Annotated in this window: 45 protein-coding genes and 1 tRNA gene (2 of these 46 cut by a window edge); 35 read left to right on the forward strand and 11 right to left on the reverse strand. The window is 63.6% G+C overall.

What is annotated here, in order from left to right; genetic code table 11:
* The 5 genes in view from CK620_RS01475 to rpsT are tightly spaced (at most 47 nt apart) and all read left to right on the forward strand, a layout consistent with a single transcriptional unit that may run on beyond the window.
* Nucleotides 1-19: the end of a siderophore ABC transporter substrate-binding protein gene (locus CK620_RS01475; protein ID WP_179290538.1), read on the forward strand. Its footprint begins 902 nt before the window's first position; only the last 19 of its 921 coding nucleotides appear in the window; the start codon falls outside the window, past its left edge; its stop codon occupies nt 17-19.
* Between the two features lie 47 nt (nt 20-66).
* A complete protein-coding gene (locus tag CK620_RS01480) occupies nt 67-1,038 on the forward strand; it encodes an ABC transporter permease (protein ID WP_095541395.1) in 972 nt (323 codons plus the stop codon).
* A gap of 29 nt (nt 1,039-1,067) precedes the next feature.
* Nucleotides 1,068-2,060: an iron chelate uptake ABC transporter family permease subunit gene (locus tag CK620_RS01485; RefSeq protein ID WP_095549089.1), complete on the forward strand. Its 993-nt coding sequence runs from the start codon at nt 1,068-1,070 to the stop codon at nt 2,058-2,060.
* 46 nt (nt 2,061-2,106) lie between these two features.
* The gene (locus tag CK620_RS01490; protein WP_095538932.1) at nt 2,107-2,916 is read left to right on the forward strand and encodes an iron ABC transporter ATP-binding protein; all 810 of its coding nucleotides are present in this window, start codon (nt 2,107-2,109) and stop codon (nt 2,914-2,916) included.
* A gap of 46 nt (nt 2,917-2,962) precedes the next feature.
* Nucleotides 2,963-3,262 (forward strand): 30S ribosomal protein S20, encoded by a 300-nt coding sequence (rpsT, locus tag CK620_RS01495; protein WP_095548801.1) that lies wholly within the window; start codon nt 2,963-2,965, stop codon nt 3,260-3,262.
* Nucleotides 3,263-3,270: 8 nt separating this feature from the next.
* On the opposite strand, the gene CK620_RS13965 is transcribed toward rpsT, so the two are convergent.
* Entirely contained in the window at nt 3,271-3,414 is a 144-nt protein-coding gene (locus tag CK620_RS13965; RefSeq protein WP_172424434.1) for a hypothetical protein, read from the reverse strand.
* Complete coding sequence (mnmC2, locus tag CK620_RS01500; protein WP_238945965.1) at nt 3,408-5,558, reverse strand: tRNA (5-methylaminomethyl-2-thiouridine)(34)-methyltransferase MnmC2; 2,151 nt, start codon at nt 5,556-5,558, stop codon at nt 3,408-3,410. The genes CK620_RS13965 and mnmC2 overlap by 7 nt, the downstream gene beginning before the upstream one ends.
* 703 nt (nt 5,559-6,261) lie before the next feature.
* Between mnmC2 and CK620_RS01505 the strand changes: the two genes are divergently transcribed.
* The 3 genes from CK620_RS01505 (at nt 6,262) to nrdR (ending at nt 9,417) form a co-directional block, all read left to right on the forward strand.
* Entirely contained in the window at nt 6,262-7,344 is a 1,083-nt protein-coding gene (locus tag CK620_RS01505) for a lytic transglycosylase domain-containing protein (protein WP_238945966.1), read from the forward strand.
* A 223-nt stretch (nt 7,345-7,567) separates the two neighbouring features.
* Nucleotides 7,568-8,812 (forward strand): serine hydroxymethyltransferase, encoded by a 1,245-nt coding sequence (gene glyA, locus CK620_RS01510; RefSeq protein ID WP_095541197.1) that lies wholly within the window; start codon nt 7,568-7,570, stop codon nt 8,810-8,812.
* A gap of 155 nt (nt 8,813-8,967) precedes the next feature.
* Nucleotides 8,968-9,417 (forward strand): transcriptional regulator NrdR, encoded by a 450-nt coding sequence (gene nrdR, locus CK620_RS01515; protein ID WP_095541198.1) that lies wholly within the window; start codon nt 8,968-8,970, stop codon nt 9,415-9,417.
* Nucleotides 9,418-9,738: 321 nt separating this feature from the next.
* Here nrdR and CK620_RS01525 read toward each other — a convergent pair whose 3' ends face one another.
* The 4 genes from CK620_RS01525 to CK620_RS01540 all read right to left on the reverse strand — a co-directional run bounded on the left by CK620_RS01525 (nt 9,739) and on the right by CK620_RS01540 (nt 18,194).
* On the reverse strand, nt 9,739-11,835 hold the full coding sequence (locus tag CK620_RS01525; protein ID WP_095549092.1) for a M3 family metallopeptidase: 2,097 nt from the start codon (nt 11,833-11,835) through the stop codon (nt 9,739-9,741).
* A gap of 496 nt (nt 11,836-12,331) precedes the next feature.
* Nucleotides 12,332-14,131 carry a PhoH family protein gene (locus CK620_RS01530; RefSeq protein WP_095548803.1) on the reverse strand — a complete coding sequence of 600 codons (1,800 nt, stop codon included), beginning with the start codon at nt 14,129-14,131 and terminating at the stop codon, nt 12,332-12,334.
* Nucleotides 14,132-14,456: 325 nt separating this feature from the next.
* Nucleotides 14,457-15,437, reverse strand: a complete 981-nt coding sequence (locus tag CK620_RS01535) for a tripartite tricarboxylate transporter substrate binding protein (protein WP_095548804.1) — start codon at nt 15,435-15,437, stop codon at nt 14,457-14,459.
* A 318-nt stretch (nt 15,438-15,755) separates the two neighbouring features.
* Nucleotides 15,756-18,194: a penicillin-binding protein 1A gene (locus tag CK620_RS01540; protein ID WP_095548805.1), complete on the reverse strand. Its 2,439-nt coding sequence runs from the start codon at nt 18,192-18,194 to the stop codon at nt 15,756-15,758.
* A 314-nt stretch (nt 18,195-18,508) separates the two neighbouring features.
* Here CK620_RS01540 and CK620_RS01545 point away from each other — a divergent pair, with 314 nt between their 5' ends.
* From CK620_RS01545 to dprA, 14 genes are all read left to right on the forward strand, one after another.
* A complete protein-coding gene (locus CK620_RS01545) occupies nt 18,509-19,588 on the forward strand; it encodes a pilus assembly protein PilM (protein WP_095541203.1) in 1,080 nt (359 codons plus the stop codon).
* Nucleotides 19,585-20,175, forward strand: coding sequence for a PilN domain-containing protein (locus CK620_RS01550; protein WP_095548806.1), 591 nt, complete (start codon nt 19,585-19,587; stop codon nt 20,173-20,175). The genes CK620_RS01545 and CK620_RS01550 overlap by 4 nt, the downstream gene beginning before the upstream one ends.
* A gap of 11 nt (nt 20,176-20,186) precedes the next feature.
* Complete coding sequence (locus CK620_RS01555; protein ID WP_095548807.1) at nt 20,187-20,804, forward strand: type IV pilus inner membrane component PilO; 618 nt, start codon at nt 20,187-20,189, stop codon at nt 20,802-20,804.
* 20 nt (nt 20,805-20,824) lie between these two features.
* A complete protein-coding gene (locus CK620_RS01560; protein ID WP_095548808.1) occupies nt 20,825-21,367 on the forward strand; it encodes a pilus assembly protein PilP in 543 nt (180 codons plus the stop codon).
* A 10-nt stretch (nt 21,368-21,377) separates the two neighbouring features.
* On the forward strand, nt 21,378-23,540 hold the full coding sequence (locus CK620_RS01565; RefSeq protein ID WP_095548809.1) for a type IV pilus secretin PilQ: 2,163 nt from the start codon (nt 21,378-21,380) through the stop codon (nt 23,538-23,540).
* A 132-nt stretch (nt 23,541-23,672) separates the two neighbouring features.
* The gene (locus CK620_RS13680) at nt 23,673-25,418 is read left to right on the forward strand and encodes an Ig domain-containing protein (protein WP_143325860.1); all 1,746 of its coding nucleotides are present in this window, start codon (nt 23,673-23,675) and stop codon (nt 25,416-25,418) included.
* 232 nt (nt 25,419-25,650) lie between these two features.
* Nucleotides 25,651-26,994, forward strand: coding sequence for a 3-deoxy-D-manno-octulosonic acid transferase (locus tag CK620_RS01575; RefSeq protein WP_338062595.1), 1,344 nt, complete (start codon nt 25,651-25,653; stop codon nt 26,992-26,994).
* Between the two features lie 381 nt (nt 26,995-27,375).
* Nucleotides 27,376-27,975 carry a class I SAM-dependent methyltransferase gene (locus CK620_RS01580; protein ID WP_095548812.1) on the forward strand — a complete coding sequence of 200 codons (600 nt, stop codon included), beginning with the start codon at nt 27,376-27,378 and terminating at the stop codon, nt 27,973-27,975.
* Between the two features lie 133 nt (nt 27,976-28,108).
* On the forward strand, nt 28,109-29,275 hold the full coding sequence (locus CK620_RS01585) for a PilT/PilU family type 4a pilus ATPase (RefSeq protein WP_095548813.1): 1,167 nt from the start codon (nt 28,109-28,111) through the stop codon (nt 29,273-29,275).
* A 66-nt stretch (nt 29,276-29,341) separates the two neighbouring features.
* On the forward strand, nt 29,342-30,325 hold the full coding sequence (locus CK620_RS01590; protein ID WP_095548814.1) for an Acg family FMN-binding oxidoreductase: 984 nt from the start codon (nt 29,342-29,344) through the stop codon (nt 30,323-30,325).
* A gap of 185 nt (nt 30,326-30,510) precedes the next feature.
* Nucleotides 30,511-31,725, forward strand: coding sequence for a succinyl-diaminopimelate desuccinylase (gene dapE / locus CK620_RS01595; RefSeq protein ID WP_095548815.1), 1,215 nt, complete (start codon nt 30,511-30,513; stop codon nt 31,723-31,725).
* Nucleotides 31,726-31,757: 32 nt separating this feature from the next.
* Nucleotides 31,758-32,666 carry a 50S ribosomal protein L3 N(5)-glutamine methyltransferase gene (gene prmB, locus CK620_RS01600; RefSeq protein WP_095549093.1) on the forward strand — a complete coding sequence of 303 codons (909 nt, stop codon included), beginning with the start codon at nt 31,758-31,760 and terminating at the stop codon, nt 32,664-32,666.
* Between the two features lie 28 nt (nt 32,667-32,694).
* Nucleotides 32,695-33,591 carry a LysR family transcriptional regulator gene (locus CK620_RS01605; RefSeq protein WP_095548816.1) on the forward strand — a complete coding sequence of 299 codons (897 nt, stop codon included), beginning with the start codon at nt 32,695-32,697 and terminating at the stop codon, nt 33,589-33,591.
* A gap of 39 nt (nt 33,592-33,630) precedes the next feature.
* Nucleotides 33,631-34,929, forward strand: a complete 1,299-nt coding sequence (gene dprA / locus CK620_RS01610; RefSeq protein WP_095548817.1) for a DNA-processing protein DprA — start codon at nt 33,631-33,633, stop codon at nt 34,927-34,929.
* A 7-nt stretch (nt 34,930-34,936) separates the two neighbouring features.
* On the opposite strand, the gene nrdF is transcribed toward dprA, so the two are convergent.
* Nucleotides 34,937-35,896 (reverse strand): class 1b ribonucleoside-diphosphate reductase subunit beta, encoded by a 960-nt coding sequence (gene nrdF, locus CK620_RS01615; RefSeq protein ID WP_095548818.1) that lies wholly within the window; start codon nt 35,894-35,896, stop codon nt 34,937-34,939.
* Between the two features lie 238 nt (nt 35,897-36,134).
* Here nrdF and parC point away from each other — a divergent pair, with 238 nt between their 5' ends.
* The gene (gene parC / locus CK620_RS01620) at nt 36,135-38,537 is read left to right on the forward strand and encodes a DNA topoisomerase IV subunit A (RefSeq protein ID WP_095548819.1); all 2,403 of its coding nucleotides are present in this window, start codon (nt 36,135-36,137) and stop codon (nt 38,535-38,537) included.
* A gap of 26 nt (nt 38,538-38,563) precedes the next feature.
* On the opposite strand, the gene CK620_RS01625 is transcribed toward parC, so the two are convergent.
* Together CK620_RS01625 and CK620_RS01630 are read right to left on the reverse strand one after the other, a co-directional pair.
* A complete protein-coding gene (locus CK620_RS01625; protein ID WP_095548820.1) occupies nt 38,564-38,905 on the reverse strand; it encodes a rhodanese-like domain-containing protein in 342 nt (113 codons plus the stop codon).
* A gap of 158 nt (nt 38,906-39,063) precedes the next feature.
* The gene (locus CK620_RS01630; protein WP_179290540.1) at nt 39,064-40,455 is read right to left on the reverse strand and encodes a reverse transcriptase family protein; all 1,392 of its coding nucleotides are present in this window, start codon (nt 40,453-40,455) and stop codon (nt 39,064-39,066) included.
* A 419-nt stretch (nt 40,456-40,874) separates the two neighbouring features.
* Between CK620_RS01630 and CK620_RS01635 the strand changes: the two genes are divergently transcribed.
* The 12 genes from CK620_RS01635 to CK620_RS01690 all read left to right on the forward strand — a co-directional run bounded on the left by CK620_RS01635 (nt 40,875) and on the right by CK620_RS01690 (nt 56,346).
* A complete protein-coding gene (locus CK620_RS01635) occupies nt 40,875-41,339 on the forward strand; it encodes a MaoC family dehydratase (RefSeq protein WP_095549094.1) in 465 nt (154 codons plus the stop codon).
* Between the two features lie 105 nt (nt 41,340-41,444).
* Nucleotides 41,445-41,529: transfer RNA gene (locus tag CK620_RS01640), tRNA-Leu, on the forward strand.
* A gap of 198 nt (nt 41,530-41,727) precedes the next feature.
* A complete protein-coding gene (locus CK620_RS01645) occupies nt 41,728-42,504 on the forward strand; it encodes a DUF6683 family protein (protein ID WP_095548822.1) in 777 nt (258 codons plus the stop codon).
* Between the two features lie 468 nt (nt 42,505-42,972).
* Nucleotides 42,973-43,584: a ribosome maturation factor RimP gene (rimP, locus tag CK620_RS01650; protein ID WP_095548823.1), complete on the forward strand. Its 612-nt coding sequence runs from the start codon at nt 42,973-42,975 to the stop codon at nt 43,582-43,584.
* Between the two features lie 128 nt (nt 43,585-43,712).
* Nucleotides 43,713-45,221 (forward strand): transcription termination factor NusA, encoded by a 1,509-nt coding sequence (nusA, locus tag CK620_RS01655; protein ID WP_095548824.1) that lies wholly within the window; start codon nt 43,713-43,715, stop codon nt 45,219-45,221.
* A gap of 26 nt (nt 45,222-45,247) precedes the next feature.
* Complete coding sequence (gene infB, locus CK620_RS01660; RefSeq protein WP_095549095.1) at nt 45,248-48,130, forward strand: translation initiation factor IF-2; 2,883 nt, start codon at nt 45,248-45,250, stop codon at nt 48,128-48,130.
* Nucleotides 48,130-48,525, forward strand: a complete 396-nt coding sequence (gene rbfA, locus CK620_RS01665) for a 30S ribosome-binding factor RbfA (protein WP_391484878.1) — start codon at nt 48,130-48,132, stop codon at nt 48,523-48,525. The genes infB and rbfA overlap by 1 nt, the downstream gene beginning before the upstream one ends.
* Nucleotides 48,522-49,499 carry a tRNA pseudouridine(55) synthase TruB gene (gene truB, locus CK620_RS01670; RefSeq protein ID WP_095548825.1) on the forward strand — a complete coding sequence of 326 codons (978 nt, stop codon included), beginning with the start codon at nt 48,522-48,524 and terminating at the stop codon, nt 49,497-49,499. The genes rbfA and truB overlap by 4 nt, the downstream gene beginning before the upstream one ends.
* Nucleotides 49,496-50,002, forward strand: a complete 507-nt coding sequence (locus tag CK620_RS01675; RefSeq protein ID WP_095548826.1) for an O-acetyl-ADP-ribose deacetylase — start codon at nt 49,496-49,498, stop codon at nt 50,000-50,002. Before truB ends, CK620_RS01675 begins: the two co-directional genes overlap by 4 nt.
* A gap of 60 nt (nt 50,003-50,062) precedes the next feature.
* Nucleotides 50,063-51,895, forward strand: coding sequence for a translational GTPase TypA (gene typA, locus CK620_RS01680; RefSeq protein ID WP_095548827.1), 1,833 nt, complete (start codon nt 50,063-50,065; stop codon nt 51,893-51,895).
* 272 nt (nt 51,896-52,167) lie between these two features.
* The gene (locus tag CK620_RS01685) at nt 52,168-52,515 is read left to right on the forward strand and encodes a winged helix-turn-helix domain-containing protein (protein WP_095548828.1); all 348 of its coding nucleotides are present in this window, start codon (nt 52,168-52,170) and stop codon (nt 52,513-52,515) included.
* 339 nt (nt 52,516-52,854) lie between these two features.
* The gene (locus CK620_RS01690) at nt 52,855-56,346 is read left to right on the forward strand and encodes a mechanosensitive ion channel domain-containing protein (RefSeq protein ID WP_143325862.1); all 3,492 of its coding nucleotides are present in this window, start codon (nt 52,855-52,857) and stop codon (nt 56,344-56,346) included.
* Nucleotides 56,347-56,467: 121 nt separating this feature from the next.
* On the opposite strand, the gene mog is transcribed toward CK620_RS01690, so the two are convergent.
* The gene (mog, locus tag CK620_RS01695) at nt 56,468-57,079 is read right to left on the reverse strand and encodes a molybdopterin adenylyltransferase (protein ID WP_095549097.1); all 612 of its coding nucleotides are present in this window, start codon (nt 57,077-57,079) and stop codon (nt 56,468-56,470) included.
* Nucleotides 57,080-57,087: 8 nt separating this feature from the next.
* On the reverse strand, nt 57,088-57,671 hold the final stretch of the coding sequence (locus CK620_RS01700) for a molybdopterin molybdotransferase MoeA (RefSeq protein ID WP_095548830.1). It continues 688 nt past the right edge of the window; the window shows 584 of its 1,272 coding nt (coding positions 689-1,272); its start codon lies beyond the right edge, outside the window; it ends in the stop codon at nt 57,088-57,090.

Raw genomic sequence — 57,671 nt, forward strand, 5'->3', positions numbered from 1 at the left:
GAATCAGGCTGCGCAGTGAGGCCGCAGCTGCAAGAGCAGGCCGCCGCAGGCCATCGCCATGCGGACATGCGCGCCGCTGCCGCCTATGCGCTGGGCTTGCTGTTGCTGGCGGCATTGGCCTTGTGCAGCACGCTGGTGGGCGCCATCACCATCGGCTGGCGGGATTTGCTGGCCCCTACGCCGGGCGATACGGTCTCGCAGGTGTTGTTCATCAGCCGCATTCCGCGCACCTTGGCGCTGATGCTGGCGGGCTCCAGCATGGCCGTGGCCGGCATGATCATGCAGATGGTGGCGCGCAACCGCTTCGTGGAGCCGGCCACCGTGGGCACCGTGGGTGCGGCCAGCTTGGGCATGCTGGTGGTGGCGCTGTGCTGGCCGGGCATGGCCCTGCTGGGCAAGATGCTGGTGGCAGCGCTGTTCGCGCTGGCAGCCACGGGGCTGTTCTTGCTGCTGCTGCAGCGCCTGCCGCTGCGCAGTACCTTGCTGGTGCCGCTGGTGGGGCTGGTGTTTGCCGGTGTGATCGAGGCCGTGACCTCGTTTCTGGCCTACCGCTTTGACATGCTGCAGGCCATCCGCGCCTGGACGGTGGGCGATTTTTCGGCCGTGCTGCAGGGGCGCTATGAGCTGCTGTGGCTGGCCCTGTTTCTGACGCTGGGGGCCTTTGCCGCTGCAGACCGCTTCACTGTCATCGGCATGGGCGAGCCCGTGGCTGTCAGCCTGGGCGTGCCCTATGGGCGCTGGATGTTCATCGGCCTGACGATCGTAGCCATGGTCACGGCCGCGGTGGTCGTGACGGTGGGGGTCATCCCCTTCCTGGGTCTGCTGGTGCCCAATCTGGTCAGCCTGTGGCTGGGCGATCGCATGCGGCGCTCGGTCTTCTGGGTGGCGCTGTGCGGCGCGGGCCTGATGTTGGTCTGCGACATTCTTGGGCGCTTGCTGATCCGGCCCTACGAAATCCCCATCGGCACCATCATGGGGGTGCTGGGCAGCGCCGTGTTTCTGCTGCTGCTGTGGCGCAAGCGGGCCGAACTGGGGTGAGTGGCGAGATGGCGCAGCAAACATCGACCATGGCTGGGGCCAAGCCGCCGCCCAGGGCAGACCGCAGGCTGGCGCTGCCCCCGCGCCAGCGGCTGTTGGCCTTGCTGTGGCTGGCCCTGGCCTGCGCCGGCCTGTTTCTGACCTATGGCGTGCAGACCGACTGGGCCTTTGCGCTGCAGCACCGTGGCGCAAAACTGGCGGCCATGGTGATGGTGGCCTATGCCGTGGGGGTGTCCACCGTGCTGTTTCACAGCATCACGCACAACCGCATCCTCACGCCGGCCATCATGGGCTTTGACGCCCTGTACCTGCTGCTGCAAACAACGCTGGCCTACGCCTTCGGCATGCAGGCGGTCTCGGCCTTCAACCCCACGCTGAAGTTTGCGGCGGAGACGTTGCTCATGGTGCTGATGGCCTGGCTGCTGTTTCGCAGCCTGTTCACTGGCGCGGTGCGCAGCCTGCACCTGATGCTGCTGGTGGGGGTGGTCATGGGGGTGTTGTTTCGCGCACTGACGGGGCTGATGCTGCGGTTGATCGACCCCAACCAGTTCGGCAGCCTGCAGGATCGTTTTTTTGCCAGCTTCAATCTGATGGCCACGCACCTGTTGTGGAGCGCGGCCCTGGTGCTGCTGGGCGTGACGCTGTGGCTGTGGCGCATGCGGCGCAATTTCGATGTGATTGCGCTGGGGCGCGACATGGCCATCAGCCTCGGGGTGGATTACCCCCGGCAGGTGATGCAGATCCTGCTGTGCATTGCCATTTTGGTGTCCATCTCCACGGCGCTGGTGGGGCCGGTGACGTTCCTGGGCTTGCTGGCGGCCAACCTGGCCTACCAGCTCATGGGCGACATGCGCCACCGCTACAGCCTGCCGGCGGCGGTGCTGGTGGGCTGCATTGCGCTGCTGGGCGGGCAGCTGCTGCTGGAGCATGGCCTGGGCTTCAATGCCGCGCTGAGCACGGTGATTGAGCTGCTGGGCGGCGTGGTGTTTCTGGCGCTGCTGCTGCGCAGCAAAGGGCAATGAGGCAGGCGGGTTCGCCCGGGCCGACCGGCCTGGGCATGGAGTGCGCATGATCGAACTGGAGCAAGTGAGTAAACACTATGGCGCGGCGGCCGTGGTCGATGGCGTCAGCTTGAACATCGCGCGCGGCGGCGTGACGGCCATCATCGGCCCCAATGGCGCGGGCAAGTCGACGCTGCTGTCGCTGATCAGTCGGCTGGCGCCGCTGAGTGCCGGGCGGGTACGCATCGACGGCCTGGATGTGGCCCGCACGCCCAGCGACGTACTGGCGCGCAAGCTGGCCATCCTGCGTCAGGACAACCCCATGACGCTGCGCCTGACGGTGCGGGACTTGGTGGCGTTTGGCCGATTTCCACATTCCAAGGGGCGGCTGAGCCCGGAGGACGCCCGGCACATCGACCAGGCGCTGGCGCATTTGCAACTCACCGAGTTGGCCGGGCGCTATCTGGATGAGCTCTCCGGCGGTCAGCGCCAGCGCGCCTTCGTGGCCATGGTGATGTGCCAGGACACGGACTACGTGCTGCTCGATGAGCCGCTGAACAACCTGGACATGCACCACGGCGTGGCCATGATGGGGCTGTTGCGCGCCCTGGCCGACGAACATGGCAAGACCGTTCTGATCGTGCTGCACGACATCAACTTTGCCTCCACCTACGCCGATCACATCATCGCCATGAAGCAGGGGCGCCTGGCCTGCCAGGGCAGCCCGGCCGAGCTCATCCGCCCAGAGGTGCTGCAGCCGCTCTACCAAATGCCCATCGAGGTGCACGAGTTGGCTGGGCAGCGCATCTGCGTGTACTACCGCGCCCGCCCGGCACAGGCCGCTGCTGATCAGCAGTTGGCTGCGCAGAGGCTATAATCGTCGGTTTTGCAAACAACATCCCCAAACACCAAGGACATATACCATGGCAACCAAACCCGCCAAGAAAAACCCCCGCCTGGCATCGGGCCGCAAGCGCGCTCGCCAGAATGTCAAGCTCAACGCAGCCAACACCTCGCTGCGCTCCAAATACCGCACTTTCGTCAAGAACGTTGAAAAGGCTGTGCTGGCTGGCGACAAGGAAAAGGCCACCGAAGCCTTTGCCAAGGCCCAGAGCGTGATCGACAGCGTGGCCGACAAGGGCATCTTCCACAAGAACAAGGCCGCTCGCGACAAGAGCCGCCTCAGCGCCAAAGTCAAGGCTCTGGCCAAGGCCGAAGCCTAATAGCCTGCTCAAAAACCTCTCTCATCCACCCGCCCAGGCTGGGCACTGAACCAGCCTGCCGTTTGAAACGGGTGCGCTGTTTGCAAAAGCAAAAACCGTTTGAAGCCCTGGTGCTTCAAACGGTTTTTTGTTGCCTGGGCCATGGTCAGCATGTCTTCGCGGCGTTGGCGGCCATGGGCAAGCGACTGCTCAGTACCAAGGCGGCGAGCTGTCGCGCCACAGGCAGTGGCTCATCGTGCAGCAGGGCGCAGAGGATGTCCGCGCACAGCGCGGCCAGCGTCAGGCCGCGTGCGCCCAGCCCTGTTGCCAATAACACATTGGGGGCTTGCGGGCTGACGGGGCCGTAGCAGGGCGTGCGATCGGGCGTGGTGCAGCGCACGGCGCCCCAACGCTGCGGCCCCAGGGCACTGTGCTCAAACAAATGCTGTGCCAGGGCAGGGCCTGCAGCGGGCATGAGTTGCGCCAGGCGTTGCCGGTTCTGTTGCCAGGCTGCGGCCACAGCCTTGGCGCTGGGTGGCTCCAATGGCGCTTCGCGCTCGAACGTAGCGCCGCTGACCCACAGCCGCAGTGCTTGCGCAGCGCTGGCCGCGTGAGCATCTTGGGCGATCTGCCCTGGGGCGCTGCAATCGGGGGGCGCTGGGACATGCACAAAGCTGCCCTTGCCGTTGACCGGCCAGGCAGGCCAGGCGGGCTCAGGCGCATCGGCTGCCGCGACGCCCCAGACGACCTGACCGCGCACAGGGTTCAGTGGCAGGGGGGCGCTGGCCCAGGGCTGGGCCAGCGCCAGGCTGTCGAAAGCGGCGGCGATGACCAAGCAATCGGTTTCCAAGATCTTGTCGCTGCCCGCTGCATCGGTTTGGAGCATCACTTGCCAGCGTTGCAGCGCCGGGATGCTGGAAAGTTTGTTGGGGGGCTGTTCGGTGCTTGATGCTGCGATGGGCGCAATGGCCTGTACCTGGCAGCCTGTGTGCAGCGTGATGTGGGGATGTTGCAGCAGGCGTTGCACCAGTGCGGCGGGGCGAATCCAGCCTGCCTCGGAATGCCAGACGGCGGGGTGCTCGCTTTGTTGCGGTGCCTGCGCTGCATCGGGGCAGGGCCAGTCCAGGCCAGCGGCCAGGCGCTGGCTGGCCAGCGCAAGGTGCGAGGCTTGGCTGGCTATGTGGGGCACTGCAGGCTGCTTTGCCGGGGGCTGGCCCGGCGTGGTGCAGGCGCCATGTGCAGGCAGGCCCAGGCGTTTGCCGATGCGGTGCTCCAGCACGCCGCTGTCTTGCCAGTCCTGCCCGTGGCGAAGCAGGCGCGCGGCCAGGCGTCGTGTGTTGCGCAGGCCGGCGCGGCTGAGCCGCGACAGTGGCGCATCGTCGGGCGAAATGTGCGGGGCAAACAGGCCCACAGGCAAGCCCGAGGCGCCTTGCGCAGCAGCATCGGCTTGCTCCAGTACATTGACCCGCCAGCCCCGCTCGGCCAATGCATGGGCCATGCTGGCGCCGGCCAGCCCGGCGCCGATGACGATGGCCTGTGGCTTGGTGGCTGAATGCCAGGCCACCGGCAGCGGCGCAGGCCAGGGCAGGTGCTGGGCCGCTGCCGGTGCGTTGCGCGCCCGGGTGTGCCAGGGCGGCGCATAGCGGGCGCGCAGATTGTGCTTCTTGGGCGGGATGCCAGGCACGCGCTGGACACTGAAGCCACTCTGCGCCAGCGCCTGGCGCACCGGGCTGGCCACGCACCAAGTGGCCAGTTGCGTGTGGCCGGGGATGCAGCAGCGCGCCACGGCGCGCAGGGCCGCAGGGCTCCAGATGTCCGGATTCTTCGCTGGGCTGAAGCCATCCAGGTACACGCTGTCGGCCTGCCAGCCTTCGCTGCGCAGATATTCGTGCGCTGAGCCGATGGCCAGCGTCAAATGCACGCGCTGCTGCTCAAAGCTCAGGCGATGGATGCCACTGTGCAGATCGCGGTATTGCAAGGCCAGCTCTTCGGCCAGGGGCAGCAGCTGCGGGTAGCGACTGCGTGCAGCGGCGAGTAAGTCTTGGGCCGAGACAGGCCAGGCCTCGGTGGAGATGAAGTGCAGCCGATCGCAACGCTGGGGGTCGTCGCGCCAGGCCTGCCAAGTGGCGAGAAAGTTCAGGCCCAGGCCAAAGCCCGTCTCGAGAATGCGCCATTGGCGCTGGCCCCGCCAGGCCTCGGGCAGGCCACAGCCTTGCAAAAAGCAGCCCTGTGCCTGAGCCAGACCGCCACCTGCATGGCTGTGGTAGCGATCGCCAAATTGTGGCGAATAGGGGCTGCCATCGGCCAGCCATTGCACAGTCGGCCCCGCTGGGGGTTGGCTTGGAGCTGGCCCTTGTGCAGTTGGTTCTGGGGGAGGGCAAGAAGGGGTGGCGGCGTCGCACATGTTGTTTTTTGGCTGCGAAAACTGGGGCAAGCAGTGCCATTCAGGCGGACAGTCCAGGCTTACAAACGGCGTGGCAGGCTCGCCGCATAAGGCCTATGCAAATCAGCCAGTTAAGGCCAAGTGCTGATTGAGCGTCTGCGCTGGCAGCAATTTATATACACAAAATTACATGAAAGACGGGATGCTATCCATTGACAGCTATTTGTAGATTCAGAAAATCCACATTTTTGCAATATTTGTGCAGCGCACAAATCATTAAAAGCCTGAGCGCAGGCTTTAAGACCCTACGAGGAGTTTGCTTGCAAGCGCAGGGGTGGCAGGCATGAGCGCCAGCCGCTGCAGCCGCCCCAACATTGGCGGCCCTGAACGCTTCATCACCCCTGGGAATCTGCACTATGCCACCGGCCCGATGCGTTTTCAGCTTCGGCGCCAGGGCGCAGTGCAGCAGGGGCGCAGGTAGAAAGCCTGGAGCAAACTCGCATTGTTCAATGCCAAGACCGGCAAACCCCATGACACAGGCTATGGCAAGTGGCTTGTGAGCGCTGCACAGCATGTGAGGTGGCTGGTCGAAAAACTGAAGCGGCTGAATTGGCGCAGCCGCACGTTGGAGAAGCGAATGTCTCTGCTGACGCATTGGCTGCGGTTATTGGCCGCAGGCCTGGGCTGGATGGGCAAAAGCATCCACACGGTGATGCTGAACATCCTGGCCATGCTGGGCGCCGTGGCCGTATTTGCTGGTTTGGTGCTCTACACCCACCCCGATTTGCTGAACCGGGGCGAGCAATGGCTCTACAGCCATCTTTATCAGCGCAAGGTGGCGCAAGTCGATCTGGATGTGGAGCACGAAGCTCTGGAGCGCGTCACGGCCGTGGATTTGCTGGATCTGTCCGAAGAGCAGGCCGCAGCCGCCTTCTGGCTGAGCAAGAAATACCGCGTCGCCCCCGAGCCCATGGGTGCGCTGGTGGCTCAGGCCTACTCTTTGGGTGAAAAGCGCGGCCTGGACCCGCGCCTGATTCTCTCCGTGGTGGCCATTGAGTCGCGCTTTAACCCCTTTGCGCAAAGCGCAGTGGGCGCGCAAGGGCTGATGCAGGTCATGACGAGCGTGCATGAGGACAAGTACCAGCATTTCGGCGGCACGCTGGCCGCCTTCGATCCGGTGAGCAACATGCAGGTCGGCTCTTTGATCCTCAAAGACTGCATCGACCGTTTTGGCGGCGTGCAGCGCGGCCTGGTGTGCTACGTCGGCGCGGCCAAGCTGCCCAACGATGGTGGCTATTCCAGCAAGGTGCTGGCCGAGCATGAGCGACTCAAGGAAGCGACGCGCAATGCGGCGAAGGTGTTGCCCGCTTCGTTCAAGACTGCTCAACTGCAGCGCAAGGCCGATTTGGCCCTGGCTGAGCAAAAGCCGGCCGTGCGCGGCCTGGCGCCCACCGCCCAGCCGCTGGGCCTGCAGTCCACAGTGGCTACTGTGACGCAAGCTGCTGCGCCGCAGTTGCGCAAGGGCGTCGAAAGCGCTGTTGCACCTGCACAGCCAGAGAAGGTTGCGCAGTTGGCGGCGCAGGCGCAAACCGTGCAATCGGCCGCACATATGGAGCAGTTGGCGCGTTTGGTGGAAGAGCAGGGGGTGCAACAGTTGCTGGCAGCCCGCTCCGGCCCGGATGATGTAGCGCCCCAGGCAAGCCAAGCCCTGGCCCAGTGATTGCGCGGCCGCCCGCAAATTCTGCGCCGATGCCTTCGTGGATCGGGCCGCACCGCGCAGGCGGCTCGGTAGCGCACAACAGGGCGGCGACGCGCTTGCCGTAACACAGCGTTTACCCTCCATTACACTAGCGCCTTTGCCGCGCTGTCCTCGGTCAAGGCCTTTTGACGTGGGTCTGGCCGTGGCTTCCAGTCTTTTTGCCTAGTCAAGGATCACCACCATCATGTACCAACGCGATCTGCTGGTTGAACAGGTTGACCCCGAGTTGTTCGCCGCCATCCAGTCCGAAAACAAGCGCCAGGAAGAGCACATCGAACTGATTGCCAGCGAGAACTATGCTTCGCCGGCAGTGATGTGGGCGCAAGGCTCGCAACTGACGAACAAATACGCCGAGGGTTACCCGGGCCGACGCTATTACGGCGGCTGCGAGTACGTGGACATTGCCGAGGAGCTGGCGCTGGCGCGTGTGAAGAAGCTCTTTGGCGCCGAGGCAGCCAATGTGCAGCCGCACTGCGGGGCCTCGGCCAACCAAGCCGTGTTCCTGGCCTTCCTGCAGCCGGGCGATACTGTCATGGGCTTGAGCCTGGCCGAAGGCGGCCACCTTACGCATGGCATGCCGCTGAACATGAGCGGTAAATGGTTCAACGTCGTCTCCTACGGCCTGAATGAGCAGGAGGAAATCGACTACGACGCCATGGAGCGCCTGGCGCACGAGCACAAGCCCAAGCTCATCATTGCCGGCGCCTCGGCCTACAGCCTGCACATTGATTTCGAGCGCTTTGCCAAAGTCGCACGGGCCGTGGGCGCCATTTTCATGGTGGACATGGCGCACTATGCGGGCCTGATCGCCGCTGGCCTGTACCCGAACCCGGTGCCCCATGCCGATGTGGTGACCTCCACCACGCACAAGAGTCTGCGCGGCCCGCGCGGCGGCATCATCCTGTGCAAGAAAGAGCATGAAAAAGCCATCAACAGCGCAGTCTTCCCAGGCCTGCAGGGCGGCCCGCTGATGCATGTCATCGCCGCCAAGGCCGTGGCATTCCAAGAGGCGCTGCAGCCGGCTTTCAAAACCTACCAGCAGCAGGTGCTGACCAATGCCAAGATCCTCAGCGACGTGCTGGCCGAGCGCGGCCTGCGCATCGTCAGTGGTCGCACGCAAAGCCATCTGGCTTTGGTGGATCTGCGCGCCAAGCAAATCACTGGTAAGGAAGCCGAGCGCGTGTTGGGCGAGGCCCACATCACAGTCAACAAGAACGCCATCCCCAACGATCCGGAAAAGCCCATGGTCACCAGTGGCATCCGCGTGGGCACACCGGCCATGACCACGCGTGGCTTCAAGGATGAGGAGGCCTTCATCACCGCCAATCTGATTGCGGATGTGCTGGACAAACCCAGCGATGCGCAGCACATTGCCAAGGTGCGTGAGAAGGTGCATGAGTTGACCTATCGCTTCCCTGTCTATCGCTGATGCGGTCGCTGGCTGCCCAGGCCCTGCCGTGCAGCCAGCGCTGACTAAGATATTTTTGGCCGCGCCATGGAGCCATTTGCACTCCACGGCGCGGTTCTTGTATCTGCCGCAGGCCTGTTTGACCCCTACCGATTGCGCCCACGCAGCCAAGCAGCATGAAATGCCCTTTTTGCGGACATGAAGAATCCCAAGTGGTGGAAACGCGCCTGTCCGATGACAACACCAGCATCCGTCGCCGGCGCCAATGTGGCGCTTGCGAGAAGCGCTTCACCACTTATGAGCGGGCCGAAGTGAGCATGCCGACGGTGGTCAAGAGCGATGGCCGGCGCGTGGATTACCAGCGCCAGAAGCTGCGCGATTCCATCAACCTGGCGCTGCGCAAGCGCCCAGTCAAGACGCAGGATGTGGACGATGCCGTGGCCCGCATTGAGCTGTATTTGATTGGTCTGGGCGGGCGTGAAGTGGAATCACGCCGCATTGGAGAGGCCGTGATGCATGAGCTTCAGCGGCTGGACAAGGTGGCGTTCATTCGCTACGGCAGCGTCTACCGCAGCGTGGGCGATCTGGATGCCTTCAAGCACCTGATCGAGCAGGCCGGCAAGTAGTGCCAATTGCCGCGCAGGTTCGCCAGGTGCGCCTGATGCGGCCCAGCGGGATTTGCCATTTGGCGGACGTACCGCTCGCGTGTTGGGCTTGGGCCCAGGCCGGCCCGCAGTGCCCAGAGCACCCCAGAGCCCCCCAGAGCCTGTTCAAAATCTTGGCGCGTGTGGGCCAGAGGCGGTTGGGGATGGGTTGCGAGGCTTTGCTGGCGTGGCAGGGCGCCCAAATGCCACGCGTTTGCCTGCTGTGCTGAGATTTTGAACAACCCCTAAAAACCCACGCCCATGCCACAGCGGCCCAAGCCCAGAAGGCCCGGGCTGCATCTTTTATTCGGCCGTGCAGGCCTGCGCCGTTTCGGCGGCCATGCCCTGGTGGCGCAGCAGGGCGTCGAGTTGAGGCTCGCGACCGCGGAAGGCCTTGAACGACTCCATGGCCGGGCGGCTGCCACCCACTTCCAGGATGCTGTGCAGGTAGCGCTGGCCGGTGGCCGGGTCGGGCTGGCCTGGGGCCAGGGCCTCCTCCTCGAATGCGGCATAGGCGTCGGCGCTGAGCACCTCGGCCCATTTGTAGCTGTAGTAGCCGGCCGCATAGCCGCCAGCAAAGATGTGCGAGAAGGCATGCGGCGTGCGGCTGTAGGGGGCCGGCGGCAGCACGGCCACTTCGTCGCGCACGCGGCGCAGCAGTTCCAACACCTGCGGCTGGGCACTTTGGTGCAGCAGCATGTCGAACAGCGCGAATTCCACCTGGCGCAGCGTGAGCAGGCCACTTTGGAAGTTTTTGGCCGCCAGCATCTTGTCGTACAGCGCGCGCGGCAGCGGCTCGCCCGTTTTGGCGTGGGCGGTCATGCCCTGTAGTACGGGCCATTCCCAGCAGAAGTTTTCCATGAACTGGCTGGGCAGCTCCACGGCATCCCACTCGACGCCGCTGATGCCCGAGACATCGCGCTCATCGACCTGGGTCAGCAGATGGTGCAGACCATGGCCGAATTCGTGGAACAGCGTGATGACATCGTCGTGTGTGAGCAAGGCATCTTGACCACCGCTGCCAGCGGCGAAGTTGCACACCAGGTAGGCCACGGGCGTTTGCAGCGTGCCGCTGTCCGGGCGCAGCCAGCGCCCGCGCATATCGTCCATCCAGGCGCCGCCGCGCTTGCCGGCGCGCGCGGGCTGGTCGAGGTAGAACTGGCCCACCAGCTGGCCGTCGCGCTCGATGCGGAAGAACTGCACGGCCGGATGCCAGGTGGGGGCTTGGTCGGCCTTGATCTGCACGCCAAACAGGCGCTCGATGATGGCGAACAGCCCGCTGACCACCTTGCTGGCGCTGAAGTATTGCCGCACTTCCTGGTCGCTGAAGCTGTAACGGGCCTGCTTGAGCTTTTCGGAGATGTAGGTCCAGTCCCAGGGCTGGGGGTCGTCCAGGCCCAGCTGCTCGCGCGCGAAGGCGCGCAGGTCTGTCACGTCGCGCTCGGCGAAGGGACGGGCGCGTTGGGCCAGGTCGCGCAAAAAGGCCACGACCTGTTCGGGCGACTGGGCCATCTTGGGCGCCAGAGAGAGCTCGGCATAGTTGGCAAAGCCCAGCAGGCGCGCCTCTTCATCGCGCAGCTGCAGGATTTCGTCCATCACGGCGCTGTTGTCCAGATGACTTTGCTCGGCAGGGGCCAGGTCGGAAGCGCGGATGGCGTTGGCGTGAAACAGCCGCTCGCGCAGCGCGCGATCCTCGGCGTACTGCAGCACGGGCAGGTAGATGGGCATCTTCAGCGTGAGCTTGTAGCGACCCTGCTGGCCATCGGCGCGTGCTGCTTCGGCGGTGGCTTGCAGCACGTCCTCGGGCAGGCCGCGCACCTCGTCCTCGCTGGCGTAGTAGTGGTAGGCGTCGGTGGCGTCGAGCACGTTCTCGCTGAACTTCTGCTGCAACGCGGCCAGGCGCTCTTGAATTTGTGCGAAGCGCACGCGCGCCTGGCCCTGCAGCTCGGCGCCGGAGAGCACGAAGCCGCGCAGCGCCAACTCCAGCGCGCGGCGCTGCGCTGCGTTCAGGCCGGCGAGGTCGATCTGCTTGTACTTGGCGTACAGGCCTTCGTGCGCGCCCAGGCGAGTCCAGAAGTCGGTGACGATGGGCAAGGCCTGGTTGTAGGCTGCGCGCAGCTGGGCATCATCGGCCACGCCGCTGAGGTGGCCGATCACGCCCCAGGCCTTGGACAGGCGCTCGGTGGCCACGTCCAGCACGCGCGCCAGCGCCTGCCAGTCGGCAGGGAAGTCTGGCTGGGTGACGTGAGCCAAAGCCTCGTCGGCCTGGGCGACCAGGGCCTCGATGGCCGGCAGCACCTGGGCTGGTTGGATCTGATCGAAAGCCGGCAAATCGGTGATGGCCAGCAGCGGATTGGCCGGCGTGGCGGTGTTGGCAGAGACGGGGCTGGATGGGGTCATGACAATGAGAATGGGCCAAGACACTGCGATGCCTGGCTCCATCGCCCCCGGCTCGGATGCATGCCGGGCAGGGGCTGGGCAAGGCGGCAGTGGTTAGCGAATAAAGAGAGGAGGGCAAAAAAACGCAGCTACTGGGCAGGCACGAGGCATGCCCAGTGGCGTTGCAGATGGGGGAGGCAGGATGGATTTCAAGGCAGTGCGCACCTGGGCAGGCCATGGCGGCCAGGTATGGCGCGCAGGCATTGCGTAGCCCAGATCCTGCTGCGTCAGGCGACGACGCGGAGCATGCGTTACTGGTCAGGGTTTTTGCGCGTAGATCCTTTGAACAGGCTCTAAGAAAAGCCTGCACGAACCGCAGTGTCGTGTGCATCTGCGGGATGGGGCCTCATTGCTCGTTTTCACAATGGCTGGAGCCATTGCTGTGGCTCCGCGCCTCGCATTCCATCCCGGGTGTCCCAAGCGCGCAACTTGCCACTGGATTCGTACAGGCCTTGCCTTACAGCACCTCGCTGGCAAAGTCGGCCAGGCGCGAGCGTTCGCCGCGCGCCAGCGTGATGTGGCCGCTGTAGGGCCAGCCTTTGAAGCGATCGACTGCGTAGGTCAGGCCCGAGGATCCCTCGGTCAGGTACGGGGTGTCGATCTGCGCCAGGTTGCCCATGCAGATGATTTTGCTGCCTGGGCCGGCGCGGGTGATCAAGGTCTTCATCTGCTTGGGCGTGAGGTTTTGCGCCTCGTCGATGATGACCCATTTGTTCAGGAAGGTGCGCCCGCGCATGAAGTTCATGCTCTTGATTTTGATGCGGCTGCGGATCAGGTCGGTGCTGACGGCGCGGCCCCAGTCGCCGCCGCTTTGGTTGCCTGTGCCCTTGCTGAGGAACTCCAGGTTGTCGTCCAGCGCGCCCATCCACGGCCCCATTTTTTCTTCCTCGGTGCCGGGCAGAAAGCCGATGTCCTCGCCCACGTTGACAGTGGCACGGGTCATGATGATTTCGCTGTAGCGGCGCTCGTCGAGCACTTGCGTCAGTCCGGCAGCCAGAGCCAGCAGCGTCTTGCCCGTGCCGGCCGTGCCGGTGATGGTGACGAAGTCGATCTCCGGGTTCATCAGCAGGTTGAGCGCGAAGTTCTGCTCGCGGTTGCGCGCCATCACGCCCCAGACGTTGTGCTTGATGCTGGTGTAGTCGCGCAGCGTGCGCAGCACGGCGCTGTCGCCCTGCAGCGATTCGACGATGGCGTACAGCCCCGCTTCGCCCGGCTTTTCGTAGTAGACGAACTGGTTGACCAGCATGCTTTGCACGGCTGGGCCATGCACGCGGTAGAAGGTATCGCCCTGTGATTGCCAGCTTTCGAGTTTTTTGCCCTGGCGCGCCCAGAAGTTCTCGGGCAGGGCCAGCGCGCCGCTGTAGAGCAACTCGTCGTCATCGAGCGTGCGATCGCTCTGGTAGTCCTCGGCCGCCATGCCCAGCGCACGGGCCTTGACGCGCATGTTGATGTCCTTGGAGACGAGGATCACCTCGCGCTCGGGATGCAGCTTTTGCAGGGCGTGCACAACCCCCAGGATCTGGTTGTCGGCCTTGCCTTGGGGCAGGGCTTGGGGCAGCTCCTGCTCCAGCAGCGTGGTCTGGAACAGCAGCTTGCCGCGCGCCTGCTTTTGCCCTGTGGAGTCGAGCGGCAGGCCGGCGCTGAGATCGTTCTGCCCGGCGATGGACACCAGCGCGTCTAGGCTGCGGCTGACCTGGCGGCCATTGCGAGCCACTTCGGTGGCGCCGCGCTTGTGGGTGTCGAGCTCTTCGAGCACGACCAGCGGCAGGTAGATGTCATGCTCTTCAAAGCGGAACAACGCAGTGGGGTCGTGCAAGAGCACATTGGTGTCGAGCACGAACAGGCGTGTGTGCTGGCCATTGGCCTCGCCCTTGCCGGCGCGCCGCGCCTTGGAGGCGCTGCGTTTGCTGCGTTGTGGCAGCGCCGCTGCATTGCTGGCAGTGGCCGGGCTGTTGATGCTGGCCGGCGCCGCTGTCGGCGCGGCGCTGGCCTGTGCCGGCAAGGTGGCCTTGCTCTTCTGGCTGGCGGCGCGCTGGCGGGGCGTGGCTGCGGCGATCTGAGGGGCGGCAGCTGTGGAGGCTGAAGACTGGCGGGTCTTGCTTGCGGCAGCAGGGCTGGCTGCCGTTGCAGTGGGGGGCAGTAAATCGCCGCTGGCGCTGGTGGCGATCAGTTTTTTCCGGTTGGGGCCGGCAGCCGGCGTGGAGCTGGTGGCCTGGACGCTGTCGCCGCGGCGTTTGGGGGCTGGTGGCAGTGGCATGGGAGTGCGATGGTCAAGCAAAAGATGGCAGTCGGGGCCTTGTGCCCTGTGCAGTGCAGCCATCATGGGCCTGCACTGGGGCGGTGGACGGTCTCGGGTAGGCTCTCAGAACCTGTTCAAAAAAACTCTGTACGGTGTGCAATCCAGCGGATTGGGGCGGTTGCGGCGTTGCAAAACCTTGCTGGGCCATCGGGCCCGTCTGCGTTGCACGCCTTGCAGCCCATCCCCAACCGCTGCTTGCCTACTCGTCCCGATGTTTTGAACAGGCTTTCTGGCAAGTGCGCGCCCATCATAGCCCAGGGCTTTGCCCGCCTCGGCCTGGGCGTTATTGCGATTGTTTCAGGTGCGGCAGCAAGGCGCGGTAGGCCTGTTCCTCAGCTTGTAGCCGGGCGCTGAAGGCTTTGCGGTCCAGATAGGCGGGCGTGATCGAGAGGCCCTTGAGTGTGCTGGCGAACTGCGGGGATGTGGCGATGCGGTGTGCCACGTCTTGCCAGGCCTGGACGAGTTCTGGCGCGCTGCCCTTGGGCAAGGCCAGGCCGCGCCAGACGCTCCATTGCAGGTCGTGGCCGCGCTCGCGCAGCGTGGGCACTTGGGCAATGGCGGGTAGACGCTCCTTGGCCAGGACGGCCAGGGTACGCAGCTTGCCGGCCTCTACGAAGTGGGCCAGCTCTGCATAGGCAGCGATGGTGGCGTGCACTTCACCGCTGAGCACGCCCATGACGGCAGGGGCCGTGCCCTGGTACGGCACGTTAATCAGTTGCGCGCCCGTGGCCTGGGCCAGCGAGGTGACGGCCATGTGGTGCGTGGTGCCCACGCCGGCGGTGGAGATGGTCAGGCCAGGCGTCGATTGCGCGGAGGCCAGCCATTCCTCGATCGACTGCCATGGCGCATCGGCGCGCACGGTGATGGCCAGCGGGTCATTGGTCAGCTGGGCGATGGGTTCGAACTGGCCGAGCTGCACCTGACCAATGCCCTGCAGCGGCAGCAGCAGGATTTCTGCCGACACCATGGCCAGCTTGTTGTTGGGGGAGGGCGTCAATGCGTATTGAAAGCCGATGGCGCCGCTGGCACCTGGCCGGTTAACCACGGCTGGCGGCTGTTGTGCGAAAGGGGTCGCCAACTGGGCGAAGGCCCGTGCCACGGAATCGGTGCCCCCGCCAGGCGGCCAGGGCACGACCAGCTCGGCGGCTGGGCCGGTAATCTGGGCAGAGGGCGGATGCTGCCCATGCCCTGCAGGCGCCTGAGCCCAGCAGCTGAGGGCAGCGAAGCAAAGTGGGAGTGACAACAGTTTGTGAAAGAGCGGCATGCAGTTTGACTTGGCAAGAAATGAAAAGGCCACCTCCTTGAAGTGGCCGTGAAGGTCAGAGACAGCGTGGTTATTGAGGGCAGGAGCCGTTGATTGACGAGCTTAGGGGGCGTTGGGATTTGGTTTGCAAATCGGTTTTTTTGAGGCAAAAGCCGCAGAAGCAAGGCGAAAACGCGCGCAGGGCCTGGCCACTTTGCAAGCGCTTTCAACGCGCCAGCTGCGGGTTTTGACTGAAAAACACCGCTGCAGCACTCAATCCCAACAAACCCTAATGCACGCCCGTTGTCAGCAGGGCGTCACGAGGCCCTGAACAATTCTTCAATTGCGGAACAGGTCCATGATTTGTTCGCGCTCCTGACTGGTCGGAGCGGTGTAGCCGCCAGTGACGCTTTCGCTGTAGACAGTCTCCATGCCCAGGCTGGCAACGCCGCGGCCGGCCGAGAATTCGCTGTAGGCCCAATCGCCGCCAGAGCGGGTCACACCCTTGGGGGGCTTGAGCTCGGCCACAGGCACGTCCTTGAGGGCATGCTGCATGAACTGCGCCCAGATGGGCAGCGCCAGCCCGCCGCCTGTCTCGCGGCTGCCCAGATCTCGGGGGTTGTCGTAACCAATCCAGGCGACAGCGCTGATGGAGGGCTGAAAGCCTGCGAACCAGGCATCGTGCGCATCGTTGGTGGTGCCAGTCTTGCCGTAAATGTCGGGGCGCTTGAGTATGCCGCGCGCCTTGGCGCCCGTACCCGAGCGGGTGACTTCCTGCAACAGGCTGCTGGTGATGAAGGCGTTGCGCGGATCGATGGCCTGAGGCATGTCGGCCAGCGCTGGCGGCGTGGTTTGCGAGAGGATGCGGCCGCGATAGTCGGTCACGCGCTCGATCAACCAAGGATCGACGCGATGGCCGCCGTTGGCAAACACGGTGTAGGCGGCGGCCATTTGCAGCGGCGTGACTTCGGCCGCGCCCAGGGCCATGGGCAGCACGGGCACGATGCGGCTGGCATCGAAGCCGAAGCGGGTAGCCCATTGTTGGGCGTTTTTGGCGCCCACTGCCTGGATCAGGCGCACGGTGGGGATATTGCGAGATTTGGCCAGCGACACGCGCATGCTGATCGGGCCGCTGAAACTGCGGTCGTAATTGCGCGGCTCCCAGGCCTTGCCCCCGGCCCTGGAGGGGGGGAAGTACATGGGGGTGTCGGCGATGAGGGTGGCGGGCATGAAGCCTTCTTCCAGCGCGGCCGAGTAGATAAAGGGCTTGAAGGCCGAACCAGGCTGGCGCCAGGCCTGAGTTACATGGTTGAATTTGTTCTTGTTGAAGTCAAAGCCGCCGACCAGGGCTTTGATGGCGCCAGTCTGGGTATCCATGGCGACGAAAGCGCCTTCGACCTCCGGCAGTTGCGTCATCTCCCAGCCGCCCTTGGCGGTTTGCATGATGCGCACGATGGCACCGGGACGGATCTGGATATTGGCTGCAGCCTTGCTGGACAGGCCCGACTGCACCGGGCGCAGGCCATCGCCGGTGATGTCGATCTGGCTGCCGTCGGCACGCGCCACGGTGACTTTCTGGCGAGAGGCTTTCAATACCACGGCAGAGAGCAGCTCGCCATTGTCGGGGTGCGCCACGAGGGCCTTGTCGATGACGTCCTCGCGTTCGGCCGCATCGGCGGGCAAGGTGATGAAGTTCTCCGGCCCGCGATAGTACTGGCGCTTTTCATAGTTCATGATGCCGGTGCGCAGCGCCTGATAGGCCGCCTCCTGGTCGGAGAGCGCGATGGTGGTGTAGACGTTCAGGCCGCGGGTGTAGGCTTCGTCGCCATAGCGCTCGACCATGGACTGGCGCACCATCTCCGCAACGAACTCCGCGCGGATGGGGAAGCTGTCCATCGTGCGGCGGATGTGGAGCTTTTCATCGCGCGCCTGCTGGGCCTGCTCGGCGGTGATGAAGTTGTTTTCCAGCATGCGGTTGATGATGTGCAACTGGCGAATGCGGGCGCGCTCGGGGCGGCGGATGGGGTTGTACAGCGAAGGGGCAACTGGCAGGCCGGCGAGCATGGCCGCCTCGGCAATGCTGACTTCTTCCAGGGACTTGCCGAAGTAGGTCTCTGAAGCGGCGGAGAAGCCATAGGCGCGGTTGCCCAGGAAGATCTGGTTCATGTAAATCTCCAGGATTTCATTCTTGGAGAGCATGTGTTCGATCTTCATCGTCAGCAGCACTTCGTAGAGCTTGCGGGTGAAGGTGCGCTCCGAGGACAAGTACATATTGCGCGCGACCTGCATGGAGATGGTCGAAGCGCCCTGGCTGCGCAGATCGCGGATGTTGGCCAACGCGGCTCGGGCAATGCCGCGGTAGTCCACGCCGCTGTGCTGGAAGAAGCGCGCATCTTCGGCGGCCAAAATGGCATGCTTCATGACCTGCGGAATTTCCTCAATGGGCATGAGGCGCCGGCGCTCTTCGCCGAACTCGCCAATCAGTGCGCCTTCGGCGGAATACACCCGCAATGGCAGCTTGGGCCGGTAGTCGGCCAGATCAGAAATGTCTGGCAGCTTGGGGTAGATGGTGGCCACGACGACGACGACGACGGCAATGCCCGCCACGATGCCAGTGACGGCCAGGCCAGCCAACCAAGCCAGCACGCGCAAGAGCAGCGAAGAGCGCCGAGGCCCCGCCTGTTCTTGGGATACATCGGGCGCGGCAGGCTGGGAAGAGGGCTGGTTGGAAAAGGCGCGCTGACGGCCGCTGCCGCTGCGGGAGGAATTCAAGGGCATGTTTGAGGGGCTTGGGCCAGGCAGGCGTGCTCAAAGAAAGATTTGCACAGGATCCAGCGAGACCTTGATCAGGACCTGAGATCCGTTCGACCTTCCGCAAATGTCATTGTCTAGGCGTACCGGTGACGAGATTGCGGCAGCGAGGATAACGCACAATCCCCGTCCGACAGAATAATGACAATCACGTGTGCTTTTGACAACAGAGGCGCAAAAACAAGCGTAACTTGTTCTTTGCATTGCCCAGCCATGCTGATAGTATGTGTGTCAAGTCGTACATTTTGTTGCTCTATTTAACAGGGCAAGAAGGGGGTAATGTGGTCTCAACGAGATCTCTGTTCGGTGCCAAATCGACGCCGCTGGTTGGCATCGATGTGAGCACATCCAGTGTGAAGCTGGTCGAGCTCAGTGGCTCGCGCGATGGCAAGATCACCTTGGAGCGCGCGGCTCTTGAGCGTCTGGAAAAAGGCTGGGTCAGCGAGGGCAATATCGAGAACTTCGATGAGGTGGCAGAGGCTTTGCGCCGTTTGGTGAAGAAGAGTGGCACCAAAACGCGCCAGGCTGCGCTTGCCTTGCCTTCGTCGGCAGTGATCACGCGCAAGATTGTGCTGCCATCAGGGCTTTCTGAGGAGGAACTGGAAATTCAGGTGGAGTCCGAAGCCAGTCATTACATCCCCTTTTCCTTGGATGAGGTGAGTCTGGACTTTTGCGTCATTGGCCCCTCCAAGCATTCCAGCGACGATGTGGAAGTGCTCATTGCCGCATCGCGCAAGGATCGCGTGCAGGATCGTCAGGGACTGGCAGAGGCTGCTGGCCTGAAAGCTGTTGTGCTGGACATCGAGTCCTACGCATCGCGCCTGGCTGTCACTCGTCTGGCCAAGGCTTGGCCCAAGTCTTCCGAGGCCCCTCTGGTGGCCTTGCTGGAAATTGGCGCCTCGACCAGCAATCTGCTGGTGATGCAGGGTGAGGAAATTCTGTTTGAGCGAGAGCAGTCCTTTGGCGGTGGGCAACTGACCCAAGCCATAGCGCGTCATTATGGGATTTCTGCCGAAGAGGCGGAAAACAAAAAGCGCAGCGGTGACATGCCCGAAGATTACAACTTGGCCGTGTTGCGCCCATTCGTTAATAGCATCACTCAGGAAATCAGCCGTTCGCTGCAGTTTTTCTATACCAGTTCACCCTACAACTCGGTGCACAAAATCCTACTGGCTGGCGGCACTGCCATCGTCGATGGATTGGCTGCTGCCGTTACGCAGGCCACCGAGACAGTGTGTCAGGTCGCCAGCCCGTTCGAGGGCATGGAAATGGGCGGCGGCGTGCGTATGAAGACGGTCATGCGTGAGGCGCCTAGTTATTTGACGGCTTGTGGTTTGGCCTTGAGGAGATTTGATCAATGATTCAGATTAACCTGTTGCCTCACCGAGAGGCCGCGAAAAAGGTTCGCAAAGAAACCTTCATGGCCAGTTGTGTGCTCTCTGCTATTGCCGGGGCGGCCATTGCTGGAGGGATTTATTTGTTTTTTCAAACCTTGATTGCTGATCAAGAAAATGCCAATCGCATGATTGAGCAGGAGAATGCCAGGCTCAAGGATCAGATCAAGGAGGTCGCTAATATCGAGGCAGAAATTGCGGCACTCAAAGCCCGGCAGGAAGCAGTCGAAAACCTCCAGTCCGAGCGTAATTTGCCTGTGGAGTTGCTCAATGAAATCGTGCGTGAGACTCCCAATGGTTCTTATGTGACATCCCTGAATAAAACGGCAGAGACGGTGACTTTGATGGGAATCGCTCAGTCCAACCAAACCGTTGCCGATTTTTTGAAAAACATCACTGATGGCATGCCTTGGGATTCCAAGCCTCAGCTGGTTGAAACCAAGGCGGCCAAGATCCACCTTGGGGCAAGCAGAGAACGCCAGGCATTTGGGTACTCACTGAATTTTGGTTTGAACAAAAAAGGCACTGATGAAGAGTCAGATGTCAAGAAGTGATAGGAGGGAGCATGGCTAGTTTAATGTCCCAGTTTCAGCAAACCAGTGGCCGAGACCCCTGGTTGTGGCCCATTGTTCCACGCTTGGTTGTTTTTGTTTTCATTGCTGCAATTGTTGCTGTCTTGTTGTGGTTTTTGTGGCTTGTGAACTTCAAGGATGAACTGGAAGCGGCGCGGGCTCAAGAAGAAACACTTCGCGCAGAGTTCAGTAAGGATTACAAGAAGGCCATCAACTTGGATGCCTTGAAGAAGCAGCGCGAGCAGGCTATCCAATATGTCAACCTTTTGGAGAAGCAACTTCCCAACAAGGCAGAGATGGCGGCCTTGCTCTCCGATATCAATCAGGCTGGCGTTGGTCGAGGTCTGCAGTTTGAATCATTCAAGCCTGGGGCCCCACAGCTCAAGGACTACTATGCTGAACAGCCCATAGAAATCATGGTTACGGGTACGTACGATGCCATTGGCGAATTTCTTTCAGATATTGCCCATCTGTCTCGTATTGTGACTGTAGGAAATATGGAGATTAGTAAAGAAAATCCGACGGATGAGCGATTGGGCATGAAAGCCATCGTGGTGACTTATCGCTACCTTGATCCGGAGGAAGTGGCCAGTATGCAGCGTGAGAATTAAAAGCAATCAAGAGGTAAGTCATGGCATCTTCATTTCATTGGTCAAGGTATCTTTTGATTTTGGGCATGAGTGGCTCCTTGCTGGGTTGCATCATGGATTCCAGGCAAAGTGAAGTTTCTGCCTGGATGGCTCGTGAGAAAAGTCAGGCTGTTCCCAATATCCAACCTTTGCGGGAGCCATTGGTCTTTCAGCCTGTGGCATATGATCGTGGCTCTGCCGAGGATCCGTTTGCCTTTGAGAAGTTAGCCAGGGTATTCCAGTCAGGGCAGGTACGGGGAGATACTCGCTTGATTGATCAGCACCGCAATCGACGCAAAGAACCTCTGGAAGCTTATCCTCTGGACGCCATCAAGATGGTAGGCTTCATGCAAAAGGCAGGCAAGCCAACAGCATTGGTTTTGGTTGAAAATCATCTTTACCAGGTTGTTGCAGGTAACTACATCGGGCAGAACTATGGCCTGATTCGGAATATTTCCGAGACACAGATGAAACTGCAGGAAGTTGTACAAGATGCAACAGGTGAATGGATTGAACAGTCGACAGTGCTTGAGCTGCAGGAGTGAAGGAGAAAAAATGCAAAAGATGAATTTAAAGCGAGGTGCCCTGGGCGCCAAATTGCTGCTGAGCGGCTTGTTTCTGAGCTCTGCTTTCTCTGCCTATGCCGCGGATATTGTTTCTGTGACTGGTATGCAGCAGAATGGGCGTGAGGTGATTCAGATTGAGTTGAACGACGAAATTGATTTCGATCCGGTGGCTTTTCTGGTGCAATCGCCTGCGCGAATTTCCTTGGACTTTCCTGGAGTTGGCGTCATTTCTGGGCGTCAGAGTGCTGCCATCAATCAGGGCAACTTGCGTACCATTAATGCGATTGATGGAGCAGACCGGGCGCGCGTTGTCTTGAGTCTGCGTGAGCCTGCCAATTACGAAATACAGCGGGCGGGCAAGACGGTAAAGGTTTTCTTGCATTCACCAACCAGCACCAGCAACCATGCTGTGAAGTCTTCTGGCAGCAGCTTAGGGGGGCAGCAGCGTGCAGCTTCTGTTGCTGCTGGATCAGTTGCTTTGCAGGGCTTGGATTTCCGCAGGGGCGTTGATGGCGCTGCGCGTGTGCTGATTGACCTGCCTGCGCAAGGTGTAGAGGTTGATCTGCGGCAGGAAGGCAAGCGAATCGTGCTGGACATCCCCAATGTGTCGCTGCCGAGTCAGCTGCGTAATCGCTTGGATGTGACGGACTTTGGCACGCCTGTGACGTTCGTGCAGGCGCGGCAAACAGCGAATTCAACGCGCGTCGAGGTCGAGGCCGAAGGTGACTGGGCGCATAGTGCCTATCAGGCTGATGGGCAGTATGTGCTGGAGCTGCGCCGTGTCGAGCCCGAGCCCAATAAGCTGACACCGGGCGTGGGATTCAAAGGAGAAAAGCTTTCTCTGAACTTTCAAAATATTGAAATTCGTTCTTTGTTGCAGGTCATTGCAGACTTCACCAATTTCAATATTGTGACTTCTGACTCTGTGCAAGGCACCTTGACACTCCGCTTGCAGGATGTACCTTGGGATCAGGCCTTGCAAATCATTCTGGACTCCAAGGAGTTGGGTTATGAGCGCAACGGCAACGTGCTGTGGGTGGCGCCCAAGGATGAGTTGGATGCGCGCCGCCAAAAGGATTATGAGGCGCAAGCCGCACTGCAAAAGCTGGAGCCGTTGCGTACCCAAGCGTTTCAGCTGAATTATGCGCGTGCTGAATACATTGCAGAACAGCTGACCAACAGCAGTGCAGGCTCTGGAGCCGGCGATACACACAACAACCGCTTTCTCACGGAGCGCGGTTCTGCCATTGCCGAGCGTCGCACCAATCAATTGTTTGTGACCGACACGCCTTCGCGTTTGGAAGAAGTGGCCAGATTGATTTCCACTTGGGATATCCCAGTGCGCCAGGTCTTGATCGAGGCGCGCATTGTGGAAGCGACAGACAGTTTTGGCCGTAATCTGGGGGCGCGTCTTGGTGGCAATGACTTGCGCGCCGAACGAGGCGGGGATGGCGGCTACCACATTGGTCGGGGCAATCGGGTGGTGTTTGGCGGCAGCTATGCCAATGTGCTCACCAGCTCAGGGGCTGCAGCAGGCACCAGCAGCAATGGGGCATTCATCAATCTGCCTGCGTCCGGCTTTGGGGAAGGAAGCGAAGCGGCAAGCTTTGCCCTCTCCATCTTCAATGCTGCGGCCAATCGTTTCTTGAACTTGGAGCTCTCTGCATTGGAGTCTACGGGCGAAGGCCGGGTGATTTCCAGTCCACGCGTCGTGACGGCAGATCAGGTGGAGGCATTCATTGAGCAAGGTCGTGAGATCCCTTTCACGACTACAGCGCCCAATGGGGCCAGCACCATTGAGTTCAAGAAAGCCGTGATGCGTTTGGGGGTGACGCCACAGATCACCCCGGAAGGCAACGTCATTCTTGACCTGCAAGTCAATAAAGACAGCCCGAACTATGAAGGCGGCACAGTGGCCATCGACACCAAGAGAGTGACGACACAGGTCCTGGTTGAAAATGGCGGTACGGTGGTGATTGGTGGTATTTTTGAGCTGCAGGAAACCTCTGGTGAGACGAAAGTCCCGTTCTTGGGCGACCTCCCCATTGCCGGACACTTGTTCAAGAAAACAACGCGCAATACCAGCAAGAGCGAGCTGCTGGTGTTCATCACCCCCAAGATCGTGACCGAGCAAAATACAATGCGCCGCTGACGAAGACGTCCGATTGCTGGATTCTGCTTGCGACGGCTTGTCAGCCTGATTGTCTGAGTGAACTTGATGAGCTGTTTGCCTTGGATGAATTCGACGTCACGAAATCATGCATTCTGATGAAGGAGTAAAGAGGTGAATATAGAAAAGATTTGCCGTAAAGGCATGTATTGGACAGTGCTTGCGGGCGCAGCCACCGTGTTGCTCGCTTGCGGCGGTGGAGGCGGTGGTGGGAGTGGTGGCACTCCGAACGCACCTTACAAAATTGAGCTGACGGCCCAGCGTTACTCCTTGCCCTTGAATCTGGAAAACAAGCGGCCTGGTTTGGATGGCTATTCTGGAGTGGGTCGTTTATCGCCATATACAGTGGCCCTGGATGTCAAAGCCACCATTGCTGGGCGCCCGATTCCTAGCAGTGGAGACGAAAAGGTTTTTGGTTGTTCGTTGGATCGTTCCATCGGCAATGATGTGTCTCTGTACTATTTGGATGGCGATCCAGATCATCAGGTGGAAGTGACTTTGGCGGATGGGAGAATTATTAAGATCCCCGGAGCGTATCGTTCCATTGCCTTGCCATCGAATGCGGGCATGGCAACATTCCACTTCCATGCCGACGATACCGCAGGCGTAGCTAAAATTACTTGCACCATCCAGGATCCGCGCGATAAGCAAGTGCGTGAAGCTAGCGTGGAAATCAAAGTTGGCGAAGATACCCCCAATCCAAGCCCTACAGACCTATACATCGAAACTCGCACTACAGGCAGTGTAGGCTATACCTTTACACAGGGCTCACAACTCAATAATCAAATCCAGGTCCAGGCAGCCATTTTTGATGTGCAGAACCAACGGGTTCCAGACCCGGCTGGGAATAATTTGCATGCACGCATTGTGTCTGGTTACAGCGATGCTGCAATCGGTGCCCGTCTTGGCTCTGCTGGATCGGGCAGCGCGGGACGTAATACCTGGGTGTCTTCAAAGACCATCAATGGACGGGCTACCTTTACCGTGATTGGTGGTCAGTATGAAGGCCCGATCCTGGTTGAGTTCCTCACCGATGCGCTGGACAATAATGTTGACAATGGCATTGCTGTGCCTGTGAGCAATTTGACTGTGGTGTATGCGCTGAATCAGCCGCCGCCGAATTTTGTGACTCCAGTGGAGATTGCCGACCAGAAACTGGAGGGCTATTTCGAGCAACCGTTTCTGGCTGTTTTGGATTTCGCTATAGACGACAAAGGCAATAAGTTGCGTGGCATTCCGCCCCATACTTGGCGCCTTGTCAATGGCCGCCTGCCGGATGGTCTGACTCTGCAATCCAATGGGGTAATTACTGGAACACCCAAGGAAATCATTAAAAACCACAAGTTTGAAGTAGCAGTGGTTGATTCGACGGGCAGTCGTTTGCCATGGGCTGGTAATCAGAGTGATACGCATGTTTTTACCATCACCATCAATGAGTCGCAATACAACGTGCATATTGCAGAATGTGGCGCTATTAAGCCGGGCGATGTATGTGAGTTGAGTTCGCCAGCAGTTGTGGGTAGTCCTTTTGTGTTCATGTTCAGTGGTGCTGGTGGTAACGGTACTTATACATGGGCCTCCAATCCCGCTTCACCGCCACTGATTCATGGCTTCTTGAGCTTTGACCCGAAAACTGCGATCTTGAGTGCCAAGGCCGAAGATGTTAAGCCTTCGCTTTTGACTTGTATCAAGCAGCCGAAAGACCCAATGGCAACTGAATCACCGCCAGTGATCTTTGAAGATAAAGCTTATGACTTTATTATTAGCGTCACATCCGCAGGAATTACCAACCATCAATTGGTGCGGGTCCGGGTGACAGGAGGTGAGAAGGGTGATGGTGCTCCGAGAAATTGCCCTTAGAAAATATAAAAGTGGAGTGAGGTGAAATTCATTTTTTCATGAAGAAAATTAATTGATTTTTATTTATGAAGTGCCAGTCGGGGGTTTCTCGACTGGCATTTTTATCATTTTTAAGTTCTTGAGGTCTTTTTGAGCGGTGTGGGTAGATGATATTCTCACAAGTTCAAAACAGAACGTTTTTTCGGTTTTGGTGCATGGAATTGAAAAAACCATGCTATTTGTTATGCGACCCATGCACGCTGTTTACAACACCGTACTCTGGCTGGCCCAGCCTTTACTGCGCCGCAAGCTGGCGCGGCGTGCGCGGGCTGAGCCTTTGTATGGGCAGTTTGTATCTGAGCGGTTCGGTCACTATGCGAAGCAATCCTTGATGCTGGACGAGCCGCGGCCGTTGTGGATTCATGCTGTCTCTTTGGGCGAAACCCGTGCGGCAGGCCAATTGATTGGGGCCTTGCGCGAGCGGATTCCCGGCTTGCCACTGCTGTTGACCCATGGCACGGCCACGGGCCGGGCTGAAGGTGCCAAGCTACTGCAGCCCGGCGATAGGCAATGTTGGTACCCGTGGGATACGAAGGGGGCGGTGCGGCGTTTTCTGTGCTGGCATCGGCCAGCGATGGGCCTGTTGATGGAAACCGAGGTCTGGCCGACGATGGTGGCGCAATGCCAGGCCATGGATGTGCCGCTGTGGCTGGTCAATGCGCGCTTGAGCGCCAAGTCGCAGGCGGCGGTGCAAAAAGGGCGTTGGCTGATGGGCCCGGCGTATCAGGGCCTGAGTGCAGTGCTGGCGCAGACTGACGCCGATGCCCAGCGCCTGCGTGCAGTGGGCGCCCATGTCACGGCGGTCACCGGCAACATCAAGTTCGACGCCCGACCTGATGCGGCGCAGTGTGCGCAGGGCTTTGCCTGGCGCCAGGCGTTCGAGAGCCAGATGGGCAAGCGCATTGCGGTGCTGGCCAGCTCGCGCGATGGGGAAGAGGCCCAATGGCTGGCAGCATTGCGCGCCCATATGGATATGGCAACTGGCGACAGCGACACCCTGGCGCCAGCGTTGCAGTGGCTGGTGGTGCCGCGCCATCCCCAGCGTTTTGACGAGGTCGAAGCCTTGCTGAGGCAGGCTGGTTACGCAGTCTCGCGCCGCAGTGCCTGGGGGGAGGCCGGCCCTTTAGGGGGCGGGTGCAGTGCCGCGGGCGATGCCCGGCCCTGCATTTGGCTGGGCGACTCCATGGGCGAAATGGCCTTGTATTACAGCCTGGCCCATGTGGCATTGCTGGGTGGCTCGTTCGAGCCCTTGGGGGGGCAGAACTTGATCGAGGCGGCCGCCTGTGGATGTCCTGTGGTGCTGGGGCCGCACACCTTCAATTTTGCGCAGGCTGCAGACGATGCGGTAGCGGCGCAAGCGGCATTGCGAGTGGCCGATATGCAGCAGGCGGTAGAGCAGGCCCAGGCAGTATGTCAGGATCAGGCGCGCTGGCAGGCCATGCAGATTGCGGCCAGCACATTTGCTCAGCGTCATCGAGGGGCATTGGATCGGCTGGCCGATGCGGTCGCCCAAGCCTGGTTGGCGCAGACCGCATAAGTGTCTGGATAATTTTGCACAAGCCGCAAAGATGAGCTTGACATGGCCTGCCAAGCGCAAAAAGCAGCTTGAAGAATGTTTGGCACGCACGCTGCGCCGCTGCTTTCCAAGATGTAGGCCCAGTGCTGGGGGCGCATAATGCGCAGTTTGCTGTTCATGCCCTTGCGGACTGATGCATCTGCATAAGTGCCTGCCATATCTTGTAAAGAGGCTTGGCGTTGTTTTTGCCCTGTTGCGCCCGATGGCTTGTGAATTGGCACGAGGGCACCTGTATGGGGATCATTAACAGGCCCGGCCAGAGTGCAAAGCAGCAATAGGCTTCAATCAAAACCATTGTTCATCATGAGAGTGGCCAGCAGGCAGACGCGGCTTAAAACGACATTGACCGCACAGAAAGCCAAGGTGCGCGAGTACCGGGATTTCTTCCTGGCTTGGCGCAAAAATCCCAAGGCCGTGGGTGCGCTGATGCCGTCGAGCCCAGCGCTGGCGCGGGCCATCACGCGCCATGTGGAGCCAGGCAAGGGCCCGGTTTTGGAACTGGGCGTGGGCACGGGGGTATTCACCCGGGCATTGCTGGCGCGAGGGGTGGCACAACGGGATTTGATTTTGGTCGAGCGCGACGCCGCCTTGGCCAAGGCCTTGCAGCAGGCCTTTCCCGAGGCTTTGGTCGTGACTGACGATGCCAGCCGCCTGGGGCGGCCTGGGCCGCAATGCCATGCCAACTTGCCGCCACTGTCTGCCGCGGTGTGCGGCCTGCCCTTGCTGAATATGGGCCCAGCGCAGCAATTGCGCATCGTGCGCAGCGTATTTGCGGCGCTGCAACCAGGCAAAGCCCTGTATTTGTTCACCTACGGTTGGCACTGTCCAGTGCGTCGCAAAGTGCTCGAGCGACTGGGTATTGAGGCGCAACGCATCGACACGGTGATGGCCAATGTGCCGCCTGCGCATGTCTGGCGGCTGAGCAGCGCCCAGATTCAGTGACAGTGACAAATGCGCCAGCTGTCGTGCGCGTGCTACGGTGCAGCTGGCCAAAGGTGGTACATTCATTTTCCTATTCGAGTATTTTGTTGCAAAAACTTCAGGCAATCGGCCAACTTCGACGGAGGGATGAACCATGGCAGCGATGGAGCGCTTATTGCGACTGATGGCGGAGAACAAAGCCTCCGACATTTACCTCTCTGCGCACTCGCCGGTGATGATCAAGATTCGCGGCGAAACCATTCCCGTCAATAACCAGGTGCTGGCGCCCGAGGCCACACTCAAGCTGCTGGCGGAGGTTGTCCCCAAAGAGCGCATCGACGAGCTCAAGCGCTGCGGCGAGTTGAACATGGCCGTGCCGCTGGAAGGGGTGGGGCGCTTTCGTATCAGCGCCATGCGCCAGCGCGGCAGCTACGCGGTGGTGATTCGCTACATCCCGCGCGACATCCCCGAGCTGGCCACGCTGCGCCTGCCGCCCGTCATGGAGGAGCTGGCCATGGAAAAGCGCGGCCTGATTCTGCTGGTGGGGGCCACGGGCTCGGGCAAGAGCACCACCATTGCGGCCATGATGGACTTGCGCAACAAGCTGGTGGCCAACCACATCCTGACCATCGAAGACCCGATCGAATACGAGTTCAGCAACCGCCGCAGCGTCGTCAACCAGCGTGAGGTCGGCACCGACACGGAGTCTTTGCAGATCGGCCTGAAAAACGCGCTGCGTCAGGCGCCGGACGTGATCCAGATCGGCGAGATCCGCGACCGAGAAACCATGTCTGCGGCCATGGCCTATGCCCAATCGGGCCACCTGTGCATCTCCACCCTGCACGCCAACAACAGCTACCACGCACTCAACCGCATTCTGAGCTTTTACCCTGTGGAAGTGCGCCCGACCATGTTGGGCGACCTGGCCGCCACGCTCAAGGCAGTGATCTCGCAGCGCCTGCTGCGCGGGCTCGATGGCCAGCGCATTCCGGCTGTGGAAGTGCTGCTCAACACCAAACTGGTGTCGGAGCTGATCGAGGCCAGCGACTTTTCCGGCATCCGTGATGCCATGCAGCAATCCATGTCCGAAGGCTCGCAAACCTTCGAGGAATCGCTGGCCTTCATGGTCTCTGAAGGGCTGATCGACCGCAAGGAAGCCTTCAGCTACGCCGACTCGCCCACCAACCTCATGTGGCGCCTGCAAAACGACTTCGCCATGGCCGCCAACGCCGCCAAGGCGCGCGTGCAATCGACCGAAGCCGAAAGCGACGAGCCTTCGTTCACCGAATTCGCACTGGATGTGCGCGAAGAAGAGGCCTGAGCCACTACTCTGCGCGCGCTGCTGCCTTGTGGATTGCTGCGCGTTTGCGCTGGGGCGGAGGAAAGCATGGATGCCGGTGGCACCACCGATAAGACGCAGCGCTTTCTGATCGAACAGGCCTGCAAGGCGCCCTCGGGCCACAACACCCAGCCCTGGCTGTTCGAGCCCGGCGCGCAGCAGATCCGCATTCACCCGGACTTGCGCCAGGCGCTGCCGGTGGTCGATCCCGAACATCGCGAGCTGTTCATCAGCCTTGGCTGTGCTGCAGAAAACCTCTGCCTGGCCGCCAGCACAAGGGGCTTGCGCACGGCGCAGACAATCAGCCCGCAAGGCGTCATCACCATCGCGCTGACGCCAGACCCCGCGCAGGGTGCAGACCCGCTGGCCGCCGCCATCGACGCCCGCCAGACCAACCGCTCCCGCTACGACGGCACGCCGGTGCCCGAAGAGCTGCTGCACGGCATCCTTGAGCAAGGCTGTGCCGAGCCGGGCATTGCGCTGCAGGCTTGGCCGCTAGGCTCGGCGCCTTTCGAGCGGCTGAGCGACTACGTGCAGCAAGGCAATGCCATCCAGATGCGCGATGCTGCCTTCAAGCAGGAGCTGCTGCAGTGGATTCGCTTCAACGCCGGCCAGGCGCGCAGCACCCGCAATGGCATCAGCCATGCTGCGCTGGGCGCGCCCAGCCTGCCGGCCTGGATCTCCCGCCCCATCGTGCGCCATGCGCTCGATCCCGTGCGGCAAAACCGCAGCGATGCCCAGCGCCTGCGCTCAGCCTCGCACCTGATCCTGATTGCCAGCCACGGGGACAGCATCCCCGCCTGGGTGGCCGCCGGCCGCAGCCTGCAGCGATTGCTGCTGCGCCTGACCAGCGCGGGCATCGCGCACTCCTACCTCAACCCGCCCTGCGAAGTGCCGGCGCTGCGCCAGCGCCTGGCGGCCGAGCCCTGGGTGCAGGCCCAGCCGCAAATCCTGCTGCGCATCGGCCATGCCAAGCGCCTGCCTGCTTCTTGGCGCAAGCCCATCGAGGCGGTCTTGTACCAGGCCGCCTGATGGCTTTCGAGCGCCGCGCTCGTTCGCGCCAGGTGGGCAATCGGCTACCATCGCCGCCGCGCGTGTCCGGCCACTGCCATGTGCCGCACGGCATGCGCATTGCTGCGCCCCATGCCCCAAGCTGCGCTGTTGACAGCGCGTGGCCGGGCGCCTTGTTCTGCCCCCGATTTGCCTGAGCCCGCGCCATGACCGAGCCCGCTTCCCCACTGCAAGCCAATGCCTTGGCCTTGCTCAAAGAACTGATCGCCAAACCTTCCGTCACGCCCGACGATGCCGGTTGCCAGGCCTTGCTGGCCCAGCGTCTGCAGGCCCTGGGTTTCGAGCTGGAGTGGCTGCCGGCCGGCCCGGTCGAGGCCCGCGTGAGCAACCTCTGGGCCACGCGCGCGGCGGCGCAGCCGGATGCGCCGACGCTGGTGTTTGCCGGCCATACAGACGTGGTGCCCAGTGGCGCCGAGTCGCACTGGAGCAGTCCGCCCTTCACGCCCACTGAACGCGAGGGCCGGCTCTATGGGCGCGGCGCCAGCGACATGAAAGGCTCGATCGCCGCCTTTGTGGCCGCGCTCGAATCAGTGATTCAGCAGCAGCCCCAGCAGGCGTTGCGCCTGGCCTTGCTATTGACCAGCGATGAGGAGGGGCCGGCCGTGCACGGCACGACCCACGTGATCGAAACCCTGCGCGCGCGCGGCGAGCGCCTTGATTACTGCATTGTGGGCGAGCCCACGGCGGAAAAGCGCACTGGCGACATGATCAAGAGCGGCCGCCGCGGCAGCCTGAGCGGCCGCCTGCACGTGCATGGCGTGCAGGGCCACATCGCCTACCCGCACCTGGCGCGCAACCCCATCCACCAGGCCTTGCCAGCGCTGGCCGAGCTGGCAGCCACCGAGTGGGATGCGGGCAATGAGTTCTTCCCGCCCACCAGCTGGCAAATCAGCAACATCCACGCCGGCACTGGCGCGGGCAATGTCATCCCGGGCGAGCTGGTGGTGGATTTCAATTTCCGCTTCAGCACCGAATCCAGCGATGCCCAGCTGCGCCAACGCGTGCATGCGGTGCTCGATCGGCACGGCCTGGATTACACGCTGCACTGGACCTTGGGTGGCCAGCCCTTTCTCACCCCCAGCGGCACGCTGGTGCAGCTGGTGCAACAGGCCGTGGGCCAAGTCACAGGGCTCAGCCCCGAGCTGTCCACCAGCGGCGGCACCAGCGATGGCCGCTTCATCGCGACCCTGTGCCCGCAGGTCATCGAGCTGGGCCCGCCCAACGCCAGCATCCACAAGGTCGATGAGCACATTGCCCTGGCTGATCTGGACACTCTCACGCGCATCTACGCACAATTGCTGGAGCTGCTGCATGCCCAGCATGCGGGCGGCGCCGGTGCAAACACCCAGGCGGCGGCATGAGCAGTGCAATGAACGACGGCATCCGCGCCGGCATGGCGATTGAGGCGGCCATTGCACAGGCTGCCGCGCAGCTCGAACGCAGCGGCGTGGCCTTTGGCCACGGCACCGACAACGCCTGGGACGAGGCGGCTTGGCTCACGCTCTGGAGCCTGGGCCTGGCGCTGGACACTGACCTGGCCAGTCTGGCCCCGCAGACGCTGGACAGCGCCCAGGCCCAGGCCTTGCAGGCCCTGCTGCAGCGCCGCATCAGCGAGCGCAAGCCCGCCGCTTACCTCACCCGCGAAGCCTGGCTGCACGGCGTGCCGTTCTACGTCGATGAACGCAGCATCGTGCCGCGCAGTCTGATTGCTGCGCCCTTGCTCGAAGGCCGGCTCGACGCCTGGCTGCCCGAGCAGGGCGGCCAGGTGCTCGATCTGTGCACCGGCAACGGCAGTCTGGCTGTGCTGGCCGCATTGGCCTGGCCGCAGGCGCAGGTCGATGCCGTCGATATCAGCGCCGACGCGCTGGCCGTGGCTGCCATCAACTGCGAGCGCCACGGCTTGCAGACGCGCATCCGTTTGATCGAATCCGACGGCCTGCAGGCGTTGCAGCCGGCCCAGCCGCGCTACGACCTGGTGCTGTGCAATCCGCCCTACGTCAACAGCCGCAGCATGGCTGCCCTGCCGGGCGAATACCGGGCTGAGCCGACGCTGGCGCTGGCCGGCGGCGAGGACGGCATGGACTTCATCCGCCCCATGCTGCAGGCCTTGCCCGAGCACATGAACGATGGCGCGGCGCTGGTGCTGGAGATCGGCCACGAGCGCTCCCACTTCGAGCAGGCCTTTGGCACACTGCAGGCACTGTGGCTGAGCGAGCCTGAGGACGGCGGCGACGTGCTGCTGCTGGAAAAGGCCGAGCTGCTGCGCTGGCGCGCCGCGCAAGGGCGCAGCCCCGGCGCATGAGCCAGCAGGGCGGCAAGGGGCAAGGGCAATGGACTGGGACAATCTGCGATTTTTTTTGGCGCTGGCGCGCACCGGCACGCTGGTCAATGCGGCGCGCACGGTGCAGGTCGATCACACCACGGTCAGCCGCCGCATCCAGGCACTGGAAAAGCAAATGGGCGTGCCCTTGTTCGCCCGCGAGGCCTCGGGCCACCGCCTGACCGAGGCCGGGCGCCACCTGCTGCCGCAGGCCGAGGCCATGGAGGCGGCGTTCCTGTCGATCGAGAGCAGCTCGCTGGTCACGCAGGAAGGCCTGTCCGGCCTGGTGCGCGTGGGCGTGCCCGAAGGGCTGGGCACCCAGGTGCTGGCCGCGCCGCTGGCCGAGCTGGCGCGCCAGCACCCCAGCCTGGTGATCGACTTGCTGGCGCTGCCGCGGCTGGTGCATCTCTCGCGCCGCGAGGCAGACATCGTGATCTCGCTGGAGCGGCCCACGCGCGGCTCGGTGGTGGTTACCAAGCTCAGCGACTATGTGCTGCGGCTGTATGGCGCGCGCGATTACCTGGCGCAGCATGCGCCGATCACGTCCATGGACGATTTGGCCGAGCACACCTTCATCTCCTACGTGGACGATTTGCTGTTTTCCAAGCAGCTGCAGTTTCTGGAGAGCTTTTTCCAGCCGCAGCACTTCGGCCTGCGCAGCACCAGCGTGCTGGCGCAGTACCAGGCGGTGCGCGCTGGCGCTGGCCTGGCCATTTTGCCGGCCTTCATTGGCGACAGGGATCCGGCGCTGGTGCAGTTGCTGCCGCAGCAGGCGCAGTTTCAGCGCACGTTCTGGATGTCGATGCCAGCCGAAATCCGCCATCTGGCGCGGGTGCAGGCCGTCTGGCAGTTTTTGCGCGACGTGGCCCGCAGGCCGCAAAGCGGACTGTTGCCGCAGCTTGAATGAACAAGGTGAAAGGCGCAGAGCATGCAAGAGGGAAGGGCAATGGATGAGGCCAGGCTGCTGCCCTGGCTGCAGCTGAGCCTGTGCGAGGGCATTGGGCCGCTGCGCGCCGCGCGGCTGCTGGCCCAGTTCGGCACGCCGCAAGCCGTGCTGCAACAACCGTTGCCGCTGTTGCAGCAGGTGCTGGGCTCGGCGGCGCTGGCGCAGCGTCTGTTGCAGCCCGATGAGGCCGCGCTGCAGGCGGCGCTGGCGCGGCTGCAGCAATGGCTGAGCCAGGCCGATGCCGATCTGGGTCTGGCCCACGCGGTCTGGACGCTGGACGACCCGCGCTACCCCTGGGCGCTGCGCCAGCTCGACGACCCGCCGCTGTTGCTGTATGCCGTGGGCCCGCGCGCCTGGCTGGATGCCCAGGCGCCCATGCCTTGGTGGCAGCGTTGCGGGCCCATGCTGGCGGTGGTGGGCAGCCGCCAGCCCACGGCGCAGGGCGCGCAGAACGCGCGCCAGTTTGCCCAGCAGCTGCAGGAGCTGGGCGTGTGCATCGTCTCCGGGCTGGCGCGCGGCATCGACGCCGCAGCCCATGAAGGCGCCCTGTTGGCCCAGCAGGATGCCGAGCCTGGGGCGCGGCTGGCCACCATCGCCGTGATGGGCACGGGCGCCGATCGCATTTATCCGGCGGCGCATCGCGCGCTGGCCCGGCGCATCGCCCAGCAGGGCCTGCTGCTGAGCGAACAGCCCCTGGGCATGCTGCCGCTGGCCACCAACTTCCCGCGCCGCAACCGCATCATCACCGGGCTGAGTCAGGCCGTGCTGGTGGTCGAGGCGGCGGAGAAATCCGGCTCGCTCATCTCCGCCCGGCTGGCAGCCGAGCAGGGGCGGGACGTGCTGGCCATCCCCGGCTCCATCCACTCGCCCCAATCGCGCGGCTGCCATGGCCTGATCAAGCAGGGCGCCAAGCTGGTGGACTGCGTGGCCGATGTGCTGGAGGAGCTGGCCGGCCCCGCTGCTGCGCCCGACGTCCAGGCACTGGCCGCGCCTGGTGTGGTGCGCGGTGACGGTGGCGAAGGCCAGGATGGCGAAACGTTGGATGAGCTTGTATCGCAGCAAGGGCATGCGCCTGCCCCGGCGCCAGCACCGCCCGCGCCGCCGAAGCCGTTGGGGCCGCTGGGGCCACAACAGGCGCTGCTTGAAGCCATGGGCTTTGACCCAGTCAGCCTGGAGCAGCTGGAGGCGCGCACCGGCCTGCCTACGGCGCAACTGCAGGTGTTGCTGCTGGAGCTGGAGCTGGCCCGGGCCGTGGCGCGCATGCCTGGCGGTTGGTTTCAGCGCCTGGGCCTGGGCTGAGGGCCTGTCAAAACGCCCAGTCCTCGTCGGCCGTCACCTCGGTCTTGCCGATGACGTAAGACGAGCCTGAGCCGGAGAAAAAGTCGTGGTTTTCATTGGCGCCGGGGTCGAGTGCGGCGAGGATGGCGGCGGGCACCTGGCAGCGCTCTTGGGGGTAGAGCGCTTCGAAGCCCAGGTTCATCAGCGCCTTGTTGGCGTTGTAGTGCATGTAGTGCTTGACGTCCTCAGTCCAGCCCAGGCGGTCGTACAGGTCGGCCGCGTAGCGGTACTCGTTGGCCATCAGCGTTTGCAGCGTGTCGTAAGTGAAACGCTGCAGCTGTTCCTGCCGGGGCAATGGCTGGCGCTGGTACTGCTGCTGGAATTTGTAGCCGATGTAGTACCCGTGGCAGACCTCGTCGCGCAGGATCAGCCGAATCAGGTCGGCCGTGTTGGTCAGCTTGGCCTTGCTGGCCCAGTAGAAGGGGCAGAAGAAGCCGCTGTAGAACAGATACGACTCCATCAGCACGGACAGGATCTTGACCTTGAGCGGGTCGTCGCCCCGGTAGGCGCGCGCGATGATGGCAGCCTTTTCCTGCAGCCAGGGGTTCTCCTCGCTCCAGCGGAAGGCGGCGTCGATCTCCTGCGTGCTGCACAGGGTCGAGAAGATCGAGCTGTAGCTGCGCGCATGCACCGCCTCCATGAAGGTGAAATTGGCGAACACGGCCTCCTCGTGCTGGGTTTGCGCATCGGCAATCATGCGCGGCGCGCCCACGGCGGCCTGAACGGTGTCGAGCATGGTCAGGCCGGTGAAGACGTGCATGGTGGTGCGCTGCTCCTGCTCGGTGAGCGTGCGCCAGGACGGCAGATCGTTGGACAGCGGCACCTTCTCCGGCAACCAGAAGTTGCCGGTAACGCGGTTCCACATGGCCAGGTCCATGGGGTCTTCAAGCTGGTTCCAGTTGACGGCTCGGGTGATCTTCAGGTCCATGGTGGTAAGGGGGGCGGTGCGGCAGTTCAAATCTCTGGCTTGAACAGGCCCTGGCACAGATGTGATGGAATTTGATTTATAGCAATTGCTATAAGCAAATTTATAGCACAGGAGAACACGTGTTGCGGCGCTGCGCGGCGCAAGCGCCGGCCCAGTCCCTGGCCCTACAATCGCGCGGCATCCTGAGGGGGCGCATGGCCGGTGAAGGCGCATGCTGCCAAGTTTTTTCTGTTGTTTCATGCCACAAGATTTGATTCATGACCCCGAGCGCGGCGACGCGCCGCAGGCTGGAGAGCCGCCCGTGCCGCCACCGCTGCCAGTGGCCGCGCTGGCAGCTGGAGACGATGGTTCATCGCTGGCGGCCTATGCGCAGCGCGCCTATCTGGAATATGCGCTCTCGGTCGTCAAGGGCCGGGCGCTGCCCGACGTGGTCGATGGGCAAAAGCCCGTGCAGCGGCGCATCCTCTACACCATGGCGCAGATGGGCCTGGGCTACAGCGGCAATGCGCCGGCCAAGCCGGTCAAGAGTGCGCGCGTGGTCGGTGATGTGCTGGGCAAGTACCACCCGCATGGCGACAGCGCCGCCTACGATGCGCTGGTGCGCATGGCGCAGGACTTCTCGCAGCGCTATCCGCTGATCGACGGCCAGGGCAACTTTGGCAGCCGCGATGGGGATGGCGCGGCGGCGATGCGCTACACCGAGGCGCGCCTGGCCAAGATCACGCGCCTGCTGCTGCAGGAGATCGACCAGGGTACGGTGGAGTTCGTGCCCAACTACGACGGCGCCTTCGAGGAGCCGCGCCAGCTGCCGGCGCGGCTGCCATTCACGCTGCTCAACGGCGCCAGCGGCATTGCCGTGGGCATGGCCTGCGAGATCCCCAGCCACAACCTGCGCGAGGTGGCCGATGCGGCCATTGCGCTGCTGAAGTCGCCACAGCTGGCCGATGAGGAGCTGTTTGCGCTGCTGCCCGGGCCGGATTTTCCCGGCGGCGGGCAAATCATCAGCGCCGCAGCCGACATCGCCGCGGCCTACCAGAGCGGGCGCGGCTCGATCAAGGTGCGCGCGCGCTGGGTGATGGAAGAGCTGGCGCGTGGCCAGTGGCAGATGGTGGTCACCGAGCTGCCGCCGAGCGTCAGCGCGCGCAAGGTCCTCGAAGAGATCGAGGAGCTGATGAATCCCAAGGTCAAGGCTGGCAAAAAATCCCTCACACAGGAGCAGACCCAGCTCAAGGCCACGGTGCAGGCGGTGCTCGATGGCGTGCGCGACGAATCCAACAAGGATGCGCCGGTGCGCCTGGTGATCGAGCCCAAGTCCAGCCGCATCGACGCGCAGGAGCTCATGGCCACGCTGCTGGCGCACACCAGCCTGGAGAACTCGTGCAGCATCAACCTGACCATGGTGGGCATCGACGGGCGGCCGGTGCAGAAATCGCTGCGCCAGGTGCTGCTCGAATGGATCGAGTTCCGCCAGCAGACCATCACGCGCCGCAGCCAGCACCGCCTGGGCAAGGTGCTCGAGCGCATCCACATCCTCGAAGGGCGGCAGCTGATCTTGCTGAACATCGACGAGGTGATCGCCATCATCCGCGCCAGCGATGAGCCCAAGGCCGCGCTGATGGCGCGCTTTGCGCTCAGCGAGCGCCAGGCCGAGGACATCCTGGAAATCCGCCTGCGCCAGCTTGCCCGGCTGGAAGCCATCAAGATTGAGCAAGAGCTCAAGGAGCTGCGCGCCGAGCAGGACAAGCTCGAAGACATCCTGGCCAACCCCGGCAGCCTCAAGCGCCTGATGGCGCGCGAGATCGAGGCCGACGCCAAGGAGTTCGCCGATGCGCGCCGCACGCTGATCCAGGAGGAAAAGCGCGCCGTGGCCGAAGTCAAGGTGCTCGACGAGCCGGTCACGGTCGTGGTCTCGAACAAGGGCTGGGTGCGCGCGCGCAGCGGCCATGGCCACGATCCGCAGGGCTTCAACTTCAAGGCCGGCGATGGCCTGTACGGCACCTTCGAATGCCGCACGGTGGACGTGATGCTGGCGCTGGGCAGCAATGGCCGCGTTTATTCCGTGCCGGTGGCCAGCCTGCCCGGCGCGCGCGGCGATGGCCAGCCGCTGACCACCCTGATCGAGCTGGAAAAAGGCACCGATTTGCTGCACTACTTTGCCGGGCCGCCGCAGGCGCGCCTGCTCTTGAGCAGCTCGGGCGGCTATGGCTTTATCGCGCAGGTCGGCCACATGGTTTCGCGCCACAAGGCGGGCAAGGCCTTCATCAGTGTGGGCGAGGGCGAGCGCCCCTGCGCCCCGTCACTCATCGACGGCGGCAATCAATCGCAGCCGCTGCCGCCAGCCAGCCACGTCTGCGCGGTCTCCGCCGCCGGGCGCATCCTGGGTTTTGCCTTGACGGAGGTCAAAGCCCTGGCCAACGGCGGGCGCGGCGTGCTGCTGCTCGATCTGGAGCCCAAGGACAGCCTGGCCGGCGCAGCCGCCTACACGCGCAGCGTGCGCATCGCCGGCCTGGGCCGCGGCGGCAAGCCGCGCGAGGAAACCCTGGAAATCCGCAGCCTGAACAACGCGCTGGGCAAGCGCGCGCAAAAGGGCAAGAAGGGCGACTTCGGCTTCAAACCCGACAGCGTGCAGCGCGTGCTGTGAAGTTCGCGCGCCCTGGCGCGCACCTTTCAATAGCGCGGCACCTGCGCGTCGAAATGCGCCCAGGCGTCGATGCCGCCGACCACATTGCCCAGCCGCTCGAAGCCATTGGCCTGCAAAAACATCGCCGCATTCAGGCTGCGCATGCCGTGGTGGCACATCAGCGCCGTGGGGCGGTCGGGGTCCAGCCGCGCCAGCTCCGAAGGCAGGTTGCCCAGCGGCAGATGCAGCAACTCGCAACCCGGCTGTGCAGGCAAGTGTGCCAGCGCCCACTCCCAGGGCTCGCGCACGTCGATCAACAACGGCGGCTGGGCATAGTCCTGACGCGCCGCCCAGGCGGCAAACTCAGCGGGGGCAATGGCTTCGATCACGAGGCAGGCTCTCCATGTGCAAATTCAGTGTCGATGGTGGATTGGGCGCCGATGGTAGCGGCGAATCGACCTGGCGGCGGGCTTGATGGGGGCTGGGTGTGAACCTGGCAGCGCTGTGGCTGTGAGGAGCTGGCGCTGCAAGGCCTCTGGCCGCTGGCTCAATCCTGCCAGTCGATGCGCTCGAACAGCCGCTGCAGCTTGGCCGCGCGGGCCGGATTGAGGCTGCGGCACCAGGCAATGCGGCCTTGCAGATGGGCGCGGAAATCGCGGTGTCCGTCGCGGTTCTGGCTGCTGGGGCCGTGCAGCACGCACTGGTGCAGTATGGCCTTGAGCTGGTCGTAGGCCGCGCGCGGCAGATTGGGGTGTGCGTTGATGCAAATGCCCGTGAGGTAATGCGCCTGGCTGGCCGTGTACAGCCCGCATTTGGCCTCGTTCAGCACAAAGCCTTCTTCATGGACGATGCGGCGCACCAGGCGCTGCATGCGAAGCAGTTGCGCGCGGGGCAATTGCGGCAGGGAAATGGCCAGGTCGTCCACGTAGCGGGTGTAGCGCCCCTGCAGCGCTGCCGCAGCGGCGGCCAGGCGCATGTCCAGCCGCGCCGTGGCCAGGTTGGCCAGCAGCGTGGAGCTGGGCGCGCCCTGCGGCAGATGGCGTTGGCCATAGAGCTGGCGCAACTGGGCTTGCTGCACGGCCAGGCTGGGGCCGGTGCCTGCGCCGCATGGGGCGCTTTGCGGCGGCGCAGTCAAAGGTGCCGTGCGCAAAACGCCATGGGCCGTGCGTGTGGTCACCAAGGCCGTCAACACACGGCACACGGCCGGGGTGTGGCCCAGACAGGCAAAGATGGCGTGGATGCGTGCGGCGCGGATGCTGGGGAAGAAATCTCGCAAGTCGAATTTCAGCAGCACGGGCATGCCTGCATGGGCCTGCGCGTGGCTGAGGGCCGATCGCCCGCGCACGCCGCCGTGGGCAGCGTTGTGCAGCGGGATGGGGGCGAGCAGCTCTTGCAGAATGCGCCGCTGAATTTGCTTGAGCCGCGCCTTGGGCGCCTCGATCAGTCGCGGCAGGCCGCCTTGCCCTTTGGGCAGCCAGTGGGCGCGGTAGTGCGCCAGCTTGGGGCTTGGGGTGGGGCGATCCTGGCAGTTGGCCAGCCAGTCGAGCTGCCCTGGCTCAAGCTCCAGCCAGGCGGCGATGTCGCCCACTTGGGCCAGGGGCGGCAGTTCCCGCACAAAGGGCTGCAGCTTGGCAATGGCCGCTGGCTTGGGCGGTGGCGGGGGTAGGAAAAAGCCCTTGATACGCCATGGCGCATGTGCGGGAGTAGCGCTCCAGGCCTGCTGCAATGCCGGGCACTGGGCCACTGCATCGGCCACGGCCTGTAGATGGGCGCTGCCCGGCACTGGGCCAGTCGCTGCACCTGCAGCCTTGCGACGCTGCGGCTGCGCCGGCAGGGCGAATGGGGGCTGGGCATGCAACTGGCGCACCAGCTGGCGCAGCCAATCGGGCGAGGCGCCGCCCCGCGCCAGGCCCAGCGCCCGCCGCAAACGGGCCCGCATGGCCATGGGCGTCCATGGGCCCGCAAGCAGTGCCCGCGCCAGATGCTGGGCAAAGGCGCGCAGGGCAACATCGTCATGCGGATTCAGGCCCATGGGGTGTGGCAGTGCAAATGCCATGCGCAGCGCGCGCTGGCTGTGAAATGCAAGAGGGGGCGCGCGGCTTCAGCCCGTCGTGTCCTGGCTGTGCGGTGCATACCCTGGGGTATGTGGGGCACAGCCGCTGCGATTTCCAAGTGTGTCTGCATCCATGGGGGTGCCCCATGGTCATGCGGTCGCCATGGGCGATGCCAGTGAAGACCTGCATGCACCTGAAGCGCGCGCCGGCGTCGATTTTAAAAGTCTGCGCAGAACCTCGGCGCTGTCACGGCATGGACAGCGGCAGGCCGGCCGGGGCTGCGGCCTGCGCTATGGTGCGCGGCATGAGAGTCTTTTCCAGTTACGCAGAGCTGGCGGCGTGCAAAGGCCAGCAGGTGGCAGTGAGCGATTGGCAGACCATCACGCAGGAGCAGGTCAATCTGTTTGCCCAGGCCACGGGCGACCACCAGTGGATCCACGTCGATGCCGAGCGCGCAGCCAAAGGCCCGTTTGGCACGACCATCGCGCACGGCTTCCTGACCCTGTCGCTTTTGCCCAAGATGATGAGCCAGGCCGTGCGCATTGAGGGCGTGGCCATGGGCGTGAACTACGGCCTGAACAAGGTGCGCTTTACCTCGCCGGTGCCGGTGGGCAGCCAGCTGCGCGCGCGCATCACGCTGCTGGAGGCACAGCCGCTGGAGCAGCAGGGCCTGCAGATTGGCTGGCATGTGGAAATCGAGCGCCAGGGCCAGGACAAGCCCGTGTGCGTGGCCGAAACGATTGCGCGGGTCTATGGCGGCAGGCCTTGAGGCTGGGTGCTGTCGCTGGCCAGTGCGCCGCCCGCCCTGCAGTAGAATCGCGCGCCCAGCGGCGCAGGCTTTTGCCTTGCGCTGCAGCCGAGTCAACGGCAGTAAGCCCGGATGATGGAATTGGTAGACATACCGGACTTAAAATCCGGAGCTTTCGGGCGTGCGGGTTCGATTCCCGCTCCGGGCACCATCCATTGCAGTCAATTTCCGAAAAATCGAAATCTCTCTAAGATAGCCGCCTTCGGGCGGCTTCTTTTTTGCTATTTGTTCTCTAAAATATCGGCAGCCGATGGCCCCAAAAATCCCAACGAAAATCCCCCAAGAATGATTTGATGCACACCAAGAATGCAAAGGGGCGAGGCGTAAATATTCTTGAAAGGAGTGAGTGATGAATTTAGGCAAAAAAATTTCATTTTTCCAGCCGCTGATGGCTCTGATTTTTCTTGTTGCGCTGCCCATGCCGGCTGTCAAGGCGTTTGATTATGGGTATATGGCAGACAATTATTTCTATACTTGGCATATTGACGACTCGGTGAGACGTGATATGTTGAGAAATCAACAGAAAAAATATCGCAAGACCTACGACAAAGCCAAGTCAAAAAGCAGTACAGGCGGCAAGCAAAAGGCGACGGATGCAGACCGCTACACCCACTCGAGCCGCCTGAGCCAGAAGATCAGCGATCAAATGGTGCAAACCCTGCGCAAAAAGCTGCAATCGAAAAATCAGCTCACGCCCCAGGCTGAAAAAGCCCTGAGCCAATTGGCCAATGCCAACTTGATCGGGCAAGTGCGGCAAGCGCTCAAATCCGATGGTTACCACCCCGATAGTGTGGCCGTGGCGATGGCGTATTGGGTGCTCGTCAATTACGGCATTGCCCAGCAGGCGGACCTTTCCCAAATCAAAGGGCATGGCCTGGTGCAGCAGTTGCAAGCGGCCATGGGCCATGGTGACCTGGCCACTGCCAGCCATGCCGATAAGCAGGAAATGGCCGAAGTGCTGTACTGGATGGGCAGCTTGCAAATGGCCATGTATATGGAGGCACAGCAACACAAGAACCACCAGGCCATGGAGGCCCTCGTGAGTGAGGCCAAAGCGGCCTTGGGGACGATGGGCTTGAGCGTGGACAGCATTGGGCAAGGGCGTAATGGGCTGGAACTGCGCTGATGCCGCACGGCGTTGAGGCGTCGGTCGGCGCCTCATTGGGCGGGCTCGCGACGGCCCAGCGACTGACAGGCGCCCATAGGCTTTCCTGGCGCGCCGAGTGCGGCTATAATCTGCGCCGTTTTGCATTCGATCAGAGGCTTGCGTTGGATTGGGCGGACATCAAGACCGCCCTTTTTTGTTTCTGCGTTCTGGCTTCTGGGCCTCTTTTTGGGGCTTGCAAGCTGCGCGTGGTTTGTTGCCGGCCCTGGGCCAGGCAAGCAGGCCCGGCCTTGCGGGATGCGCTGGCGGAGTGTCGCGCTGCAGGCAGGGCCTGTGCGGCCGACGGTGTGGCTGGTTTTGGCGCCTTCTTCGATGTGGTGAAGAAGGCATGCACGACCCGGGGTTTCGCCGCCTGCGGGTTTTTGTTTTTTTGGAGACGGGCGGCTGCGCGCGGGCCACCGCGCGCAGGGCCAATGAAAGGGGCAGGGCTTGGCATTGCAGCAAGTGGTGGAGCAGACCGTTGCCGGTCTGGGATTTGATTTGGTGGAGGTGGAACGCTCCGCCGGCGGCTTGCTGCGCGTGACCATCGATGTGCCTTGGCAGGAGCCAGCCCAGGCGGAGCCTGATGCGCCCGATGCGTCTGATGCGCTCGGGCAGGGCGCGCCAGCGGCCATTACGGTCGAGGACTGCGAGGTGGTGACGCGCCAGCTGCAGTTCGCGCTGGAGGTCGAGGGTGTGGACTATGCCCGGCTGGAGGTTTCCTCGCCCGGCATCGATCGCCTGCTGCGCCATGAGCAGGACTTGCGCCGCTTTTCTGGCGAGGTGGTGGACGTGGTGCTCAAGCAGCCCATTGGTGCGGCGGCGCAGGGCCAGGTCAGCGCCAATCGCAAGCGTTTTCGCGGCCAGTTGCAGGCCGGCCAGGAGCCTGGCCAGTGGCAGGTGGTCTGGACCGATGAGCCCGAGCGCAAGCCGGGCCAGAAGGTCAGCAAGAAATATGTGCCGCCGCCGGCGCAGGCGCTGGGCTTCACGCTCGATGAGGTCAAGGAGGTGCGGTTGGCGCCCATTGTGAGCTTCAAGGGGCCAGGCGCCCGGGGGCGTTGACGAGTTGATGCGCACAGTGCGTGGTTGCTGCCGCGCAGGCAATGGCTGCAGTCTGCAGGGCTGCGGCTTTAGGGATTGAGAGAACAACAGGGGTTGATGAAGCGGGCCGAGCGCTTGCGGGAGTTTTTATGAATCGCGAATTGTTGATGCTGGTCGATGCGATCTCGCTGGAGAAGAACGTCGAGCGTGACGTGGTGTTTGGCGCCATCGAGCTGGCGCTGGCGCAGGCCACCAAGAAGCTCTACAAGGATGAGGTGGAGATCCGCGTGGCCATCGACCGCGACAGCGGCGACTATGAAACCATGCGTCGCTGGCTGGTCGTGCCCGACGAGGCCGGCCTGCAGAACCCGGAGGCCGAGGAGCTGTTGATGGATGCGCAAGAGCGCGACCCGCAGCTGCAAGTGGGCGACTATATCGAGGAGCAGATCGAGTCCATCCCCATCGGGCGCATTGGCGCCATGGCGGCCAAGCAGGTCATCCTGCAGAAAATCCGCGAGGCCGAGCGCGAGATGCTGCTCAACGAATTCCTCTCGCACGGGCAGAAGATTTTCTCCGGCACGATCAAGCGCATCGACAAGAGCGGCGACGCCATCGTCGAGAGCGGTCGCATCGAGGCGCGGCTGCGCCGCTCGCAGATGATCCCCAAAGAGAACCTGCGCAGCGGCGACCGCGTGCGCGCCATGATCATGGAGGTCAACCCCGAGCTGCGCGGCCCGGCCATCCAGCTCTCACGCTCGGCGCCTGAGTTCATGGTTGAGTTGTTTCGCAATGAAGTGCCGGAGATCGGCCAGGGCGTGGTGGAGATCAAGTCCTGCGCGCGCGATGCGGGCTCGCGCGCCAAGATCGCCGTGGTCTCGCACGATCATCCGCGCGTCGACCCCATCGGCACCACGGTGGGCATGCGCGCCAGCCGCGTCAATGCCGTGACCAATGAGCTGGCCGGCGAGAAGATCGACGTGGTGCTCTGGTCCGAGGATCCGGCCGAGTTCGTCATCGGCGCGCTTTCGCCCGCGCAGGTGCAGTCCATCTACGTGGACGAGGAAACCCACGCCATGGATGTGGTGGTGGACGAGGAAAACCTGGCCAACGCCATCGGCCGTGGCGGGCAGAACGTGCGCCTGGCCTCGGACCTGACGGGCTGGAAGATCAACATCATGGATCCGAACGAGTCGGCCGAGAAACAGGCCAACGAGGACAGCCAGATCCGAGCGCTGTTCATGAGCAAGCTCGACGTGGACCAGGACATCGCCGACACACTGATTGCCGAAGGCTTCACCACGCTGGAAGAAGTGGCTTACGTGCCGCTGCAGGAAATGCTGGAGATTGAAGACTTCGACGAGGACACCGTCAACGAGCTGCGTGCGCGCGCCAAGGATGCGCTGCTGACGCAGGAAATCGCGCGTGAGCAAAGCGTCTCGCAGGTGGCGCAGGATCTGCGCGAACTGCCCGGCCTGGACAGCGAGTTGCTGGCCAAGCTGGCCGAGAACCAGATCCTCAACCGCGACGATCTGGCCGACCTGGCCACCGATGAGCTGGTGGAAATCAGCGGTCTGGAGCCCGAGGCCGCCACAGCATTGATCATGCAGGCGCGTGCCCATTGGTTCAACAACGACGATGACCAAGCCCAGCAGGCGTGAAGAGCACGGAGGACAAAAGCAGTTTTATGTCGACCAACACCGTTACCGAATTCGCCGCTGAAATCAAGCAGACCCCCGAAGCCGTGCTGCAGCACCTCAAGGAGGCTGGCGTACAGAAATCTTCGGTGGATGACCCCATCAGCGAGAGCGACAAGCAGCAGTACCTGGCGCATCTGCAAAGCGTCACCGGCCATGCCGAGGGCGAACGCAAGAAAATCACGCTGACCAAGCGCTCAACCAGCGCCATCAAGCAATCGGATGCCACCGGCAAGGCGCGCACCATCAACGTGGTCACGCGTAAGAAGCGCACGTTTGTCAAGCGCGACGAAGTGGCCGAAGCGCCCGCTGCGCCCGCTGCCGCAACGGTGGCCACTGTGGCCAAGCCTGTGGCTGATGCGCCGGCGGCCGCGCCTGCGCAGCCCGATCCCGAGCTGCTGCGCCGTGAAGAACAGGCGCGCCGCGAGGCCGAGCAGCTGCGTGAGGAAGAGCAGGCCCTGGCGCGCGAGCGCGCCGCCCGTGAAGAGCGCGAGCGCAAGGAGCGCGAAGCCGAAGAGCGTGCTGCGGCTTACGCCCGCCAGGAGTCCGAGAAGAAAGCCCGCGCCGCTGCCGAGAAGGAGCAGGCCCTGCAGGAGCAAAAGCTCGAAGCCGAGCAGCGCGCCAAGGAGCAGCAGGAGCAGCGCCGCAAGGCCGAGGAAGAATCGCAGCAACGCGCCGCCGAAGAGGCGCGCCGCGCCAAGGATCTGGAAGAGCGTCGCCGCAAGGCACAGGCCGAGGCTGAGGCCATCCGCGCCATGATGTCCGCGCCGCGCAAGGTTCTGGTGGCCAAGAAGCCCGAGGAAGCCGCAGCCCCTGGGGCCGAGGCGAAAAAAGGCACGCTGACCAAGCCAGATACCGGCGACAAGAAGAAAACCACTGGCACGGGCGCCGCAGGCACGGGCCGCAAGGTCAAGGAAATCAAGTCCTCGGATCTGTCCTCCAACTGGGCTTCTGAAGACGGTCGCCGCAAGGAAATCAAGACCCGAGGTGATGCCACCGGGGGCGTGGGCCGCGGCGGTGCCAGCGGCTGGAAGGCTGGCGGCAAGTCCGCCAAAGGCAAACGCGACAGCCGCGATGCGCGCGATCGCCGAGCCGAGCCGGTGCAGCAGGAATTCCGTGTGCTGGACGTGCACGTGCCCGAGACCATCACCGTGGCCGAGCTGGCGCACAAGATGGCCATCAAGGCCTCCGAGGTCATCAAGGCGCTGATGAAGATGGGCCAGATGGTCACCATCAACCAGCCGCTGGATCAGGATACGGCTATGATCGTGGTCGAGGAAATGGGCCACCGCGCCGTGCAAGCCCAGCTTGACGACCCCGAGGCCTTCACCGAAGACGAGGCCAGCCAATACCAGGCCGAGCTGCACCCGCGCGCCCCCGTGGTCACTGTCATGGGCCACGTGGACCACGGCAAGACCTCGCTGCTGGACTACATCCGCCGCACCAAGGTCGCCTCTGGCGAGGCGGGCGGCATCACGCAGCACATCGGCGCCTACCACGTCGAGACGCCGCGCGGCATCGTTTCCTTCCTGGATACGCCGGGCCACGAAGCCTTTACCGCCATGCGCGCCCGTGGCGCGCAGGCCACCGATATCGTTATCCTGGTCGTGGCCGCCGACGACGGCGTGATGCCCCAGACCAAGGAGGCCATCAAGCACGCCCGCGCTGCCAAGGTGCCCATCGTCGTGGCCATCACCAAGGCCGACAAGCCCGAGGCCAACCCCGAGAAGGTCAAGAACGAACTCGTGGCCGAGGAGGTCGTGCCCGAGGAGTATGGCGGCGACTCGCCCTTTATTGCCGTGTCCTCCAAGACGGGCGTGGGCATCGACGACTTGCTGGAAAACGTGTTACTGCAAGCGGATATGCTCGAACTCAAGGCCCCGGTTGAAGCCATGGCCAAGGGCTTGGTGATTGAGGCTCAGCTCGACAAGGGCCGCGGCCCCGTGGCCACGGTGCTGGTGCAGTCGGGCACGCTCAAGGTGGGCGACGTGGTGCTGGCCGGCCAGACCTATGGCCGCGTGCGCGCCATGCTGGACGAAGGCGGTGCGCGCGTGCAAAGCGCCGGCCCCTCGATCCCGGTGGAGATCCAGGGCCTGACCGAAGTGCCGCTGGCAGGCGACGATTTCATGGTCATGAGCGACGAGCGCCGTGCGCGTGAAATCGCCACCTACCGCGCCGGCAAGTTCCGCAACACCAAGCTGGCCAAGCAGCAGGCGGCCAAGCTGGAGAACATGTTTGCCGACATGACCGCCGGTGAGGTCAAGACCCTGCCCATCCTCATCAAGGCCGACGTGCAAGGCTCGCAGGAGGCGCTGTCGCAGTCGCTGCTCAAGCTCAGCACCGACGAGGTCAAGGTGCAGGTGGTGTACTCCGGCGTGGGCGGCATCAGCGAAAGCGATGTGAACCTGGCCATCGCCTCGGGCGGCATCGTCATCGGCTTCAACGTGCGCGCTGATGCTGGCGCGCGCAAGCTGGCCGAGACCAACGATGTGGACATCCGCTACTACAACATCATCTACGACGCCGTGGACGAGTTGAAGGCGGCCATGAGCGGCATGCTGGCGCCCGAGCAGCGTGAGGAAGTCACCGGCACGGCCGAGATCCGCACCGTGTTCGTGGCCTCCAAGATCGGCACCGTGGCCGGCTCCTACATCACCAGCGGCTTCGTCACCCGCAGCTCGCACTTCCGCCTGCTGCGCGACAACGTGGTGGTCTACACCGGCGAGATCGAATCGCTGCGCCGCATCAAGGAAGACGTCAAGGAAGTGCGCGAAGGCTTCGAGTGCGGTATCAAGCTGCGCAACTACAACGACATCAAGGAAGGCGACCAGCTCGAATTCTTTGACATCAAGGAGATTGCGCGCACGCTGTGATGCCCGCGCCAGATGCCATGCGAAAACAAGCATCCCGACCCAACCGCGGCTACCGCGTGGCCGACCAGATCCAACGTGATCTGGCCGAGCTGATCGCGCGCGAGCTTAAGGACCCGCGCGTGGGCATGGTCACCATCCAAAGCGTGGAAGTCACGCCCGACTATGCCCATGCCAAGGTCTATGTCAGCCTGTTGGTGGGCGACCCGGAGGAATCCGTGGCCGCCCTCAACCAGGCGGCGGGCTTTTTGCGCAATGGCCTGTTCAAGCGCCTGCACATCCACACCGTGCCCACGTTGCACTTCATCTTCGACCGCACGCCCGAGCGCGCGGCCGACATGAACGCCTTGATCGCCAAGGCGGTCGAATCGCGCGGCAAGGAAGACCCCATCGAATGACCGCGCCGCCATCCCGTGCCAGGGTGCAGCGCCGCCCTGTACATGGGGTGCTGCTGCTCGATAAGCCCCTGGGCCTGTCCAGCAACCAGGCTTTGCAAAAAGCCAAATGGTTGCTGCGGGCCGAAAAAGCCGGCCACACCGGCACGCTCGATCCGCTGGCCAGCGGCGTGCTGCCGCTTTGCTTTGGCGCGGCCACCAAGTTCAGCCAGCAACAGCTGGGCGCCGATAAAACCTACGAAACCATCGTGCGCCTGGGCGTGAACACCAGCACCGCCGATGCCGAAGGTGAAGTGCTGCAGCAACGCCCCGTGACCTGCACGGCAGGGCAGGTGGTGCAAACACTGGACGACTTCACCGGCCCCATTCGCCAGGTGCCGCCCATGCACAGCGCGCTGAAAAAAGACGGCAAGGCGCTGTACGAATACGCCCGCGAGGGCCAAAGCGTGGAGCGCGAAGCCCGCGCAGTCACCATTCACGAGCTGGAGCTGCTGGATTTCGCCCTGACGGGCGAGGGCGCACATCCGTATCCCTATTTGCATTTGCGCGTGCAATGCAGCAAGGGCACCTACATCCGCACACTGGGCGAAGACATCGGCAACGCCCTGGGCTGCGGCGGCCACCTCACCATGCTGCGCCGCGTGGCCACCGGCGGCCTGCATGTGCAGGATGCCATCACGCTGGAGCAGCTCGAAGCCCTGCCCGAAGACCAGCGCCTGCAAGCCCTGCACCCCGTTGAGACGCTGCTGCACGGCTGGCCGCAGATCACCCTGGGCCATGACGAAGCAGGCCGATTCCTCAGCGGCATGCGCCGCCGCGGCCCCTGGCCCGACGCGCCGCAAGTGGCCGTGTTCGGCGCGCAGCCCCGCGCCCTGCTGGGCGCAGCGCAAGTCAAGACAGGGGAGTTGATTCCGATGCGTTTGCTTAGCCCGGTGGAAATCGCGCAAAACTTGCAGCAGGTGGGAGTCAATCCATGACCCAACTTTGCGCCCTCCAGGCCGACATCACCACCCTGGCCGTGGATGCCATCGTCAACGCCGCCAACCACAGCCTGCTGGGCGGCGGCGGGGTGGACGGGGCGATTCACCGCGCCGCTGGGCCTGAGCTGTTGGCCCAATGCCGCCTGCTGGGCGGCTGCGCCACGGGGCAGGCCAAGATCACGGCGGCTTATCGCCTGCCCAGCCGCTATGTCATCCACACCGTCGGCCCCGTCTGGCACGGCGGGGCGCAGGGCGAGGCGGATTTGCTGCGCGCCTGCTATATGAACAGCTTGGATCTGGCCGTGCAGCACGGCCTCAAGACCCTGGCATTTCCCTGCATCAGCACTGGCGTGTACGGCTATCCGCCCGAGCTGGCCGCGCCCGTGGCCTTGGCAGCCGTGCAAAGCCATCCCGATCTGGCGCGGCTGAAGCAAGTGCTGTTTTGCTGCTTCGGCCCGACCGACTTGGTCCTGTACCAATCCTTGCTGGGCGCGCCCTGAAAAGCTTTTCCAAAAGCCGCGCCTGCGATCCATTTTCAACACCGATTCGTCACACTTTTTATGACCAAAGAAATCCGCAACATCGCCATCATCGCCCACGTGGACCATGGCAAAACCACCATGGTGGACCAGCTTTTGCGCCAGTCGGGCACCTTCGCCGACCATGAAAAAGTCGTGGACACGGTGATGGACAGCCACGCCATTGAGCGCGAGCGGGGCATCACCATCCTGGCCAAGAACTGCGCCGTGAACTGGCAGGGCACGCACATCAACATCCTGGACACGCCCGGCCACGCGGACTTTGGCGGCGAGGTCGAGCGCGCGCTGAGCATGGTCGATGGCGTGGTGCTGCTCATCGACGCGCAGGAAGGCCCCATGCCGCAAACGCGCTTCGTGACGAAAAAGGCGCTGGCCCTGGGGCTCAAACCCATCGTCGTGGTCAACAAGGTGGACAAGCCCGGCGCCAACCCGGACAAGGTCATCAACGCCGCGTTCGACTTGTTCGACAAGCTGGGCGCCACCGACGAGCAGCTGGACTTCCCCGTGGTGTACGCCAGCGGCATCAACGGCTGGGCCAGCCTGGAGGAGGGCGAGCCGGGCGAAAAATGGGGCGAGAACATGGCGCCGCTGTTCGACACCATCCTCAAGCACGTGCCCTCCGTGCAGGGCGATGCCAGCGCGCCGCTGCAACTGCAAATCTCCGCGTTGGACTACTCCACCTTCGTGGGCCGCATCGGCGTGGGCCGCATCACCCAGGGCACGCTCAAGCCCGGCCAGGACGTTCTGGTGGCGCGCGGCCCCGATGGCGAAACCTACAAAGGCCGCGTCAATCAGGTGCTGACCTTCCAGGGGCTGGACCGCGTGCAGGCCACTGAGGCTGGCCCCAGCGAAATCGTGCTGGTCAACGGCATCGAGAACATCGGCATCGGCGAGACGATTACCGACATCGCCAAGCCCCAGCCGCTGCCCATGCTCAAGATCGACGAGCCCACGCTGACCATGAACTTCTGCGTCAACACCAGCCCGCTGGCCGGGCGCGAAGGCAAGTACGTCACCAGCCGCCAGATCTGGGACCGGCTGCAAAAGGAGCTGCGCTCCAACGTCGCGCTGCGCGTGAAGGAAACGGGCGAGGACGGCGTGTTCGAAGTCTCCGGCCGCGGCGAACTGCACCTGACCATCCTGCTCGAAGAAATGCGCCGCGAAGGCTATGAGCTGGCCGTCTCCAAGCCGCGCGTGGTGTTCCGCGATATCGACGGGCAGAAATGCGAGCCTTACGAGCTGGTCACCGCCGACATTGAGGAAGGCCACCAGGGCGGCGTCATGCAGGCACTGGGTGAGCGCAAGGGCGAGCTGGTGAACATGGAGCCCGACGGGCGCGGCCGCGTGCGCCTGGAATACCGCATCCCCGCGCGCGGGCTGATCGGCTTTGCCAACGAATTCCTCAACCTCACGCGCGGCAGCGGCCTGATCTCCAACATCTTCGACGGCTACGAGCCCTACGCCGGCGAGATCGGCGGGCGCAAGAACGGTGTGCTCATCAGCATGGACGACGGCGAAATCATCACCTACGCCCTGGGCAAGCTCGACGACCGCGGCCGCATGTTCGTCAAGGCGGGCGATCCGGTGTACGAGGGCATGATCGTGGGCATCCACAGCCGCGACAACGACCTGGTGGTCAACGCCACGCGCACCAAGCAGCTGACCAACTTCCGCGTCAGCGGCAAAGAAGACGCCATCAAGATCACCCCGCCCATCGAGCTGACGCTGGAATACGCGGTGGAATTCATCGACGACGACGAACTGGTGGAAATCACCCCCACCTCCATCCGCCTGCGCAAGCGCTTCCTCAAGGAACACGAGCGCAAGCGCGCCAAGAACGCGGCGCTGGCGTGAGGGTTTTCACTGCCGATCAGTCGTGAAACCTGTGCCCTGCACGCGCAGGGATGAACCGACCAAATTTTTGGAGGTTATGCGGGCCAATGGCTGTTCCCCGCACACGCGGGGATGAACCGGATGCGCAGGGCGGCAAGCTGCGCCTGCCGCTTTATTCTCTGCATCTGCTCTGGTCAGATTGTGTGCCTATCGGGCCATGCATTGCCACGTGCAACCCACCGCAGCAGCCCTTTGGCACAATGCCGCGCTGTTGTTTTTGCTGTGGTGTGTCGATGCAATCCCAGATCAAGTTTCGCCTGCGCATTTACCGTGATGAGGTGATTGCCGTGGGCCCGGGCAAGGTGCAGTTGTTGGAGGCCATCGGCGAGGCCGGTTCGATTTCTGCGGCAGCGCGGCGGCTGGGCATGTCGTATCGGCGCGCCTGGTTGCTGGTGGAGGAGCTCAATGGCGCGCTGCGAGAGCCGGCGGTGCGCACGTCCACTGGCGGTGCGCATGGCGGCGGTGCGACGCTGACGCCGCTGGGCCTGCAATTAGTGGCGCATTACCGCGCTGCCGAGGCCAAGGCGCGCCGGGCTGCCGATGCTGAGCTCAAGGGGCTGTTGGAGATGCTGGCGCCCTGAGGCTTGTACAAAACACCTGTACAAAATCCCGGCGCATGCCTGGCATGAGGGCGTACCCGCCAGGGCGCTCTGCCTCGCAGGCCAAGCCATCCCAAGTCACGGGTTTTCAGCGCGCGCTGGTGCCGCAATCAGGAGCCAGCGCCGTGAACGGGCGCGGATGCCGCGTGCGCAAAACCTGTCTGATGGGCAGGATGTGCAATCTGGCTTATAAAGCGCGCCATGCCAAATCAACACTCTTTTTCAGGCTGCCCTCGGGCGGCCATTGCTGTTTTTCGGACCCGGCCAGCCGCTGCTTTGCCGCGCGGCGCTGGGCTTTTTGGGGTGAGCGACTGGCGCCGCGTGCTGCGCCTTTGCCTGTGCCTGCTGATGCTGGCTGCGCTGTGGCTGCATGGCGCGGCGCGGGCCGACATCGATGTGCCGCCTGCGCAGCTCACGGCCATCGAGGCGAGCCTTAGCACGCTGGACAATGCCGAGCTGAACCAGACTCAGCGCGAGGCAGCCAAGGCCCAGCTGGAAGCGGCTGCGGCGCTGGAGAAGGAGGCCGAGCTGCTGCTCGAACAACGGGCCCAACTGCAGGAGCAAAGCCGCGAGACTGCGGCCGCTGCGGTGGCCCCGCTGACGGCGGCCGAGCGCGAAAGCCAGTTCAAGCAATGGGCGGCGCGCCTGCCCCAGGGCATGAGCAACGATGCGCTGGAGCATTTGTTGCGCGAGGAGCGCAATGCCAGCAATACGCTCAAGGCGCGCATCGATGCCTTGGCCAGTGAGTTGACCAACCTGATTTCGCGCCCCGGGCAGCGCCTGAGCCAGATGGCTGCGCTGCGCCAGCGCGCCGATGCCAGTGCGGGCGAGCCTGCCAGCGACGCCAATGAGCCTGCGGCGCTGTTCGAGGCCAGGCGCCTGCGCCGCGCCGCTGAGCATCGCCGCGCGTTGGCCGAGCTGGCGCTGTACGAGGCAGAGCAGGCCACGGCTGAGCTGCGCCAGCGCCAGCTGGAAAACCAGTTGCAATCCCTGCGCCAGGAGCAGGCCCTGCGTGCGCCGCGCATCGACTGGCTTAGCCAGCGCATCAGCGCAAACAGCTTGCAGCGCCTGCAAAATCAGGCGCAGGAGTTGGCGGCTCTGGCCGAAAACAGCGCAGCGCAGCACGATGCCGCGCTGCATGAGTTGGCCCAGCGCAATGCCGAGCTGGCCCAGCAACTGCTGCAGGGCACGCAACAGCTCGGTGAGGAGCGCCGCACGCTGACTGACTACGAGCGCGAACGCGAGCAAATTGCCACTGCGCTGCGCGACACCCAGGCCCGGCTGCGCCTGGGCAGCAGCGATGCCGCAACCGGTTACTGGCTGTGGCAGCAGCGCTTGCGCATGCCGTCGCTGCTGGCGCTGACGGCGCAGCGCAAGCAAGTCCAGCAGCGCCTGGCGGAGTTGCGCCTGCAGCTCTACAACGCCACCGAGACGCGCTATGCCGCCATCGAATTGAGCCAGGCTCAGCCCGAAAAACTGCCCCAGGCAGGGCAGCCTGGCCAGCCTGCCAAAGCCGATGGCACCGATGAAGCCGGCGGGAAGGCGGCTGAGCCCTCTGCAACTGAGCAGGCAGCAACGGCAGGCAGCGCTGATCGCAATGCCTGGCAGGCCACGCAGGCCGAGCTGATTGACCAGCTCGAGCAACTGCTGCGCCGCCGCATCTCGGTGCTGGAACAGACCGACGGCACTTTGCAGACCTTGCTCACGCGCGGCGATGAGTTGCGCCAGCTGATGGACCGGCAATTGCTGTGGACGCCCAGCCACCCCCGGGTCGGCAAGCAATGGCTGGACGAGTGGGGCGAGCAGGGGGCTGAGGCCATCGCCCTGACGGCCATGCTGGGCAAGGCGCTGCGCTTTTTGCTGAGCGATTTGCTCAGTGACCCTTTGCCTTACCTGGCGCTGGCGCTGGTGCTGGGCGCACTGCTGGCGCTGCGCCTGCGCGCGCCACAGCGCCTGCGCGCCATCAGCGAGCAGATGCGCGACGTCAGTCAGGATCGGTTCTCCCTGACCTTGCAGGCCCTGCTTTGGACGCTGCTGATTGCCTTGCCCGCTGCCGTGGCGCTGTGGGGGGCGGGCACGGCATTGCAGCAGGTCGGTGCGCGGCACTTGAGCGATGTTGAAGCCATTGGCCGCACGATGGTGGATGTCTCGCGGCTGCTGCTGCTCACTGGTTTGTGGGGTGCACTCGTGCAGCCCGGCGGCCTGGCCCAGGCGCACTTTGCCTGGCCCAAGGCGCAGATCACAGCCTTGCGGCGGGCACAGCGCCTGGCCATGGTGCTGATCCTGCCGGCCTCGTTCGCGGCCATGCTGGCCTTGCACCGTGGCGCGGGCAGCATCATCAGCACTTGGGGCCGCCTGGCGCTGGTGGTGCTGGCGCTGGGGTTGATGGTGCTGTCCTGGCGTCTGATGCGCCGCCTGTGGCCTCGCTCGCAGCAGGCCGCACCCTGGCTGCTGCGGCTGCTGGGCTGGGTGTTGCCTGCGGCCTTCGTTGCCATTGCCCTGCTGGCCTTGGGCGGCTACATCTACACCAGCACGGAGATGCTGGGCGCGTTGTTCACCAGCCTGACAGTGGTGCTGGCCGTGTTGGTGGTCGATGGGCTGCTGCGCCGCTGGCTGCTGCTGAGCGAGCGCCGACTGGAGCAAAAGCGCTTGCTGGAGCAGGCGCTGAATCAAGGCAGTGCCAGCGTGGTCAACACCGAGTCGGGCGATGCCCCGCCCGAGAGCGAGTCGGAGCTGACGCTGGTGAGCATCAGCGCGCAGACACACCGCCTGCTGCGCCTGCTGCGCTTGACGCTGTTGGCCCTGGGGCTGCTCTGGGCCTGGTCCGAAGTGTTGCCTGCGCTGTTGCGCCTGGATGGCGTTCAGTTGTGGGGCAGCAGCGCCACGGGGCCTGATGGCAAGCCCATGCAGGTGCCGGTGACGCTGATGGATGTGTCGCTGGGCGCATTGCTGCTGCTGCTGACCTTCAGCATGGCGCGCAACCTGCCGGGCCTGCTGGAGCTGGCGCTCAACTCCTCGCGTTTCATCAGCAGCGCCACGCGCTATACCTTGACCACGCTGCTGCGTTACGCCATCACCATTGCCGGTGTGCTGTTCGCCTTCAGTCTGTTTGGCCTGCGCTGGAGCCAGCTGCAGTGGATGGCTGCGGCCCTGACCGTGGGCCTGGGCTTTGGCCTGCAGGAAATTTTTGCCAATTTCGTCTCCGGCCTGATCTTGCTGGTGGAGCGGCCGTTCCGCGTGGGCGACACCGTCACCATCGACAAGGACTTGACCGGCACCGTCACCCGCATCCGCACCCGCGCCACCACGGTGCTGGATTACGACAATCGGGAAATCATCATTCCCAACAAGACCTTCATCACCGGCCAGGTGACCAACTGGACGTTGAGCGACACCGTCACCCGCTTGGTGCTCAACGTCGGTGTGGCCTATGGCAGCGATGCCCGGCAGGTGCGCCAGTTGCTGCTGCGCGCTGCCGACGAGCACCCGAACGTGCTGGCAGAGCCCGCGCCCAACGCCTGGTTCATGGCGCTGGGCGGCAGCACGCTGGACTTCGAGCTGCGCGTGTACGTGGCCACGCTGGGCGAGCGCATGACGGTGCGCAACGACCTGAACCGCCGCATCACCGAGCTGCTGGGCGAGGCCAATATCGACATCGCCTTCCCGCAGCTGGATGTGCACCTGTGTGATCTGCCGCAGGCGGCGCAGCAAGCCGTGCATGACGCCGTGCAGGAGGCGGCGCAGCAAGCGGCTCAGCAGCAGGCGCAGTCGCCTGCTGCAGGCCAAGGGCCTGCGCCCAAGCCAACGGCTTGATGCGTGTGGCAAGAGCTGCGCAAATCGCAGCGTCGTGTGCCCAAGACAAAGCGCCCGGCCAAGCCGGGCGCTTTTTTGTGCTCAGGTTGGCCGGCTTGCTTGCTGGCCTTGCTGCTTGGGTTTATTTCTTGGGCCGGAAGGCCTGGCAGACGGCAGGATCGGTTTCGATGCGCGCTGCGCCGATCAAATCCAGGCAGTAGGGTACGGCGGCGAAGATGCCGTGGGCGATGGTCTGCCCGTCCTCGCCCTGCAGGCCGCCCAGGGTCTCGGCGATGGCGCGCGGGCGACCAGGCAGGTTCAGAATCAGCGCGCGGCCGCGCACCACGCCAACCTGGCGCGAGAGGATGGCCGTGGGCACGAAGTGCAGGCTGATCTGGCGCATTTGCTCGCCAAAGCCGGGCATGACGCGCTCGGCCACGGCCAGCGTGGCCTCGGGCGTGACGTCGCGCGGCGCCGGGCCGGTGCCGCCGGTGGTCAGCACCAGATCGCAGCCGATCTCATCGACCAGCTCGATCAGGGTGCGCTCGATCAGCGGCTGCTCGTCCGGGATCAGACGCTCGGCGAACTCCATCGGGTTGCGCACGGCGCGGCCCAGCCATTGGCGCAGCGCCGGCAGGCCTTCATCGGCGTAGGCGCCGCTGCTGGCGCGGTCGCTGGTGGCCACCAGGCCGATGCGCACGCAGGGCAGGGCGGCGGCATCGGCGGCATCGGGGTGTTGGGGGGCAGCGGTCATGGCCTGGCTCACAAGGTATCGAACAAGGTGTCAAACAAGGGATAGACGGTCAGGGCGTCGCCGTGGGCGATTGGGGCACCTGGCGCAGTCTCGGCCAGGGCGTTGGCAAAAGCCGCGCCCGAGAGCATGTTCGAGCCCTGCTGCGCCAGCGGCGTGGCCTGCCAGCCCTGCGGGCCTTGCTCCAGCCGCACGCGCACGAACTCGCGGCGGGGCTCGGGCTTGCTGCGGGTGAAATTGGCCCGCGCCTGCCATTGCAGCGGCCGGGCGCGCAGCTCGTCCAGACCGCTGAGGCGGCGCAGCGCCGGCAGCGCCAGCTGCTGGAAGGTCACCAGGCTGGAGACTGGGTTGCCCGGCAGCATGAACACGCGGCAGGGCGGCGCGTCTTCATCCATATCGCCCTGGGCGCTGCGGGCAATGTGGCCCCAGGTGAAGGGCTTGCCCGGCTTGATGAACAGCCGCCATTGCACCAGCGTGCCCACTTCCTCCAGCGCGCGCTTGAGGTGGTCTTCCTCACCGACGGAGACGCCGCCCGAGCACAGGATGGCGTCGCTGTGCTGCGCTGCGCGTTGCAGAGCCTCGCGCGTGGCGGCCA

The sequence above is a fragment of the Vandammella animalimorsus genome, assembly GCF_002285285.1.
Classification (GTDB): domain Bacteria; phylum Pseudomonadota; class Gammaproteobacteria; order Burkholderiales; family Burkholderiaceae_C; genus Lampropedia; species Lampropedia animalimorsus.

Bases quoted from the DNA above. Each gene is read 5' to 3' on its own strand.
- CK620_RS01480 (WP_095541395.1), top strand. From the start codon at position 67: ATGCGCGCCGCTGCCGCCTATGCGCTGGGCTTGCTGTTGCTGGCGGCA.
- CK620_RS01485 (WP_095549089.1), top strand. From the start codon at position 1,068: ATGGCTGGGGCCAAGCCGCCGCCCAGGGCAGACCGCAGGCTGGCGCTG.
- CK620_RS01490 (WP_095538932.1), top strand. From the start codon at position 2,107: ATGATCGAACTGGAGCAAGTGAGTAAACACTATGGCGCGGCGGCCGTG.
- rpsT (WP_095548801.1), top strand. From the start codon at position 2,963: ATGGCAACCAAACCCGCCAAGAAAAACCCCCGCCTGGCATCGGGCCGC.
- CK620_RS13965 (WP_172424434.1), bottom strand. From the start codon at position 3,414: ATGCTGACCATGGCCCAGGCAACAAAAAACCGTTTGAAGCACCAGGGC.
- CK620_RS01505 (WP_238945966.1), top strand. From the start codon at position 6,262: ATGTCTCTGCTGACGCATTGGCTGCGGTTATTGGCCGCAGGCCTGGGC.
- glyA (WP_095541197.1), top strand. From the start codon at position 7,568: ATGTACCAACGCGATCTGCTGGTTGAACAGGTTGACCCCGAGTTGTTC.
- nrdR (WP_095541198.1), top strand. From the start codon at position 8,968: ATGAAATGCCCTTTTTGCGGACATGAAGAATCCCAAGTGGTGGAAACG.
- CK620_RS01525 (WP_095549092.1), bottom strand. From the start codon at position 11,835: ATGACCCCATCCAGCCCCGTCTCTGCCAACACCGCCACGCCGGCCAAT.
- CK620_RS01530 (WP_095548803.1), bottom strand. From the start codon at position 14,131: ATGCCACTGCCACCAGCCCCCAAACGCCGCGGCGACAGCGTCCAGGCC.
- CK620_RS01535 (WP_095548804.1), bottom strand. From the start codon at position 15,437: ATGCCGCTCTTTCACAAACTGTTGTCACTCCCACTTTGCTTCGCTGCC.
- CK620_RS01540 (WP_095548805.1), bottom strand. From the start codon at position 18,194: ATGCCCTTGAATTCCTCCCGCAGCGGCAGCGGCCGTCAGCGCGCCTTT.
- CK620_RS01550 (WP_095548806.1), top strand. From the start codon at position 19,585: ATGATTCAGATTAACCTGTTGCCTCACCGAGAGGCCGCGAAAAAGGTT.
- CK620_RS01555 (WP_095548807.1), top strand. From the start codon at position 20,187: ATGGCTAGTTTAATGTCCCAGTTTCAGCAAACCAGTGGCCGAGACCCC.
- CK620_RS01560 (WP_095548808.1), top strand. From the start codon at position 20,825: ATGGCATCTTCATTTCATTGGTCAAGGTATCTTTTGATTTTGGGCATG.
- CK620_RS01565 (WP_095548809.1), top strand. From the start codon at position 21,378: ATGCAAAAGATGAATTTAAAGCGAGGTGCCCTGGGCGCCAAATTGCTG.
- CK620_RS01575 (WP_338062595.1), top strand. From the start codon at position 25,651: ATGCACGCTGTTTACAACACCGTACTCTGGCTGGCCCAGCCTTTACTG.
- CK620_RS01585 (WP_095548813.1), top strand. From the start codon at position 28,109: ATGGCAGCGATGGAGCGCTTATTGCGACTGATGGCGGAGAACAAAGCC.
- CK620_RS01590 (WP_095548814.1), top strand. From the start codon at position 29,342: ATGGATGCCGGTGGCACCACCGATAAGACGCAGCGCTTTCTGATCGAA.
- dapE (WP_095548815.1), top strand. From the start codon at position 30,511: ATGACCGAGCCCGCTTCCCCACTGCAAGCCAATGCCTTGGCCTTGCTC.
- prmB (WP_095549093.1), top strand. From the start codon at position 31,758: ATGGCGATTGAGGCGGCCATTGCACAGGCTGCCGCGCAGCTCGAACGC.
- CK620_RS01605 (WP_095548816.1), top strand. From the start codon at position 32,695: ATGGACTGGGACAATCTGCGATTTTTTTTGGCGCTGGCGCGCACCGGC.
- dprA (WP_095548817.1), top strand. From the start codon at position 33,631: ATGGATGAGGCCAGGCTGCTGCCCTGGCTGCAGCTGAGCCTGTGCGAG.
- nrdF (WP_095548818.1), bottom strand. From the start codon at position 35,896: ATGGACCTGAAGATCACCCGAGCCGTCAACTGGAACCAGCTTGAAGAC.
- parC (WP_095548819.1), top strand. From the start codon at position 36,135: ATGCCACAAGATTTGATTCATGACCCCGAGCGCGGCGACGCGCCGCAG.
- CK620_RS01630 (WP_179290540.1), bottom strand. From the start codon at position 40,455: ATGCGGGCCCGTTTGCGGCGGGCGCTGGGCCTGGCGCGGGGCGGCGCC.
- CK620_RS01635 (WP_095549094.1), top strand. From the start codon at position 40,875: ATGAGAGTCTTTTCCAGTTACGCAGAGCTGGCGGCGTGCAAAGGCCAG.
- CK620_RS01645 (WP_095548822.1), top strand. From the start codon at position 41,728: ATGAATTTAGGCAAAAAAATTTCATTTTTCCAGCCGCTGATGGCTCTG.
- nusA (WP_095548824.1), top strand. From the start codon at position 43,713: ATGAATCGCGAATTGTTGATGCTGGTCGATGCGATCTCGCTGGAGAAG.
- infB (WP_095549095.1), top strand. From the start codon at position 45,248: ATGTCGACCAACACCGTTACCGAATTCGCCGCTGAAATCAAGCAGACC.
- rbfA (WP_391484878.1), top strand. From the start codon at position 48,130: ATGCCCGCGCCAGATGCCATGCGAAAACAAGCATCCCGACCCAACCGC.
- truB (WP_095548825.1), top strand. From the start codon at position 48,522: ATGACCGCGCCGCCATCCCGTGCCAGGGTGCAGCGCCGCCCTGTACAT.
- CK620_RS01675 (WP_095548826.1), top strand. From the start codon at position 49,496: ATGACCCAACTTTGCGCCCTCCAGGCCGACATCACCACCCTGGCCGTG.
- typA (WP_095548827.1), top strand. From the start codon at position 50,063: ATGACCAAAGAAATCCGCAACATCGCCATCATCGCCCACGTGGACCAT.
- CK620_RS01685 (WP_095548828.1), top strand. From the start codon at position 52,168: ATGCAATCCCAGATCAAGTTTCGCCTGCGCATTTACCGTGATGAGGTG.
- mog (WP_095549097.1), bottom strand. From the start codon at position 57,079: ATGACCGCTGCCCCCCAACACCCCGATGCCGCCGATGCCGCCGCCCTG.